The organism is Bacteroides sp. 3_1_13, from assembly GCF_001185845.1.
GTDB lineage: Bacteria > Bacteroidota > Bacteroidia > Bacteroidales > Bacteroidaceae > Bacteroides > Bacteroides xylanisolvens.
Window position 1 is genome coordinate 1,105,995 of the sequence record NZ_KQ236955.1, and the last position, 57,671, is coordinate 1,163,665.

The 57,671-nt window shown below is 41.7% G+C and carries 39 protein-coding genes (2 of these 39 cut by a window edge); 20 read left to right on the forward strand and 19 right to left on the reverse strand.

The window, feature by feature from the left end; translation table 11 throughout:
• The 5 genes from purD to HMPREF9009_RS04080 all read right to left on the reverse strand — a co-directional run.
• Window positions 1–202, reverse strand: the beginning of a protein-coding gene (gene purD / locus HMPREF9009_RS04060) for a phosphoribosylamine--glycine ligase (protein WP_049701516.1). The gene continues 1,073 nt to the left of window position 1, outside the view; only the first 202 of its 1,275 coding nucleotides appear in the window; the start codon lies at window positions 200–202; its stop codon lies beyond the left edge, outside the window.
• Window positions 203–270: 68 nt separating this feature from the next.
• A complete protein-coding gene (locus HMPREF9009_RS04065; protein ID WP_049701517.1) occupies window positions 271–2,469 on the reverse strand; it encodes a S9 family peptidase in 2,199 nt (732 codons plus the stop codon).
• Window positions 2,470–2,483: 14 nt separating this feature from the next.
• The gene (locus tag HMPREF9009_RS04070) at window positions 2,484–3,047 is read right to left on the reverse strand and encodes an ORF6N domain-containing protein (RefSeq protein ID WP_049701518.1); all 564 of its coding nucleotides are present in this window, start codon (window positions 3,045–3,047) and stop codon (window positions 2,484–2,486) included.
• A gap of 144 nt (window positions 3,048–3,191) precedes the next feature.
• On the reverse strand, window positions 3,192–4,634 hold the full coding sequence (locus HMPREF9009_RS04075; protein WP_049702245.1) for a THUMP domain-containing class I SAM-dependent RNA methyltransferase: 1,443 nt from the start codon (window positions 4,632–4,634) through the stop codon (window positions 3,192–3,194).
• Between the two features lie 16 nt (window positions 4,635–4,650).
• On the reverse strand, window positions 4,651–5,556 hold the full coding sequence (locus tag HMPREF9009_RS04080) for a serine O-acetyltransferase (RefSeq protein ID WP_004296704.1): 906 nt from the start codon (window positions 5,554–5,556) through the stop codon (window positions 4,651–4,653).
• Between the two features lie 123 nt (window positions 5,557–5,679).
• On the opposite strand from HMPREF9009_RS04080, the gene HMPREF9009_RS04085 reads away from it, so the two are divergent.
• Together HMPREF9009_RS04085 and HMPREF9009_RS04090 are read left to right on the forward strand one after the other, a co-directional pair.
• On the forward strand, window positions 5,680–7,722 hold the full coding sequence (locus tag HMPREF9009_RS04085; protein WP_049701519.1) for a tetratricopeptide repeat-containing sensor histidine kinase: 2,043 nt from the start codon (window positions 5,680–5,682) through the stop codon (window positions 7,720–7,722).
• Window positions 7,719–8,498 (forward strand): LytR/AlgR family response regulator transcription factor, encoded by a 780-nt coding sequence (locus HMPREF9009_RS04090; RefSeq protein ID WP_049701520.1) that lies wholly within the window; start codon window positions 7,719–7,721, stop codon window positions 8,496–8,498. The genes HMPREF9009_RS04085 and HMPREF9009_RS04090 overlap by 4 nt, the downstream gene beginning before the upstream one ends.
• A gap of 89 nt (window positions 8,499–8,587) precedes the next feature.
• Here HMPREF9009_RS04090 and HMPREF9009_RS04095 read toward each other — a convergent pair whose 3' ends face one another.
• Together HMPREF9009_RS04095 and polA are read right to left on the reverse strand one after the other, a co-directional pair.
• Window positions 8,588–8,983, reverse strand: coding sequence for a DUF3836 domain-containing protein (locus HMPREF9009_RS04095; RefSeq protein WP_049701521.1), 396 nt, complete (start codon window positions 8,981–8,983; stop codon window positions 8,588–8,590).
• Between the two features lie 389 nt (window positions 8,984–9,372).
• Window positions 9,373–12,222: a DNA polymerase I gene (gene polA, locus HMPREF9009_RS04105; RefSeq protein WP_049701523.1), complete on the reverse strand. Its 2,850-nt coding sequence runs from the start codon at window positions 12,220–12,222 to the stop codon at window positions 9,373–9,375.
• A gap of 88 nt (window positions 12,223–12,310) precedes the next feature.
• On the opposite strand from polA, the gene HMPREF9009_RS04110 reads away from it, so the two are divergent.
• Window positions 12,311–13,285 (forward strand): polyprenyl synthetase family protein, encoded by a 975-nt coding sequence (locus tag HMPREF9009_RS04110; RefSeq protein WP_004313728.1) that lies wholly within the window; start codon window positions 12,311–12,313, stop codon window positions 13,283–13,285.
• On the opposite strand, the gene HMPREF9009_RS04115 is transcribed toward HMPREF9009_RS04110, so the two are convergent.
• The 7 genes from HMPREF9009_RS04115 to mnmG form a co-directional block, all read right to left on the reverse strand.
• Complete coding sequence (locus tag HMPREF9009_RS04115) at window positions 13,286–13,966, reverse strand: DUF1266 domain-containing protein (RefSeq protein ID WP_049702246.1); 681 nt, start codon at window positions 13,964–13,966, stop codon at window positions 13,286–13,288.
• 398 nt (window positions 13,967–14,364) lie between these two features.
• Window positions 14,365–15,267, reverse strand: a complete 903-nt coding sequence (gene deoC / locus HMPREF9009_RS04125; protein ID WP_004313730.1) for a deoxyribose-phosphate aldolase — start codon at window positions 15,265–15,267, stop codon at window positions 14,365–14,367.
• The gene (locus tag HMPREF9009_RS04130) at window positions 15,254–15,592 is read right to left on the reverse strand and encodes a nucleotide pyrophosphohydrolase (RefSeq protein WP_004313731.1); all 339 of its coding nucleotides are present in this window, start codon (window positions 15,590–15,592) and stop codon (window positions 15,254–15,256) included. The genes deoC and HMPREF9009_RS04130 overlap by 14 nt, the downstream gene beginning before the upstream one ends.
• A 39-nt stretch (window positions 15,593–15,631) precedes the next feature.
• Window positions 15,632–16,084, reverse strand: coding sequence for a D-aminoacyl-tRNA deacylase (dtd, locus tag HMPREF9009_RS04135; RefSeq protein ID WP_004313732.1), 453 nt, complete (start codon window positions 16,082–16,084; stop codon window positions 15,632–15,634).
• A 245-nt stretch (window positions 16,085–16,329) separates the two neighbouring features.
• Entirely contained in the window at window positions 16,330–18,180 is a 1,851-nt protein-coding gene (gene uvrC / locus HMPREF9009_RS04145) for an excinuclease ABC subunit UvrC (protein WP_049701525.1), read from the reverse strand.
• Between the two features lie 69 nt (window positions 18,181–18,249).
• Window positions 18,250–18,780 carry an adenine phosphoribosyltransferase gene (locus HMPREF9009_RS04150; protein ID WP_004313735.1) on the reverse strand — a complete coding sequence of 177 codons (531 nt, stop codon included), beginning with the start codon at window positions 18,778–18,780 and terminating at the stop codon, window positions 18,250–18,252.
• A gap of 50 nt (window positions 18,781–18,830) precedes the next feature.
• Window positions 18,831–20,717: a tRNA uridine-5-carboxymethylaminomethyl(34) synthesis enzyme MnmG gene (gene mnmG, locus HMPREF9009_RS04155; protein ID WP_049701526.1), complete on the reverse strand. Its 1,887-nt coding sequence runs from the start codon at window positions 20,715–20,717 to the stop codon at window positions 18,831–18,833.
• A 1,360-nt stretch (window positions 20,718–22,077) separates the two neighbouring features.
• Here mnmG and HMPREF9009_RS04170 point away from each other — a divergent pair.
• From HMPREF9009_RS04170 to HMPREF9009_RS04215, 10 genes are all read left to right on the forward strand, one after another.
• A complete protein-coding gene (locus HMPREF9009_RS04170) occupies window positions 22,078–22,647 on the forward strand; it encodes an RNA polymerase sigma-70 factor (protein ID WP_004307824.1) in 570 nt (189 codons plus the stop codon).
• Between the two features lie 246 nt (window positions 22,648–22,893).
• Window positions 22,894–24,093, forward strand: a complete 1,200-nt coding sequence (locus HMPREF9009_RS04175) for a FecR domain-containing protein (protein WP_008997638.1) — start codon at window positions 22,894–22,896, stop codon at window positions 24,091–24,093.
• A gap of 39 nt (window positions 24,094–24,132) precedes the next feature.
• Entirely contained in the window at window positions 24,133–27,474 is a 3,342-nt protein-coding gene (locus HMPREF9009_RS04180) for a SusC/RagA family TonB-linked outer membrane protein (protein WP_049701528.1), read from the forward strand.
• A gap of 10 nt (window positions 27,475–27,484) precedes the next feature.
• Window positions 27,485–28,999, forward strand: coding sequence for a RagB/SusD family nutrient uptake outer membrane protein (locus HMPREF9009_RS04185; RefSeq protein ID WP_015531968.1), 1,515 nt, complete (start codon window positions 27,485–27,487; stop codon window positions 28,997–28,999).
• Window positions 29,000–29,042: 43 nt separating this feature from the next.
• Window positions 29,043–29,801: a DUF4843 domain-containing protein gene (locus HMPREF9009_RS04190; RefSeq protein ID WP_049702247.1), complete on the forward strand. Its 759-nt coding sequence runs from the start codon at window positions 29,043–29,045 to the stop codon at window positions 29,799–29,801.
• 17 nt (window positions 29,802–29,818) lie between these two features.
• On the forward strand, window positions 29,819–31,531 hold the full coding sequence (locus HMPREF9009_RS04195) for a PKD-like family lipoprotein (RefSeq protein ID WP_049701529.1): 1,713 nt from the start codon (window positions 29,819–29,821) through the stop codon (window positions 31,529–31,531).
• A 45-nt stretch (window positions 31,532–31,576) separates the two neighbouring features.
• A complete protein-coding gene (locus tag HMPREF9009_RS04200; RefSeq protein WP_049701530.1) occupies window positions 31,577–33,937 on the forward strand; it encodes a S9 family peptidase in 2,361 nt (786 codons plus the stop codon).
• A gap of 18 nt (window positions 33,938–33,955) precedes the next feature.
• Window positions 33,956–36,310, forward strand: coding sequence for a S9 family peptidase (locus HMPREF9009_RS04205; protein WP_049701531.1), 2,355 nt, complete (start codon window positions 33,956–33,958; stop codon window positions 36,308–36,310).
• Window positions 36,294–39,017, forward strand: a complete 2,724-nt coding sequence (locus tag HMPREF9009_RS04210; RefSeq protein WP_049701532.1) for a S9 family peptidase — start codon at window positions 36,294–36,296, stop codon at window positions 39,015–39,017. Before HMPREF9009_RS04205 ends, HMPREF9009_RS04210 begins: the two co-directional genes overlap by 17 nt.
• 6 nt (window positions 39,018–39,023) lie before the next feature.
• A complete protein-coding gene (locus HMPREF9009_RS04215) occupies window positions 39,024–39,440 on the forward strand; it encodes a lipocalin-like domain-containing protein (protein ID WP_049701533.1) in 417 nt (138 codons plus the stop codon).
• A 178-nt stretch (window positions 39,441–39,618) separates the two neighbouring features.
• Here the strand turns inward: HMPREF9009_RS04215 and ybeY are convergent, their stop codons facing one another.
• Both ybeY and HMPREF9009_RS04225 read right to left on the reverse strand, forming a co-directional pair.
• On the reverse strand, window positions 39,619–40,038 hold the full coding sequence (gene ybeY / locus HMPREF9009_RS04220; RefSeq protein WP_049701534.1) for an rRNA maturation RNase YbeY: 420 nt from the start codon (window positions 40,036–40,038) through the stop codon (window positions 39,619–39,621).
• Window positions 40,039–40,054: 16 nt separating this feature from the next.
• Window positions 40,055–41,287, reverse strand: a complete 1,233-nt coding sequence (locus tag HMPREF9009_RS04225; RefSeq protein WP_049701535.1) for a nucleoside recognition domain-containing protein — start codon at window positions 41,285–41,287, stop codon at window positions 40,055–40,057.
• 127 nt (window positions 41,288–41,414) lie between these two features.
• Here HMPREF9009_RS04225 and ruvB point away from each other — a divergent pair, with 127 nt between their 5' ends.
• The 5 genes from ruvB (at window position 41,415) to HMPREF9009_RS04250 (ending at window position 48,331) form a co-directional block, all read left to right on the forward strand.
• Complete coding sequence (gene ruvB, locus HMPREF9009_RS04230) at window positions 41,415–42,446, forward strand: Holliday junction branch migration DNA helicase RuvB (RefSeq protein WP_004313748.1); 1,032 nt, start codon at window positions 41,415–41,417, stop codon at window positions 42,444–42,446.
• Between the two features lie 62 nt (window positions 42,447–42,508).
• Window positions 42,509–43,285 carry a carboxylesterase family protein gene (locus HMPREF9009_RS04235; protein WP_083444145.1) on the forward strand — a complete coding sequence of 259 codons (777 nt, stop codon included), beginning with the start codon at window positions 42,509–42,511 and terminating at the stop codon, window positions 43,283–43,285.
• A gap of 30 nt (window positions 43,286–43,315) precedes the next feature.
• Complete coding sequence (locus HMPREF9009_RS04240; RefSeq protein WP_004313750.1) at window positions 43,316–44,812, forward strand: oligosaccharide flippase family protein; 1,497 nt, start codon at window positions 43,316–43,318, stop codon at window positions 44,810–44,812.
• Between the two features lie 2 nt (window positions 44,813–44,814).
• Window positions 44,815–46,170 carry a TIGR00341 family protein gene (locus HMPREF9009_RS04245; RefSeq protein WP_004313751.1) on the forward strand — a complete coding sequence of 452 codons (1,356 nt, stop codon included), beginning with the start codon at window positions 44,815–44,817 and terminating at the stop codon, window positions 46,168–46,170.
• 19 nt (window positions 46,171–46,189) lie between these two features.
• A complete protein-coding gene (locus tag HMPREF9009_RS04250; RefSeq protein ID WP_049701536.1) occupies window positions 46,190–48,331 on the forward strand; it encodes a S46 family peptidase in 2,142 nt (713 codons plus the stop codon).
• A gap of 98 nt (window positions 48,332–48,429) precedes the next feature.
• On the opposite strand, the gene HMPREF9009_RS04255 is transcribed toward HMPREF9009_RS04250, so the two are convergent.
• The 3 genes from HMPREF9009_RS04255 to HMPREF9009_RS04265 all read right to left on the reverse strand — a co-directional run bounded on the left by HMPREF9009_RS04255 (window position 48,430) and on the right by HMPREF9009_RS04265 (window position 53,721).
• A complete protein-coding gene (locus HMPREF9009_RS04255; protein ID WP_049701537.1) occupies window positions 48,430–50,355 on the reverse strand; it encodes a DEAD/DEAH box helicase in 1,926 nt (641 codons plus the stop codon).
• A 113-nt stretch (window positions 50,356–50,468) separates the two neighbouring features.
• Window positions 50,469–51,536, reverse strand: coding sequence for a tyrosine-protein phosphatase (locus HMPREF9009_RS04260; protein ID WP_049701538.1), 1,068 nt, complete (start codon window positions 51,534–51,536; stop codon window positions 50,469–50,471).
• A 232-nt stretch (window positions 51,537–51,768) separates the two neighbouring features.
• Window positions 51,769–53,721 (reverse strand): glycoside hydrolase family 97 protein, encoded by a 1,953-nt coding sequence (locus HMPREF9009_RS04265; protein WP_049701539.1) that lies wholly within the window; start codon window positions 53,719–53,721, stop codon window positions 51,769–51,771.
• Window positions 53,722–54,314: 593 nt separating this feature from the next.
• Here HMPREF9009_RS04265 and HMPREF9009_RS04270 point away from each other — a divergent pair.
• Both HMPREF9009_RS04270 and HMPREF9009_RS04275 read left to right on the forward strand, forming a co-directional pair.
• Window positions 54,315–55,724 (forward strand): IPT/TIG domain-containing protein, encoded by a 1,410-nt coding sequence (locus HMPREF9009_RS04270; RefSeq protein WP_049701540.1) that lies wholly within the window; start codon window positions 54,315–54,317, stop codon window positions 55,722–55,724.
• Window positions 55,725–55,743: 19 nt separating this feature from the next.
• A protein-coding gene (locus HMPREF9009_RS04275; RefSeq protein WP_049701541.1) for a SusC/RagA family TonB-linked outer membrane protein crosses the window boundary here: on the forward strand, window positions 55,744–57,671 show its 5' portion. 1,144 nt of this gene lie beyond the right edge of the window; only the first 1,928 of its 3,072 coding nucleotides appear in the window; its start codon is at window positions 55,744–55,746; its stop codon lies off the right edge, out of view.

Below are 57,671 nucleotides of genomic sequence, written 5' to 3' on the forward strand. Positions count from 1 at the left end.
CTACTATCATTTGGATGTTCTCTTTTAGAGCAAAAGCACTGATTGCTTCAAAATCGGTTGCTTTGATGTTGACATTCTCGCCTACGGCAGTTGTTCCGGCATTTCCCGGAGCAATGTATAGTTTTTCAACTTTCGGACTTTGGGCAATTTTCCATGCCAGTGCATGTTCGCGGCCGCCCGAGCCTAGTAATAATATCTTCATCTTTGTATTGTTATGGATTTATACTGTTATCTATGATTTGTATGGATACGGTGGTGTCTTTGTCAGTTTTATAAGTTCTGCTCAAAGTACCGGGTGATTTTCTCATGCAGATGTACACGGTCGCGTCCTGCTACGTTGTGCTTGTGGCACGGGTAGATAAACAGGTCGGGATAAGTGCGGGCATCTACACAGGCTTTCATGAACGACAGGGTGTGCTGTGGCACGCAGGTGTCGTCGTGGTCGTCGTGAATAATCAATAGGTGACCTTTCAGTTGGCCGGCAAGGTTTTTCAGATTACATTCTTTGTAGCCTTCCGGATTGCTTTCCGGTGTATCCATATAGCGTTCGCCGTACATCACTTCATAATAGCCCCAGTCGATTACCGGGCCTCCGGCAACGCCTACTTTGAATATTTCCGGGTAACGAAGCATCAGGGCGGTAGTCATGTGTCCTCCGAAGCTCCATCCGTGTACGCCGATGCGTTCGCTGTCTACGTAGGAGAGGGATTTCAGGAATTCAACGCCTTTTACCTGGTCTTTACCTTCTTCGATGCCAAGACGGCGGAAGGTGGCATTTTCAAATGCCAGTCCACGGTTGCTGCTGCCACGGTTATCGATGGTGAACATGATATAGCCTTTACCTGCCATGTATGTGTCCCATCCGCGTGCGCCGTTTTGCCATCCTCCGGTGACGCATTGCGCGTGAGGACCTCCGTAGACGTATACGATGACGGGATATTTCTTGGCCGGGTCAAAGTTGGCCGGTTTCATCAGGCGATAATGCAGGTCGGTGGTGCCGTCTGCCGCTTTGATTGTTCCGGTTTCGATGCTTGGCATTTGGTAGCCTTCGTAAGGGCTTTCAGCAGTCAGCAGATTGGCTGTTTCTTTGAAGTTTTTGGTGTCTACCAGGTTGATGATGCGAGGCTGGTCTTTTGTTGAATAACGGTCGATAAGATAAGTGCCGGAAGCGTTAAGCATGCCGCTATGTTCGCTTTCTTTGCAGTTCTCGAACGGTTGGCTTATCTTTCCATTGCTCACGTTTACAGCGAAATGTCCGCTTCTCAAGCCTTCTACGGCTGTGAAGATGACTTCTTTACGCTTTGTGTTGAATCCTAGGACGTCGCTGACCAGCCAGTTGCCTTTGGTCAGTTGTTTGACTTTGCCGGCCTGGAAATAAGTACCACCGTTGGCACTGTTATAAGTTTCACCTTTCATGTTGGCTGCATCGGCATCAAAGAGATAAAGATGGTTGTAGCCGTCACGCTGACTTTGATAGATGAATTTGGTAGGGTCCCACGGCAAAAATATGATTGCGTTTTGTGGCTCCACGTATTTAGGATGCATTTCTTCGTAGAGAACGCCCATCGGCTCTCCTGTTTCTGCGTTGTACCGGCAAAGTTTGGCGTGGTTCTGGTCACGGTTTACTTCAATCAGGTAGAGGCTTTTTTCATCCGGTGACCAGCTGATATTGGTGAAATAACGGTCTGTGGGATCACCTGCGTTCAGATAAATGCTTTTACCGGTAGCAGGGTTGTAAATGCCTACTTTTACCTGATGGCTCGTCATGCCTGCCATCGGATAACGTACATTGTTCACTTCGCCTACGCGTGCAGTGATGTCTACAAGCGGGTATTGTGTCACCATGCTCTCGTCCATACGGTAGAAAGCGAGCAGGTTACCTTTCGGGCTCCAGAAAGTGCCTTTGTTGATACCAAATTCATTCCGGTGTACAGTCTGTCCGCAAACGATGCCTTCGGGTTCATTGGTTACCGCTTTCTCGTTTACATACAGATTGTTACCTATCGTGTATGCCACGTTTCCACTGGCTGCGCAATAGTCTTCATTATCTGCTCCGTCTTTGGGTTTGAGAGTGCTGACAACTTGATTGCTCTTGAAATCATATACAATGAACTTTCCTGCTATCTTGAATAGCATTTGTGGCTTATCGGCCCATGGGAAACTGACGGAATACAGGTGTGATAACTTTCCTGCTTTGTTCTCTTCAAGCACTTTGTTGATCTGTTCACGAGTGATAACCATTGTTTCCTTTCCCGTTTTGGGGTGGATAGAATAAAGGGTATCTACACCCGGCTTGATACATTCGTCACCCCACCATTGCAGTCCGTACAGGTTGTCTGCATAGCGGTAACTTTCGCCACCCGGAATCAATTCTTCCAGTGTCGGCTTTTTGGTTTCTTGTGCCATAACATTGAATCCGATTGGTAGTGCCAACAATAAAAGCATGGCTCTTTTTCCAATTTTACTCATTGCTCTTTTCTTTATTATTTGTTTTTAAATCCTTCTATTTTTACTCTGTCCAAGGGAGTCTGCTTTATTTGAATGGCAGCACTCAACTTGGCGAAAGCAGAGAATAATTCGTCAAATTGCTTTTCGTAGCTTTCTCTGTCGGAGGATATGTCCTCTTCCAAGTATTCAATCCTTTTCCTCAATTCTTCCAATTCCTGTTTTGGAGCATGGGAGAGCAGGTACTGGCGCATGTGGACAAAGGCTCGCATGATGTTGATGTTGACTTCGATGGCTTTAGGGCTTCGAAGTACTCCGGAGAGCATGGCGACACCTTGTTCGGTAAAAGCAAAAGGTGCATATCGGTTACCGCCCTTGTTTGAGGTTGCAATTTGCAACCTCAAACTGATTTCCAGATAGTTAACTTCCTCGTTTGATAATTGGAACATGAAATCGGCTGGAAATCGTTCTATATTTCTTCTTACCATTTGCTTGAGATATTTTGTTTCAATCTCATACATTTCCGCCAAATCAAAGTCAAGCATAACTTTCTGCCCTCTGATCTCATATATCTTGTTTTCTACTATGATTAAATCATTCATATTTCGTTTAACTGGCAGCTTACTGTCTATGACTGTTGATTAATATGGTTATTTTGGGGTTCAAGATCGCAATTTGCGACCTTGAACTATTTATTCTGTGAGTTAATGATTGCTGAAATAAGTCATTAACTATTGAATCTTAGCCTATTCCTCTTCCTTCTTCGGAATCCTCGGCTCCCGGTTCCCCCTAAATTCTCTTGGCCCTCTTGAATCTCTTCCTCCACGAAACTCTCCCCGCGGCTTTCTATCTCTTCCATCGCCACCTTTGAACTCACCACCTTCTCTGCGTGGCTTGTATTCTCCCTCTCTGCGAGGTCTGGATTCACCATCCCGACGCGGTTTGAATTCACCTTCGCGGCGTGGCTTAAATTCTTTTTTTTCTCTGAATCTTGGAGTCTGTTCTCCTTCAGCCTCTTTCTTTTCTTCTCCCTCTTCCTGGCTCTTGAACTCTTTGTATTTTCCGTCAAAAATCTCATATTTGCGGAACTCACACTCCAACGGTCCATTGAACAAAGGAACTTTCTGACTTGCTTTCAAACCAATCTGATCGAAACACTCTTCCCGATAAGAAAGCACCCATGCTTCATTTCCTACAAACGCATGTTTCAGACGTTCACCGATCATCTGATAAAGTCCAAGCAAATCATTAGTGGAAATACGTTCACCGTATGGCGGGTTAGTGATGATAATCGACTTCTCCTGCGGCTGTTCAAACTGCTGGAACGGCTGCAGCTTCAACACGATGTCTTTCGATACACCGGCAGCTTTTATATTATGAGTCGCAATCTCATTAGCTTTCGGATTGTTATCGTATCCGTAAATCTTATGAGCAAATTCGCGCTCCTGACTGTCATCATTGTAAATCTCATCGAACATATCCGCATCGAAATCTACCCATTTCTCAAAAGCAAACCCTTTACGGAATACTCCCGGAGCGATATTCTTAGCAATCAGTGCCGCTTCAACAGGGATAGTACCCGAACCACACATCGGGTCGATCAAATCACACTCTCCGCGCCATCCGGTCATTAGAATCATGCCGGCAGCCAATACCTCATTTAACGGGGCTTCTACTGCTTCCTGGCGATAACCGCGACGGTGAAGTGATTCTCCGGACGAGTCCAAAGACAACGTACAGGTAGTCTGTGCAATATGAATATTCAGAAGTACATCCGGATTGTTGATACGTACCGACGGACGTTTTCCTGTTTTATCACGGAAATAATCCACAATCGCATCTTTCACCTTATACGAAACGAATTTCGAATGGCGGAACTCATCGCTGAATACTACTGCATCGATAGCGAACGTCTTGTTCACATCGAGATATTCTTCCCATGGAATAGCCTGTATTTGATTATAAACCTCATCGGCATCTTTGGCTGTAAAGTTTTTAATTGGTTTCAGGATACGGATGGCGGTGCGAAGGCAAAAATTCGCCTTATACATCATACGTTTATCTCCTGTGAATGAAACCATGCGGCGTCCTATTTGAATGTCGTTGGCTCCTAATGCTGTCAGTTCTTCTGCAAGTATCTCTTCCAGTCCCTGGAAAGTCTTGGCTATCATCTCGAATTGTTCGCTCATATAGATTCTTTTGATTTTATTTTTTTGCTTTAGTTTGTACGATTCTTGCTCCTGCAGGAACATTCTCCGTTACCCAGATATTACCGCCTACGGTTGCGTCACGTCCGATGGTGATTCTTCCCAAAATAGTAGCATTGGAATAAACAATCACATTGTCTTCCAGGATCGGATGGCGGGGGATTCCCTTGATTGGTTTTCCGTCGGCATCCAGCGGGAAACTCTTGGCTCCCAGTGTGACGCCCTGATATAGCTTGACGTTATTTCCGATAATACTCGTGGCACCGATAACGACACCCGTACCGTGGTCGATAGTGAAGTGAGTGCCAATCTTTGCGGCCGGATGGATATCAATTCCCGTTTCGCTATGCGCCATCTCCGTGATGATGCGGGGAATCAAAGGAACACCCAGTTCCAGCAGTTCATGCGCGATACGGTAATTGCTGATCGCTTTAATGGCCGGATAGCAGAAAATTACCTCTCCATAACTTTCGGCAGCCGGATCGCCGTTATAGGCGGCTTCCACATCGGTTGCCAATATTCTTCTCATGGCAGGTAGCTTACTGATGAATTTAGCAGCAAGACGTGCAGCCTCTTCCCGTTTCGAGTCGGAGCAGACGTTGCATTTCCCCTCTATGGAAGTGCTAAAACACAATCCGGCCAGGATTTGCTCACAAAGTAAATCAAACAATTTTTCAATGTTGACGCCGATGTGATAATTAATTGTCCGGCTGTTAATAGTAGAATTTCCGTAATATCCGGGGAAGAGAATGGAGCGTGAAAGCTCAATAATTTCATACAAGACTTTAGCAGAGGGCAGTGGTTCGCCATCTTTGTGCTGATGAAACAGTCCTTTATAAGATTCGCTTTCCGATAGCTCATCGACTGCCTGTGTCAAAATGTGGGTGAAGTTCAGTGGACTCATTAGGTCAGTTACTCATATTTATATGGGCACAAAGGTATTAAAAAAAATAATAAAATTCGCTGGGATTCAGGATAAATAATGTATTTTTGTCACATTCAAAACATGACATGAATAAGGGGACTGATGAATCGGAAGACTGCTATGAAACTATTTGGACTGTTGGGGTTGTTGATGTTGTTGAGTTGCGGATATGCTGATAGATACCGCAATAACTCTTCGTGCGAACAGGTGTTGGTTGATTCTCTGGAAGTTCGTATACAGGATTCTTTGTTTTCCAATGTGCATTATTCCCGCTCACAGGTGCTTGACGCACTGACACAGGCGCAAGATTCCCAGGTCTACTATCGTCTGCTTGCCCTTTATGGGAAAACATTCTTTGTCTCTTCCGATTTTGATTCTATACTCTATTACAACCGTCGGGTAAAGGAATTTTCCCGCAATGCTTCCCAATCTCTCCAATCTCCCCAATGGAATGATGTATTATCCGATGTTTATAATATCGAAGGCAACGTGTGGATGCAACTGAACCGCCCTGATTCTGCAATTACCGACTATAAGAAAGCCTACGAATATCGCCTGAAAGGAAAGAAACTACACCTGCTCCCGGATATTTGTATCAATACTGCTGATGCCTACCTGCATCGCAGTGACTTGGCACACACTGCTTCGTATTATCGTCGTGCCCTGTTTCTCTGTGATTCGCTAAACTTGTCCGAGCACGCGAAATTCCCTGTCTACTACGGATTAGGGCAAACCTATATGGAGCTGCGGGATTTCGATTTATCCAATCATTACTATGAATTGGCCGGACAGTATTTCGATGAGATGAACGTGAGCGAACGATGGACTTATCTCAACAATCGCGGTAATCATTATTATTACCGGAAAGACTATCAAGAAGCCTTGAAATATATGCGCAGGGCCAATGTGCTCGTCTCTTCTTATCCGCAGATGGTGTTTGAACAGAATTTTATCAAAGTAAACCTGGGAGAACTGTACCTGTTGACTGACAAACTGGACTCCGCACAGGTCTGTCTGGACGAGAGTTATCGATTCTTCTCCGATATACAGCATAACTCGGCCGTACATTACATCGAAACCCAGATGATTGAACTGGCATTGAAGAAAGGAAATATAGCTCAAGCGAAAACAATGATTGCCCGGACTGCTCCTGTCGGTCATCTTGACGCCAATATGCTGACTATACGCAATCAGTATCTACAACATTATTTTGAACAGATTGGTGATTACCGTCATGCCTATGAGTATCTGAAACGCGATTGTCATCTGGATGATTCTATTCGTAGCGAACGAGTACAGATGCGTGTTGCCGAACTGGATATGCGCTACCGGCAAGATACAATCGTGCTTCGTAAAGAAATGCAGATTCAGCGACAGGCAGGAGAGATGAGGGTGCTCAAATTGAGCGTATTTATCTGGGTGCTTGTCTGCGTGCTGCTTGTGGCGGGAGTAGTGGTGGTGGTCTGGTATATGCGTAAAAAGAGGGAGTTTCTTCGTCAGCGTTTCTTCCAGCAAATCAACCGGGTTCGCATGGAGAACTTGCGGAGCCGTATTTCTCCTCATTTCACTTTTAATGTATTGGGACGTGAAATCAACCAGTTTAACGGCTCGGAAGAAGTGAAACATAATCTGATGGAGCTGGTGAAGTATCTTCGTCGGAGCCTCGAACTGACCGAGAAGTTGAGTGTATCTTTGCAAGACGAACTGGATTTCGTGCGTACATACATCGAATTGGAGCGTGGACGTGTGGGGGAGGATTTTGTAGCGACGGTCACAGTGGAGGACGGATTGGATGCAACCCGCATCATGATTCCTTCTATGATTGTACAAATTCCGGTAGAAAATGCGATTAAGCATGGACTGGCGGGAAAGGACGGAAAAAAGGAACTAAGTGTATATGTTTCCCGTGAAACAAATGGGATTCGTATAACGGTTACCGACAACGGACGCGGGTATCTCCCGCAGGTAGTTTCCGCCACACAGGGTACTGGTACAGGATTGAAAGTGTTGTATCAGACCATTCAATTACTGAATACAAAGAACAAGAGTGATAAAATACGTTTTAATATAACCAACAGAAGCGATGGACAAACCGGTACGGAAGTGTCGGTATATATCCCGTTTCGTTTTTCTTATGATTTATGATGGAGACAGAAGAAAAGTATAAGGTAGTCATCGTTGACGATGAACGTACAGCGATTGATGCTTTGCGCCGCGAGTTAGAGCCCTATCGTGAATTTGAAGTAAAAGGAATTGCAGGGAATGGTGCAAAGGGTAAAAAGATGATTATGGAGTTGCATCCGGATTTATTGTTTCTCGATGTGGAGCTTCCGGATACATTGGGGCTTAACCTGCTAAGTGAAATTAGAGAGGATATTTTGTGGGATATGAAGGTGGTGTTTTACACCTCTTATGATAAATACTTGCTTCAGGCATTGCGTGAGTCGGCTTTCGACTTCCTGTTAAAGCCTTTTGAGGCGGAAGACCTGAAAGTGATTATGGAGCGTTACCGGAAGGCAATGACCTCTGCTGCGCTTCCTCTTTTGCCTTCTTTTGCCTCTTCTATCAGTGCATTAATGCCACAACAAGGCATGTTTATGATTAGCACAGTGACGGGTTTCAAGCTTTTACGCCTGGAAGAAATCGGCTTTTTTGAGTATCTGAAAGACAAACGTCAATGGCAGGTAGTCTTGTTCAATCAGACTCGCCTGAATTTGAAGCGGAATACAAAAGCAGAAGATATTATCAGTTATTCACAAGCTTTTGTGCAGATTAGCCAATCGGCTATTGTAAATGTTAATTATTTGGCAATGGTTGATGGTAAGTGTTGTCAACTCTATCCGCCTTTTCACGATAAAAACGATCTGATGATTTCTCGAAGTTATCTGAAAGAACTGCAAGAGCGTTTTTTTGTTTTGTAATGTAGACCTTATAAATTGCAATACGCCACTTCTTCAGCAGAAGCGGCGTATCTTTTTTGTTAGAATATTAGAATGAGAGAGAGTTTATGTTACATATTTGTATTATCCATCGTAACAGTCATTTCGGGTACCAGTATATAGGCTTGTTTTTTAGCGTTCCATTTATAATAATTGGTAGTAACGGTCTTGCCTTCATACGTATAGTTGATGCGTAGGTCTTTTTCCCATTCGTCCTTGTTGTTATTCCACTTTAAGGCTTCGCTTTCAATCATACGTTTATTGTCATCGTACTTGTAGTTGTACTTCATGTAGTTGGCAAGTGTGTTTCCGTCCATTTTGTAAACGGTCTGTCCTACTGTCATACCATTCTCTTCGATTGGATTATAAATCAATTGATTGTCGTAGCTACGTGCAGAAGTAGCAAGCGATACAACAAGAAGAGCTGCAGATAAAACGAACATTTTTAAAGATACTTTTGCTTTCATGGCTATTTAAGTTTTGAGTTATACTTTCATTTGTCTATCAAATGTATTGGTTTTACGCTGCAAATCTACATATTAATTTGGTATTTATGCATTTTAGAAGATGAAATATTGTCAAAATGTCAATGGGTGGGGCGGAGGATAGGTTGCTTTTTGCCAAGATTGGTGACAAAAAAATATCCGGCAGTCAATCTGCCGGATATAGAATGAATCACTTCGTCGAAAAAGGATTCCTTTTTCTAGCTTTCTGGATAATGAGTTAAATAATGTTATTATCTATACTTGCTTCTATTTTGTAAGCGGAAACCCCGGATAGGGTGGAGTCTCCCTGCGCAATTAGTATCTAAAAGATAGCAATTCCTTATTGAGGTGGCCTTTATCCACTTGATGGTTTAATGTGCCTCAAGCCAGTTTTTGCCCCATCCGCAATCTGCTTTCAAGGGGACGTGCATGCGGTATGCTTTCTCCATTTCTTCGATGACAATTTCTTCTACACGCTCTTTTTCATTGACAGGAACGCTGAAGTTTAATTCGTCATGTACTTGTAGGATCATTTTGGCTTGTATTCCTTCGGCCTGGAACCGTTGATAGATACGTGCCATTGCTACTTTTATAATATCTGCCGCACTTCCCTGGATAGGGGCGTTGATGGCATTTCGTTCCGCATATCCGCGTACAACGGCATTGCGGGAGTTGATGTCCGGCAAGAAGCGTTTCCGGTGGAAAATTGTTTCTACATAACCTTTTTCCTGGGCCACCTGAATACTTTTGTCCATATAGGCTTTCACTCCCGGATAAGTTTCAAAGTAACCGTCGATTAGTTCTTTGGCTTCTTTGCGGTCTACATTCATCCGTTCGGCAAGACCAAATACGGATATGCCATAGATGATACCGAAATTGGCAGTCTTGGCTTTACGGCGCATGTCGGAATCTACATCTTTCAGATCAATCTTATAGATTTTGGCAGCGGTGGCAGCATGAATATCGTGGTTGCTAAGGAAAGCATCAATCATATTCTTATCCTCGCTAAGGTGTGCCATAATACGCAATTCGATCTGCGAATAGTCGGCAGAGAAGAAGAGGCAGCCTTCATCGGGGATGAATGCTTTACGGATTTCTTTTCCATTCTCGTCGCGGATAGGGATATTCTGTAAATTCGGGTTACTTGAGCTAAGGCGTCCCGTAGCGGTTACAGTCTGGTTGAAAGAGGTATGCACCCTTCCTGTGCGTGGGTTGATAAGTAGGGGAAGCGCATCGATATACGTGCCCAATAGCTTTTTCAGTCCGCGATGTTCCAGAATCTTTTCTACCACAGGATGTTTATGCCGGAGGCTTTCGAGCACTTCTTCCGAGGTGACATACTGCCCGGTCTTGGTCTTTTTTGCTTTTTCTATAATCTTCAGCTTGTCAAACAAGACTTCGCCGACTTGCTTGGGTGAAGCGATGTTGAAGGTCTCACCGGCCAGTTCGTAGATTTCTTTTTCGATTTGCTCCATCTGGGCGGTGAAATGAGCGGATGATTGTTGCAGTGCTTCCGTGTCCAGCAATACTCCGTTCCGTTCGATATTGACTAATACCGGAACAAGAGGCATTTCTATATCATAGAATAAACGTTCGGCGTCATTCTCTTTCAGCTCTTTCTCCAATACGTTTTTCAATTTCAGAGTGATGTCCGCATCTTCGCAAGCGTACAGATATACATCTTTCGGGTCGAGGTCGCGCATGTTCTTCTGATTCTTTCCTTTGGGGCCTATCAGTTCGTCAATATGGATGGTCTGATAATGCAGATAAATTTCTGCCAGGTAATCCATACCATGACGAAGCTCCGGTTGAAGAACATAGTGAGCGATCATCGTATCGAAAAGCGGACCTTTTACTACTGCACCATAATTTTGAAGAACGATCATATCGTACTTGATATTCTGTCCGACTTTTAACGAATTCTCATTTTCGAAGACCGGGCGGAACTCTTTTACGATTTTTAACGCTTCGTCCCGATCTGATGGAACAGGAACATAAAATGCTTCATTTTCGGCAATGGAAAAACTCATTCCGACCAATTCGGCATCCATTGGTTCGGTTCCGGTGGTTTCCGTATCTAACGAGAGAATTTTTGATGTAAGTAACTTTTGAATGATTACTCTTCTTTTCTCCTCTGTATCAATGAGTTGATAGTTGTGTGGCTGCGATTCTAACGTCTCTAGATTCGATTTTTTTGCTTCATCCGGCTCATTGGGCGTGAAATTCGCAAACAAATCGCCTTGTATTCCGCCTCCTTCTTCGGGGAAAAGTGGAAGAGGAGAGGGGGCGCTTTTTCCGGTGGCTACTTTGCTTCCGGGAGTGGAGGTTATTCCATTTCCGGAAACCTCTTTTTTTAGTACCCGATCGATGAGCGTTCTAAATTCCAGTTCTTCGAAAATACTGCGAAGTGAATCTTCGTCTGCTTCTTCGCGGACAAGAGAATCCATTTCAAGTTGGATGGGCACATCGATTTTAATCGTGGCGAGGAATTTCGAGAAAGTAATCATTTCCCGGTTCGTTTCCACTTTTGTTTTCAGTGCACCTTTCAGTTGGTCGGTATGCTCTAATAAATTTTCGATGCTTCCGAATTCGGAAATCAGTTTTTGAGCAGTCTTTTCTCCTACTCCGGGACATCCGGGGATATTATCCGAAGAGTCTCCCATCAGTCCGAGCATGTCAATCACTTGTGCCGGAGACTGAATGTCAAACTTGGCTTTCACTTCTTCAACACCCATCACTTCGAAACCTCCTGTGTGCTTGGGACGGTACATAAATACCTTGTCGCTTACCAACTGTCCGTAATCTTTGTCGGGAGTCATCATATAGGTGGTGATACCTTGGCGGCCGGCTTCGGTGGCAAGCGTACCTATCACGTCGTCGGCTTCGTAGCCTGCAACTTCCAGAATAGGGATGCGGTAAGCACGAATAATATCCTTTATAATAGGTACGGAAAGACGGATCGCTTCCGGAGTTTCTTCACGCTGCGCTTTATATTGTTCGAAAGCTTCGTGGCGGAAGGTAGGTCCTGCAGGGTCGAAGGCTACTCCTATATGAGTGGGATTCTCTTTTTTCAGCACTTCTTCGAGGGTGTTTACAAAACCCAGTATAGCTGAAGTGTTGAATCCTTTGGAATTGATTCTTGGGTTCTTAATAAAGGCGTAATACGCCCGGTATATCAGTGCATAAGCGTCTAAAAGAAATAATTTATTACTTGAATCCATAGATTTAATTAATTTTTCATGGTAAAAGTACAAAAAAATACGGTATTCAGCGTTTTATTATTACTTTTGTGCTCAAATTGTGTAATTAATGGACAGCATCTCACTCATCAGAACTCCGATTGAAGCAGAACTAAGAGACTTCAAAGAACTTTTTGATAGTTCTCTCTCCAGTTCAAATGCATTGCTCGATAGTGTCGTATCTCACATACGGCAGAGGAATGGTAAGATGATGCGTCCTATTCTTGTTTTGCTGGTGGCACGTCTTTATGGTGCTGTATGTCCTTCCACTCTTCATGCAGCTGTTTCATTGGAACTCCTTCATACAGCCAGTTTGGTGCATGACGACGTCGTGGATGAAAGTACCGAACGCCGTGGACAACTCTCGGTGAATGCTATCTTTAATAATAAAGTAGCCGTATTGACGGGCGACTATCTGCTGGCAACCAGTTTGGTGCATGCCGAACTGACGAACAGCCACCGCATTATTCAACTGGTGTCTACTCTTGGGCAGGATCTTGCTGACGGCGAGTTGCTTCAGCTTTCAAATGTAAGTAATCATAGCTTTTCTGAGGAGGTTTACTTTGATGTAATCCGTAAGAAGACTGCCGCTCTTTTTGCTGCCTGTACGAAAGCTGCCGCTTTTTCGGTAGGTGTAGGGGAGGGAGAAGCCGAACTAGCTCGTTTGTTGGGCGAATATATTGGTATCTGCTTTCAGATAAAAGATGATATTTTCGATTACTTTGATAATAGAGAGATTGGCAAACCGACAGGTAATGATATGCTTGAAGGTAAACTGACATTGCCCGCTTTGTATGTATTGAACACGACAAAAAACGATGAGGCGCAGGAATTGGCAATCAAGGTAAAGGAGGGTGCAGCTACTCTCGATGAAATTGCCCATTTGATCTCGTTTATCAAAGAAAACGGGGGCATTGAATATGCCGTTCAGACGATGAATATCTATAAGCAAAAGGCTTTTGATTTACTGGCTTCTTTGCCGGAATCTGATATTTGTGTAGCCCTCCGGGCTTACTTGGATTACGTGGTAGACCGCGAAAAATAGTTACTTCCTGTGCTTGCCCAGAAGTGAATAGCACGATAATAATCGATCCCAATCTTCTATCTTTCCCGATTTCATCGCTTTTCCTAAAAGGAAACTCTTGTCTATTTCTTCAGCTGTATGAAGATCTAACGAACATAATTGGGCTGCTTGTTCTATGTACTTCCAGGCTTGTTCCTTGCTGATGTGCCCGCATGTTTGGGAGGCGCGCGCCAAGCTGACAAGCAATCCCATGTCCCATCCGATAATCCCTTTTTCTAAGTCATTTATCCATATAATCGGGTCTCTTCTTTCCTCTGTATATTTCACGAATTTGTATAGATTCTTTCCTTGCTGAATGAAGCGTTTTACTCCGAAAAAGCGCTTTTGGATGATACTTTCGAACTCGTTGATGTTCTCTGTGGAGAGCAGATAGGGGAGCATAATCTGGTAGGAGACCCTGTCTCCTTCGTTAATCAGGAACTGGAATAATCCGGTGACGGACTCGGTATCGGTGCAGTGGAACTCTTCTGTCAGCAGTCTGGATAGCTTTTGCGGATGGACTCCGGTCTCCATGGAGTTGAGATAGAAGCCTTGCAGTCCAGCTTCCATATAACCGATGCGTAGTCCCTTCTTTTTCTCTGTTCCGAGGATGAGATTCAGAGGGTTGTGATTGAATCGTAAGGTTCTCGTGTAAGCGTCCATCCTTAATACCTCCATAAAGTTCATGAAAAGCGTGAGAACTGTTGCCATGTATTTTCCTGAGGCTTCGGCAAGCCGTTATGAGTATACAAGCAACAGTCCCACGCTCCATTCGATATATAACAAAATTATATACATGAAGGTGCGTGAGACCCGTTTGCTTATTACCATTCATAACTTTGAATTTTGCCGAATTCCAGGAACTGGTAATAAATGAAACGTTCTCTAATATAACTAATTAGCTATATTTTCATCGCTAAACCATTTACAAAGATAATTATTTTTCCGAATTGCCCAGTAACTATCTTTAGTTTTTCTTAAATAAAAAATACCGCGTCGATTCCCGTGATACGGGAGTCGCGCGGTAAGGCGTATTTGATTGCTAATGTAGCCTTTAATTTTTAGAAGAACTTGATTTCTTCGCCTTTGATGTCGGAAAGGAGGAGGTTGGCTAAACGGCTGGTTCCCAAGCGGAACAGTTGATTATCCAGCCATTCTTCACCTAATAGTTCTTTTACAATAGTGTAGTAAATAATCGCATCGTTAACGGTGTTGATACCACCTGCCGGTTTGAACCCAATCTTGTTTCCTGTCTTCTGATAGTATTCTTTGATAGCTTCACACATCACGTAAGCGGCTTCCGGCGTTGCGGCAGGCTGCTGCTTTCCGGTAGATGTCTTGATGAAGTCTGCGCCCGAATACATGGATAGGATAGAGGCTTTCTTGATGTTGGAAGCACTCTTTAATGCGCCTGTTTCGAGGATTACTTTAAGGTGGTGTTCCTTGCAAACTTCTTTTAGTTCCTGTATTTCTTCGCACATTCCTTCGTAGTCTCCGCTAAGGAACTTGCCGATGGAAATCACAATATCTATTTCGTCTGCACCGTCTGCAATGGCCAGTGCTGTTTCTGCCACTTTCACTTCAATGAATGTCTGTGAAGAGGGGAAACCTCCTGATACACAGGCGATATTGACTCCGTCTACTTCCAGCGTGTTTTTAACGATGGCTGCAAAGTTGGGGTACACACAGATGGCTGCTACGTTTTTCAGATCAGGATATTCGTCGTCAAACTGATTGACTTTTTCAGTAAAGTGCATCACGCTTTCGTCGCTGTCCGTACTGTTCAGGGTGGTCAGATCAATGCAGTTGAACAGGAATTTCTTAACGTCTTCCGTGTTGTTCTCCGGCACTTTTTTCTCAATCAATTCAGCTACGCGAGCTTGAATATCTGCATCGCTCAGATTGGTATTATACTTTGCCAATGCGGCCTTGTACTTGTTGGGCTGTGAGTTATTCTCTTCCATGATCTTTCAGTTTTGGGTTGTTGATATGTCTTTTATTATCTCGTTTCGTTTTCTTTTCCATGCTTTTCCGGAAAGCGTCAGTGATGTCTACTCCCGTCTGGTTGGCGATGCAGAGAAGCACCCATAAGACGTCTGCTATCTCTTCATCTATGTTGTCTTTTTCTCCTTCCTTGAAGGATTGGTCGCCATATTTGCGGGCCATGACACGGGCCAGTTCTCCTACTTCTTCCGTCAGGACTACCATATTGGTCAACTCGCTGAAGTAGCGGACACCGTATGTTTTCACCCATTGGTCCACTTGTTTCTGTGCTTCTTCCAGAGTCATTTTTTTAATGATTAGTGATTAATGATTAGTATGGAATATCTATTCTTTGTTTTTGGTATCCATGCATATAGTAACAGGACCGTCGTTTAAAAGTTCAACTTTCATGTCTGCTCCGAAGATTCCTGTGCCTATTTCTTTTCCCAGTGCACCGCTTAAATCTTTGCAGAATTGCTCGTAGAGTGGGATAGAGATATCCGGTTTGGCAGCTTTGATGTAGGAGGGGCGATTTCCCTTTTTGGTAGAAGCGTGTAGCGTGAACTGGCTGATAACTAAAATTTCGCCTCCATCTTCTAAAATAGACTTGTTCATCACCCCATTTTCATCGTCGAAGATACGTAGATTTACTATCTTTTTGCAGAGCCAGTCGATGTCTTCCTGCCCGTCTGATTCTTCGATGCCAACTAATATCAGCATCCCTTTTCCGATGGACGATTTGCAGTGTCCTTCAATGGTTACTGACGCATGGCTTACCCGTTGTATAACTATTCGCATTGTTATTTATTCTATTTCGTGGTTAGGAAAGGCAAATTTACAAAATTCGAAAGAGAAAACGGTGTGTTGACAGGAAAATATTATAAGGTTTTGCCGAAAGCTTTAATGGCTTATTATTTAGGCACGGATTACACAGATTGCACGGATAACGCGGTTTTTAGTAATTTAACCGTGAAATCCGTGCAATCTGTGTAATCCGCGCCTAAAAATGATAGGAAGATAACTGGCTCCACTCCGCCGGCTTCTTATTCATTTTTTGATGATTCATTGCTTAATCCCTCTTTTACGGTCTTGGCTTTCGCTTCTCCGATGATAACGGCAATCTCCTCAAAAGAGGCTTCTTTTATTCGTTTTACGCTCTTAAACTCTTTCAAAAGTGCTGTTTTTGTCTTTTCTCCGATACCTTTGATATTATCCAGTGCGGACGCAACTTGTCTTTTGCTGCGTTTATCACGATGGAAACTAATAGCAAAACGGTGTACTTCATCCTGAATCTGTGTCAGCAGACGGAATAATGGGCTTTGCTGTTTGATGCCAATCGTCTGCGGAGGAAATCCAAAAAGCAGTTCCGATGTGCGGTGGCGGTTATCCTTTGCCAGTCCGGCAATAGGAATAGCCAGATTCAGTTCGTCTTCAACGACTTCTCTGACGACCTCCATTTGACCTTTTCCACCATCAGTGATAATCAGGTCGGGTAGAGGAGAATTCTCTTCGATAGCGCGTTGATAACGCCTTCTGACGACCTCTTTCATGGAAGCATAGTCATCAGGCCCTACAACCGTCTTTATATTGTATTTCCGGTAATCTTTCTTTGATGGCTTGGCCTTCTTAAATACAACACAAGCTGCCACGGCATCAGAACCCTGTATGTTTGAGTTATCAAAACACTCGATTTGCAGCGGCGGCCTTTCCAAATGCAATTCTTGCTGAATTTCTTTCATTAAACGCATACTCCTTTGTTCCGGATTCAGCTTTTCCGCCTGTTTTAGGCGGTCGGCCTTGTACTGTTTCACGTTTAGAACCGAAAGATCCAGCAATTTCTTCTTATCTCCCCGCTGTGGAACGGTAAATACGATATTGTTTAACTCCAAATCGAGTTCAAAAGGCACTATAATCTCTCTGGACTGGCTTTTATAGCGTTCCCGCATTTCAATAATACCAAGCGTCAAAAGTTCCTCTTTTGATTCGTTCAGCTTCTTTTTATATTCGAACGTGAAAGCCTGATTGATGGCGCCGTTTGTGATGTGCAGATAATTGATGAAAGCAGAGTTCGACTCGTCTTCTTCGATTGAGAATACATCGATATTGTGCAATACGGAGCTTACTACCTCTGATTTGGAGCGGTAACTCTCTATCAGAAGATATTTCTCTTTCACTTTCTGCGCCTCTTCAAACTTCATTTCGCTAGCCAACGTCTGCATCCTTTCCAGCAACATACGACTGATATCTTGTGTATTCCCTTTCAGGATTTCTTTGATTTCATCTATGTTTTTGAGATAATCCTCCTGTGATTGCAGACCGATGCATGGCCCGGCGCAGTTTTTTATATGATATTCCAGACATACATTAAATTTGCCCGCCCGTATGTTTTCCGGACTTAGGTTTAAATTGCATGTGCGCAAGGGATATAAATGCTTTATCAGGTCCAATACCGCATACATTGATGGAATGTGACTGTACGGGCCATAATAAGAGGAGCCGTTCCTGATAACCTTTCTTGTTTTGAAGACTCTCGGAAAGTATTCATTCTGCACGCAAATAGAAGGGTAGGTCTTGTCGTCCTTTAACAGAACGTTGTAGCGCGGCTTATATTTCTTTATCAGATTATTCTCCAGCAATAACGCATCTTCTTCTGTGTTGACTACGATATAGCGAATATCAGCGATTTTACTGACCAGTACTCGTGTCTTTCCCGGCTCATGCTCTTTGCTGAAATAAGAATAGACTCTTTTCTTTAGATTTTTTGCCTTTCCAACGTATATAATCGTTCCTTCCGTATTCAGGTATTGGTAAATACCCGGTTTCTCGGGAAGGTTGGCTACAATCCCTTTCAGATATTCATTGGTTTTGCTTTTGCTTTCCGGTTCTACATTCATAATCGTTAGGTATGAGAGATCGCTAGCTGCTTACTTTTGACATATTCGCTGCAAATAGATGCAAATCCTTTATAAAGTCAATACCGATTCTACTTCTACGTCGTCTCCGAATACTGATTTTCCATTCAGTTCTTTCAGTTCGATGATGAAGTTTACATATACCTTTTTAGGCTTTAATCTTTTCACCAATTCACAAGCCGCTTTCATTGTGCCTCCTGTTGCCAGCAAGTCGTCGTGTAATAGAACTACGTCATTCTCATCCAGTGCGTCTTTGTGAATTTGCACGGTGTCCTTTCCGTATTCCTTGTCATAGCTTTCTTCAATCGTTTCTGCAGGGAGCTTGCCGGGCTTGCGGATAGGAATGAAACCGGCGTTCAGGCGGGTGGCTAAAATCGGTCCCATGATGAAGCCCCTTGATTCTATTCCTACTACTTTGGTGATCCCTTTATCCTTATACATATCAAACATGATGTTTGATAATTCTTGCAGGCACCATGGATCTTTGAATAGGGTGGTGACATCGTAGAATAGGATTCCGGGGATCGGAAAATCGGGTACTTCCCGAATACTTTTGATTAGTGTTTCTTTGCTCATAATCATTGAATTATATCGTTTCTTTAAATGATTTGTTTCACGTGAAACGTTACCGCCTATCGTCCCGAAAGCACGAGCAGTACGTTGATGTCACTTGGAGAGACTCCCGGAATTCTGCTCGCCTGCGCAATCGTCTCCGGATCTATCTTTGCCAACTTTTGCCGAGCTTCGGTGGATAGGGACTGAATGGTGGAATAATCAAATTTTCCTTTGATCTTTATGCTCTCCAAGCGTGCCAGCTTTTCAGCAATCATTCGTTCTCTGTCAATGTATCCTTGATACTTGATTAAAATTTCAGCCGCTTCGAGAATCTCTTCTTTTCGATCTTGATCCGAACTTGTCGCTTTCTCCAGTTCCCGTTGAAACGCCGGAACATGTTCTATTATATTCTCAATTGTCACCTGCGGACGGTTTAGAATTTCTATCAACTTGCATCCCTGACGTAGGGGAGTAGTTCCTATCTTTTCGAGAGCATCATTAATTAATGCCGGTTTCATCGAATAGTTGCGTGCGAAAGAGACGATTTGTTCCACAGCTTCTTTCTTGCTTCTTACCAATTGATAGCGATCTTCCTTTGCCAATCCAAGTTTAAATGCTTTTTCTGTCAGGCGCATATCTGCATCGTCCATGCGAAGCAAAATGCGATATTCTGCACGGGAGGTAAACATACGGTAGGGCTCATCCACACCTTTGGTAACCAAATCGTCGATTAATACGCCAATATATGCTTCGTCGCGAGCTAGAGTAAATGCTTCTCCGCCGTGGCAGTTGATATGCGCATTGATGCCGGCTATCAATCCTTGTCCTCCTGCTTCCTCATATCCGGTAGTGCCGTTTACTTGTCCGGCAAAGAATAGGTTTTTGATAATCTTCGATTCCAACGTATGTTTTAATTGGGTCGGATCGAAGTAATCATATTCGATAGCATATCCCGGACGATAGATAACCAGATCTTTGAAAGCCGGGATTTGTTTCAGTGCCGCAATTTGTATTTCCATCGGAAGTGAAGAAGAGAATCCGTTAAGATATAACTCTTGTGTTGTTTCTCCTTCCGGTTCCAGGAATAACTGGTGCTGGTTTTTATCGGGGAAAGTAACAATCTTGGTTTCGATGCTCGGGCAATAGCGGGGTCCGATACTTTGTATCTGTCCGTTGAATAGGGGAGAATCGGGCAAACCTTCGCGCAAAATCCGATGTACTTCTTCATTAGTGTAGCATGTCCAGCATTGAAGTTGCTTTAAGTGGTGCGTGCTGGTATTCATGAAAGAGAACTTGTGGAAGTCACATTCGCCGGCTTGTGTTTCCATTTGGTCAAAATGAACGCTGCGTGCATCGATTCGTACTGGAGTACCGGTTTTCATTCTTCCATAGGTGATGCCGTGACGGGCGATGGATTCGGTCAATTGATAAGAAGCCGGTTCGGCCATTCTTCCTCCCGGTAATTGATGGCGACCTACGTGCATCAGTCCGTTGAGGAAAGTTCCTGCGGTGAGCACAACGCATTTCGCTTTGAAAGTGACACCCCACGCAGTGACCAATCCGGTAACCTCACCGTTTTCAACGAGCAGTTCGCATACCGTATCTTGCCAGATATGAAGGTTGGGTGTATTTTCCAGTTTCTCCCGCCAGGACCAGATGAACTTAGCCCGGTCGCATTGGGCGCGGGGACTCCACATGGCAGGGCCTTTCGAACGGTTTAGAATTCGGAACTGAATGGCTGTTTCATCTGTCACCAATCCCATTTGTCCACCCAGTGCATCTATTTCACGTACAATTTGTCCTTTGGCGATTCCTCCTACAGCCGGGTTGCAACTCATCTGCCCAATCTTGTTCATGTCCATAGTGATGAGACAAGTCTTGGAACCTAAATTAGCAGCGGCTGCCGCTGCTTCACAACCAGCATGTCCGGCACCAATTACAATTACGTCGTACTTAAAATCCATTCCTATCTTATTTATTATCAAACGCTGCAAAGTTACGGAAAAGTTGCGAGACTTGTATCTTCAAGCTGTTTTTGCTTCTGAAAATCCGGGGAGGAATCCGGCTTGACTGAAAAAATCGCCGTAATTTTGGGTTAGAAATAGGCAGATTGTTCGAAAATAGGTGGCTTTTTGGCTTTTGTGATTGTATGTTTTTGAATAGAATGGTAATAGATTGTGTTTTAAATTCCCTGTTTTGCTTTCTTTTTGTTAGTTGTGTGCTCGCTCAATTATGAATGCAACTAGAGAGTAAAAAGGAGAAATTTGTTGAAAAGACGGATTGTTGTGGGAATAAACGTGAGGTTTACACTCAAAATCTACCCTACGTCTTGACATAAGTCAAAAAAATAAGTCTGAATGTAATTTTTTGCATGATGGCTTTTGCTGTTTTCGTAAACAGCTATACCTTTGCAGTGTAGTTGTGAAACTACTTATATTTTAGGTATTAGAAAAAGGTAATAATTAAAAGGTATTAGTTTATAAAATTAAGGTATTAGATTTTAAGATTAGTTTTTAGGAAAAAGATTGTTTTGATTAGGTATTAGGAGAAAGATGTTTTCAGGTAAAGAGTAAATGAAAGATGAAGAAAAAGAAGAATCCCATTTATGGGGATTCTTTAAAGGTGGAGCGGAATGATTCGCTCTTTTTTTGTACCCTTTTATTTCCAACTATTATTTTCTTTTGCTTTTCATTTGAACTGTATGGTAAGCTCGTTCGAGTTTCTTTTGGGGCAATTTGTTATTTGCCTGGATCCAATTAGTTTCAACCCTATTTGAAACAGTTTGTTTCAAGGTTTGAAACGATTCGTTTCTCGGTGTGAAACAAAGTGTTTCCCGTAATGAAACAGAGTGTTTCAAAGCATGAAACAGATTGTCGTCTTGTGGGATACGAATCGCCGTTCTATAGCTTACGATTGTTTTGTCAGCATTTCTCTTGTCTGACTCATATTTGAAATCAAAAAAATAAAGTCTGGTAGCTATCATAGGACAAGATTCCCGGTAAAATTGAAGGGAAAAACCAAGAAATCAGAGCGATAAATGGTGGTGATAGATGATAGATAAGGTGATAGGTTACCGGCAATCTATCACCATGCTTGAAAGTACTATGAATAAACTGTTTCAAGAAGTCTGGTGATAGATGAAAGATGAAAGTGAAAAAATCTCTATGTATGAGAAAGAACTTTTTTATTTTCTATTTTGTAAGCCGGCAAAGTCTGCGTTTTTGAAAAAAAACAATATATTTGCAATCGTAAATGTCGCAAAAGTAAGTAGTTACGGCGATTTTTATGAATTCTGTTTCCTTTTTTCGCAGGTAATGTGACAGTATGAACGATAAAATTGACACTATAGTAGCGGGAGTAAACCGGAAGGATGAAAAGATGTGGGGCGATTTCTACGATCGTTTTTATACTGCCTTATGTGTTTATGTATCAAAGATATTGCCGGTCCCCGATGCGGTAGAAGATTTGGTACAAGACGTTTTTATTTCTGTATGGGAAGGGAAGCGTACCTTTTCTGATATTAAAGAGCTTACCAATTATCTTTATCGTGCCTGCTATAATAATACCTTATTATATATACGCAATAATCAAATTCATGATACCATATTGAATTCTTTAGCCGAAGAAGAAAGCGTGGAGGACGAAGATATGATTTATGCATTGACGGTGAAAGAAGAAATTATCCGGCAACTCTATTGCTATATCGAAGAACTTCCGTCCGAGCAACGCCGGATTATCTTAATGAGAATCGAAGGACATACATGGGAAGAGATAGCGGAACGTTTAGAAATAAGTATCAATACTGTTAAAACTCAAAAGACACGCAGCTATAAATTCCTTCGTGAGAGGCTGGGCGACTCTGTTCATTCTATTATTCTTTGTTTATTTCTCTAAAAAGATAAAAAGTCAATTTGATACATCTTTATCTTTTTATTGATTACTTAAGATTTGTTTTCTTTGTTAAAAACGAACTGATTCCTTCTGTATTGTGACATAATGTTATATTTTTGCCTCTAAATTCCTCTCCTTTATATTCTTATCTCAAAAAAATATCATCTTTTTGTCACCCTTTTCTGTGAGTTATGTATATCTATAATAAAGCAAATTAAACAGTTGTTTGATTTAAAAAGGAAAAATAAGATGAAGAAGTTCGAAAATGTATATCAAGATGCCGCTTTAATGAAGAAAGCTCTTTTAGGAGAAGCTAATGAATCGGAACAGCAAGAGCTTGAAAAGCGATTGGCGGAATGCCCGGACTTACAAAAAGTGTATGAACAATTGCAGAATGGTGAGACATTAAGAGTTGCATTTGAAGAATATAAAAATTATTCATCAAAGAAAGCCTATGAATCTTTCCTTCAGAAAATCGGACAAACGGAACCGGAGGTAATAAAGAAGTCTCGTGCTTTCCGGATTTGGTGGTCTGTTGCAGCAGCTGTTGTTTTAGTAATCGGTTTATCTTTCTATATGTCGAATTATGGTTCGATTGAAGAGGAAAGCAGACCATTGATTCAGCCGGGAGTTCAACAGGCACAATTGACTTTACCCGATGGCAGCATTATTGATGTACATAAGAAAGAAGTTAACGTAATAGTAGACGGCGTTCAGGTAAAATATAAGGAAGGAGTGCTGTCATATAAACCGACCGCCACAACACAATACACAGAGAAAAGCGTCGTAGAGAAGCCGGTAATATCAAATGAACTAGTCATACCACGTGGAGGGGAAAATACTGTGGTCCTCGCTGACGGGACAACAGTTCATTTGAATGCTGGTTCTAAGTTGACTTATCCGGTACGCTTTGTGGGTAAACGCAGGATTGTAGCTCTGGAAGGTGAGGCTTATTTTGAGGTTGTGCAGGATGAATCTCATCCGTTTGTGGTACAAACTCATCTTGGCGAAGTGATGGTGCTTGGTACGGCGTTTAATGTGAATGCTTATACCGATGCTTCCGTTTGTTACACTACATTGGTACATGGAAAAGTTCAATTTTCTGCACCGAATGTCGGAACGGTAACTCTTCAGCCGGGTGAACAAGCAGTAGTTTCTGCCAATGGCACAGAGAAACGTACAGTCGATCTGGATGAGTATATCGGTTGGGTAAATGGTGTGTACAACTTTAAAAACCGTTCTTTAGGGGAGATTATGGAGACATTCGAACGCTGGTATGATATACAGATTTATTATGAAACACCGGATCTACGCGACATAACTTACAGTGGCAGTTTGAAACGTTACGGAACGATCAATTCTTTCTTGGATGCTTTGGAACTGACAGGCGATCTGACTTATAAAATCAGTGGCCGGAAAGTGCTGATATACGATGGAATGAAAGAGTAAGAATAAATAGAATATTAGGTAAAGTTTAATCATTAATTTATGAGAGAAAAACGATGGCTACTATGTTTTTTAGTGGCAGTGTGTTGCACATTTAGCACATGGGCTCTACCGTCACAGGATAAGACGGTAACTTTAAACCTGCACAATGTCTCTATTGAGACTGTTTTGGATGCAGTGAAGAAACAAACAGGAGTGAATATGTTGTATAATTCACAAATGTTTAAAGGAGTTCCTCCCGTATCAATTAATGCAAAAAATGAGAAATGGGAAGTCGCTCTAAAGTTGATTTTAAATCCCCAGGGATTTGATTATGTGGTGAAAGACGGTATTGTTGTTGTTCGTAAATTGCAGGCCGAGAAGCGTGATAATCGTATCCGTGGTACGGTTATTGATTCGAATAAGGAACCGATTCCAGGAGCCAGCATCATCGTAAAAGGTACTCGTACGGGTACTTCTACTAATATTGAAGGTGAGTTTACTTTGGATGTTAAGGATGATAAGGTGACTTTGGAAATCTCTTTTATTGGTATGAAGAAACAGACTCTTCAGGTAGATGCTACACGTAAGAAGATGCTTGAGATTACTATGTTGGATGATGTGAAGACATTAGAGGATGTAGTTGTAACCGGATATAGCAATGTTCGTAAATCAAGCTTTACTGGTAGTTCTACCCAAATAACAGGTGATGAGTTGCGTAAGGTATCGCAAACCAATGTTCTGGATGCCATGCAGTCATTCGACCCTTCTTTTCGTTTGATGAGCAATACGCAGTTTGGTTCCGATCCGAACGCATTGCCTGAAATGTATATTCGTGGACGTTCAGGGGTAGGTACCAGAGATTTGGATAAGAATCAATTGTCTAAATCGAATCTGGAAAATAATCCCAATCTGCCTACATTCATTATGGATGGATTTGAAGTTAGCATCGAAAAGGTATACGACTTAGATCCCAGCCGCATAGAGAGCATGACCATCCTAAAAGATGCTGCAGCTACCGCTATTTACGGTTCGCGTGCCGCTAACGGTGTGGTAGTTATCACTACCGTCACTCCGAAACCAGGTGAAGTGCGTGTCTCTTACAACTTTACAGGTACGGTGGAAATGCCCGACTTGAGCGACTATAATCTGGCAAATGCTTCAGAAAAACTGGAGATGGAACGCCTTGCCGGACTTTTCGATAATAGTAACATGGAAAATCAAATTCTTGATTATAATAAGAGATTTGCACAAATTCAACGTGGTGTGGATACTGATTGGATGGTACTGCCTCTACGAAATGCATTCGACCATAAACACAGCCTCTTTATAGAGGGAGGTACGCAAAACTTGCGTTGGGGTGTAGATGCTTCTTACAATGCAGCGAATGGTGTGATGAAGGGGTCAGGACGTGATCGCTATAGTGTTGGTTTCTCTCTGGATTATCGTATGAAGTCTTTGCAAGTGAAGAACACTGTATCGTTCACTCATTCTAAATCGAAAGAGTCGCCTTATGGTTCGTTTAGTGACTATACCATTTTGCAACCCTATGATACACCTTATAATGATGACGGGACATTGCGAAAAAGGTTGAGCTTCTCGAAGAATAGCAATTTACGCGAGGCTAACAACCCACTATACGAAGCGACTCTTGGCAATTATACTTGGAGTGCTTATGATGAAGTATCCAATAATTTGAGTTTGAATTGGTATCTGACCGATTACTGGACTGTTAGAGGTCAATTTAGTGTGAACCGTAAATATTCTAGTGGAGAACGGTTTATCGACCCGCTGTCTTCAAAAACCACGGCTGCTCCTAATGAAGGTGGACATAACTTGGGTGACCTCTATGTGGATGATGGAAATAGTTTGAATTGGAATGCAAATGCAGCTTTATATTATACACGTTCTTTCAATAAACATAATTTAAATCTGTCTGTGGCATGGGAGGCATCTTCTGGTTCATCAGATGCGACAAACGTTCATTACCGCGGATTCCCGAGTGGACAATTCCATTCATCGAATTATGCAGCCGAAATATATGAAAAGCCGTCACGTACCGAAGGTACTTCACGCATGGTCAGTGCATGGGCTACCGGAAACTATACATGGAATGATATTTATTTGGCTGATTTCTCTGTTCGTTTTGATGGGTCATCTGATTTTGGCTCCAAGCAACGCTGGGCACCGTTCTTCTCCGGAGGTTTGGGGGTGAACATTCATAATTATGAGTTTCTAAAAGGAAATGAGATAGTTAACAAATTGAAGGTACGTGCATCGTATGGCCGGACTGGTAAAGCTAGTTTTCCAGCTTATGCTGCTACGACTATGTACGAAGCGCTTTTTGATGAATGGTATGCAACAGGTTTTGGCGCAGTGTTGAAAGCTTTGGGAAATAACAACTTGACTTGGGAAAAGACTGATAAGTTTAATGTAGGTATTGAAATGCAATTTTTGAATCGGCGTTTGACAGTGGATGCAGATTATTATCATGATAAAACAATTGATTTGGTGAACGATGTCAGCCTGTCTCAAACTTCCGGCTTCTCTAGTTATAAAGACAATATGGGTGAAGTACTGAATCAGGGATTTGAGTTGCAGGTACGTGGCGAAGTATTCCGTAATCGTGACTGGTTGGTGGCGTTATGGGGAAATATGGCACACAACAAGAATAAGATTCTAAAAATTTCTGATTCTCAACGTGCCTACAATCAGCGAGTAAAAGAATTCTATGAGAATATAGTGAATGAAGAGTATGGCCGCTATAATTCTAAATATGGAGTACCAATTTCTCAATATGAGGAAGGACAGTCACTTACTTCCATTTGGGCTGTGAAATCTTTGGGTATTGATCCTACTACAGGTAAGGAAATATTCTTAAACCGTGATGGTAGTGTGTCCGACACATGGAATGCCACTCAAGAAGTGGCTGTTGGTAATACTGAACCTAAATTCAATGGCTCTATCGGATTTAATGCTGCTTATAAACAATGGAGCTTATTTGCTGCTTTCCAATACGAATGGGGCGGGCAGGAGTATAATCAGACTTTGGTAGATCGGGTGGAGAATGCCAGAATACAATATCAAAACGTAGACTTGCGTGTGTTGACCGACAGATGGAAACAGCCGGGAGATATTGCGCAGTTTAAAGATATTAAAAATGCCGATAGTGCCACTATGCCGACTTCACGCTTCGTTCAGGATAAGGCTTATCTGCGTTTGAGTGCATTAACTTTAAGCTATGATTTCAATCGGGAATGGATAAAGAAGTATTTGGGAATGAATATGCTCCGATTGGAAGCAAGTACACGCGATTTTATTAACTGGAATTCTATCCGTCAGGAGCGAGGTTTAAGTTACCCGAAGTCATGGACGGTTGATTTCTCTATTAAAGCACAATTCTAAGTATACCATTATGATACGAAAAATATATACTACGTTTGTTTCTTTTGCGTTTGTAGTCTTGACACTCTCTTCGTGTTCAGATTGGCTTGACCTTTATCCTTCTGATGAGATAAAGGAGGAATATTTGTTCTCTTCTGGTGATGGTTTCCGTACGGCAACGAACGGTATTTACCGGAAGATGGCTACTTTCAATTTGTATGGAAGTAACCTTACTTGGGGCATTATGGATGCCTGGGCGCAGTCTTATTATATAGATCAAGCTCCAAGTATAGGTGGTGGAACAGCTATGAGAAATATGGCAGCGCTTCAGTTTAAAAATACAGAATTAGTCCCTGTCACAGATGCCATGTGGAATGCTGCTTGGAATGTGGTTGCCAATTGTAATGAATTGGCTCAACAGGCCGCCAAAGCTGACCCTAATCTCTTTAGTGGACTTGATGGTGAGCGGCAGATGATTTTGGGTGAGGCTATCGGATTGCGCGCATTTATACAATTTGATTTGCTTCGTATTTATGCTCCATCTCCTTCATCTGTTGGTTTCGGGAAAGATGATCGTACTTTCATTCCTTATGTTAATGTTTATCCTAGCTATGTCAACAACCATCAAACTGTTAGTTATTGTTTGGAACAGATTATTGCTGATTTGAAGGAAGCACAGCGCATTCTGAAGGAAGTGGATGCAACATCTAGTATGGGGGCGAACGCTAGATTCAATATCGAAACGGTTTCAGAGAGCCTGTTTGCAAAAAGCAGAGGCTATCGCCTGAATTATTATGCGGTAACGGCGGAGTTGGCTCGTGTTTTCTTGTATGCGGGAAAGAATGCAGAGGCTTATGCAGAAGCCAAGAAAATCATTGATGAAGAAAATAAAACCGGCTATTTCGAGGCTTCAACTAATTCGTCTGGCTTTAGGAATGGAAATATGAAGATGTATAATGATATTATTTTCGGGCTCTATTCTTCAAAGGAGTTGGTGGAATGGGATCAGGAAATAAATCATGGTTCCGATGGTGCCAGTGAGGAGAATTATTTGTGTCTTGATGGTGATGTTGCGAAAGAACTGTATGGGGATGAAATAAATAGCGACTGGCGGTTTAAGTATCAATTGGAAGAGAAGTATTATGGGTTTTATTATCGCACATTGAAGTATAACAAACAGACAGAGAGTACAAATGAAGGGAAAACAAATAACCGTATGCTCCCTATGATACGTATGTCTGAGGTGTATTACATTGCTGCTGAAGCGATTTTTGATACCAAACCCAAAGAAGCACGAGGCTATTTGGAATTGGTGAAAAAAGGAAGAGGGATATCAAAGAAGTTTGATAATGTGACAAATAAATCGGAGTTTATAGATTTGTTGGTAAATGATGCCCGTCGTGAATTTCTAGGTGAAGGGCAGATATTCTATATGTATAAACGGTTGAATAGATTGATCCCCGCCAGCTCTTATTATAGTAGTGATATTTTGCCGACTGATGAGAATGTGGTATTGCCGAAACCTGATTCGGAATCAAATATTTAAATATAAGGAATATTTTCATAATAACTATTTAAGAGAAATGAAAATGAAGATAAAATATGCTATATGGGGAGCGTTGATTTGTATTGCAGATCTGATGCTCGTTTCGTGTGAAGAGAAGGGATTGCTGGTCAACAGTAACGATACAGCCTATTTGAGATTTGCTAATGATATGACAAAAGACACGACTACAGTATCTTTTAAAATGTATAATGAGGGTGAGGATGCCGAAATACCGATAGAAGTCTCTGTCTACGGGCAAATACAGGAAGATGATTTACATTTTAATGTAAGTGTAGATGCAGAATATACAACCTTGCCTGCCGACTTATATGTGCTGCCTACAGACTGTAGGATTAGAAAGGGATTGCTCACGGATACCATTTATGTGATACTGAAGAATGCCCCAATGCTGGAGAAAGAAACGAAAATATTGGCATTGCAGGTAGTGGAGGCAAATGGGGTGAAGCAAGGTGACCATTCATATTCTCGTGCTTTTATTACTGTTACCGATCGTTTGTTTAAACCTCACTGGTGGTCGGTGATTGATGCAGGGTCAGAATCTAATCCGGGGAACTCGGTCGATTGGTTTTATCTAGGTGAATATTCGGAAAGGAAGTATCAGATGTTTTTGGACGAGTTGAAAAAAGATGATATGGTGTTCGATGGAAAGAACAAGCAAGTATTACGTAAATATTCATTAAGACTGAAGAATACCTTGAAGCAGATGAACGAAGGAAAGAAAAAGGAAGATTGGGAGAAAGATGAGCATGGAAATGTGATTACTGTGGAAGTGGCAGGATAACTATAAAATTGCAAAGTATGAAAAAATTAGGAATATATGCAGTGATGGCTGTTTTTGTCGGAGTTATGTCCGGTTGTTTGGATGATGACAATAATTATAACTACAAGCAGATTAATGACTTACAAGGTGGTAATTTCAATATTGAGAATATCAATTCTGGATATAACTTGATAGAGGGAGACGAATTGGTATTGGCGCCTACATTTAAGTTTACGATAGACAGCATTACGCCCGACGTCAGCTACGAATGGTACATAGACAAACAGTTGCAGACAGGTGAAAGTGGTGCCACTTATACATTTAAAGCCGACAAAAGCGGTACGTATCAAGTGACATTTGCAGTGACCGACAATAAGTCGGGGGTCCAGTTCGGAAAATCTACGATTATTAAGGTGATGTCTATGTTTCAACGTGGATGGACTATTCTGTCGGATGAAGGCGGACGTTCTGTGCTTCATTTCATTGTACCTACAACACAACATTATCAGGTAACGTATAATGGGGAAACCTTTACTCGTGATTCATTGGTTTATCATATAGTGAAGCGTGATGTCGTTTCCAATTTGGGATCAAATCCGAAAGGATTGATGAATAACATTGGTTATATAGATTATAATCTTCAGTACGGTATTAGCGTATACGATGAATTGGTAGTGAAACAAGATCGCTGGGTGGAGCTTAATGGCAATACGCTGGAACGTGAAGTGTACACAGATGAAGAGTTCCGTGGGGATATTCCTGCTCATTTTTCTCCGATAGAAGCTGCCATGACTTATACGGCTAAGGCATTGTTGGATAAGAATGGACTAATTTATTGGGAAAAAAAGGCAGATGCGGCTGATTTTCATGCAGGTACCTATATGTCTATAGGATTAAATAATGAAACCCGATTCAGTCGCTTGTTCCAAGCCTATAAGTTTAATTACTATTATACGAATGTGATGCTTGCGTTGACAAAAGAAGATAATTCATTAGTGGGCATTTTGGATGTGGGTGATGTAGCTGGAAGTGAGAGTTCAGCTATCGGCGAAATGACTAGTTCTGAAAGTGGGAATATGTATAATATTGCCGATCCGAGTGGTGAAGATCACTTCTCAAATATAAAAAAGACAGTGGTAGATGCATTGCCAGCTCCATATGATGGAGGGAATGATTTTACAATGGCTTATCCTTTTTGGACGGTTTTGCTGAAAGATGAAGCTACATCAGTATATGAATTGCGTTATTTCGGGTTAGAGGCAGATAGCAGATCCGTTAGTTGTATGGATGGTTGGTATTATGAGGCTCCTTTAGGAGTTATCAATGATTATCGTGGTATGGCTAATTTTGGAAATAAACGTTATGTGGTTATTGCCAGCGGAAACCAGCTTTATTATTATCAATACGGATGGGATTCTTATGGAGATGTGGAATATAGAGGGAGTTTGATGCCATTAGGTGAGCCGTTGCCTGCTGCTGTCAAGACCTTGTCAGGTATGGATGTGACCACCAATTTACGTAAATACAAGTATCCTTACAGTGGGCAATTAGGGGTTGCTTTGGAAGACGGAAGTTTTTATATATATAGTGTTGTAGAAACAAGACTAAAAGACGGTACGTGTACGGCGGTTTCTCTTAAACAGCAATTCCCGAATGAAACCACTTCAGAAGAAAATAAGAACTTTGGAGAAATTGTAGATGTCCTTTATAAATGGGGAAGTGGTGATGATTATATGTCATTTTCTTTCTAGAAGAATAGCTTTAAAAGTGATTCATATAGTAATAAAATAGCCATTATGGTATTAAAACGAGTTTTTATTGTCGGCAGCTTGTCTTTTATTTTTGCATTGCAAGGATGGGGACAAGCCTCTGGCAAGCATGATACAATACTAGCCAATTACGAGTTGGTACAGGAGTTTCAGGAATTTACCTTAGGAGGTAAATTATCTAATAATAGTCTATCGATTTATCCGCGGGAAATCAATGATACAGATAATTTCTGGTTTGATTTTCAAACGACAGCTGGTAAAGATTACTATTATGTGATGCCTGCTGCAGGAAAACGTGAACCTCTTTTTGACAAAAGTAAGATGGCTATGCAGTTAAGTGAATTCACCAAAGGCGTGGTGGATAAAAATAAACTGGACATTTCATCTATTACTTTTTCAAAAGATCAACGTTCATTTGAGTTCGATTATAAGGGTAAGCAGTATAGTTATAATCGTTTGACGGGTAAACTGACAATAGTTGAGAAGAAAGAAGAGAAGAAAGAATCATCAGACCCAAGCTATACTTGGATGAACTTTTCTCCTGACAAGAAATATATTTTGTATGCAAAGAATCATAATTTGTATGTGAAAGGAAATAAGTCACTGGGAGTAGATACAACTGAAGTGCAACTGACTACGGATGGTATGAAAGACTTTTCATATGCTCGTGAAGATGATTACGAACCTGCAGAAGACGGAGAAGTACCGACGCTAGCACGCTGGTGTCCGGATAATCGCCATGTATATGCAGTGCGTGATGATAACCGTTTATTACGAGATTTTTGGGTAATTAATTCAATAGAAGATTCACCGTCATTGGTCAAATATAAATATGAGTTCCCTGGTGATAAATATGTTACTCAAAATGATTTGACGATTATTGATATTGTAGAAAAAACGGCAAAGAAAGCGAAGGTAGAAAAATGGAAAGACCAGTATGTAATGCCTCTTCATGTTACCTCAGATAGCAAATATTTGTTTTTTGAACGCACTAAACGTACTTGGGATGAAGTAGATGTATGCTCGGTTAATCTCTCAACTTTGGAAGTAAAGGAGATCATTCATGAAGAAGATAAACCGTATCGTGATCCTCATGCTCGTAATGTGGCAATCTTGAACGATGGTAAGGATATTTTGTTCCGTTCAGAGCGTACTGGCTGGGGACATTATTATCATTATGATGGCGATGGAAACCTCAAGAATGTGATGACTTCTGGTGAATGGGTAACAGGCTACATTAATTCTATTGATACACTGAAACGCAAAGTTTATCTGTATGGATATGGAAAAGATAAGAAAGTAAATCCTTTCTATTATATGCTTTTCGAAGTTGATATTGACAAAGAAGGAGTTACTCCATTAAGTACAGAAGATGGGCAGCATAATGTGAATTTCTTGAAATCTCATAATTACTATATCGATACATATTCAAGAGTTGACATGGAGCCTAAAATCATGCTGAAAGATAGAAAAGGCAAAGTGATAATGGAGTTGGCAAAACCTGACTTGGACTTAGTCTATGCATCGGGTTGGAAAAAGCCGGAACGTTTTGTTGTAAAGGCAGCAGATAATATTACCGACTTATATGGAGTGATGTGGAAGCCGTCTGATTTTAATCCTGAAAAGAAATATCCAATTATTTCAGTCGTTTATCCTGGTCCTTATTTCGGCTTTGTACCTACTAACTTTACATTGGATGACAGCTATTGTACCCGTATGGCACAGCTAGGTTTTATTGTCATTACTGTAGGACATAGAGGGGATACTCCGATGCGTGGTAAAGCTTATCATCGCTACGGTTATGGCAATATGCGCGATTATCCCCTTGCAGATGATAAATATGCAATCGAACAGTTGGCTCAACGCCACTCGTTTATCAATGGCAAGAAAGTAGGTATATACGGGCACTCAGGTGGCGGATTTATGGCTGCAGCTGCTATATTCACTTATCCGGACTTTTATACGGCTGCCGTTTCCTGTTCCGGGAATCATGATAATAGTATCTATAATCGTGGTTGGGGCGAATGCTATAATGGCGTGAAAGAAGTTGAAAAGGTTGTGAAAGACAGCTTGGGCAACGAAACGAAAGAATATGAGTACAAATTCAGTGTGAAGTCTAATGCAGAGATTGCCAAGAATCTGAAAGGGCATCTGATGCTTGTGACGGGGGATATGGATAAGAATGTTAATCCTGCACACACTTATCGTGTAGCTCAAGCATTGATTGAAGCTGGCAAAGATTTCGATATGTTGGTAATACCCGGTGCAGGGCATGGATATGGCTCTGCAGATAAATATTTTGAGAAAAAGATGTATCGCTTCTTTGCTAAACACTTGCTAGGTGATAACCGGGCAGATTATTGGGGGGATATAAACTGTACCAAATAAGACAATAGACAAAATTTTATGAAAAACTCTCTTTTTAGATATCTGTGCTTGGCGGCTGTTGCATTAATATGCAGCATGGCCAGCGCACAGCAAAAAGCAAATTATCAGTTGGCGGAGAAGTTTCGTTTACTGACACAGAATCCTATCATGAAGTATTCTACGGAAGTCAACCCTACGTTCATCAATGATACGGACTGCTTCTACTATTCTTTCACTACCCGTGAGGGAGAGAAATACTATTATGTGAATCCGAAGAAAAAGGAAAAACGTCTGTTGTTTGATACCCCCGAACTCTTGAGTAAGATTGCAGTATATACCAAAAAAGCTTACTCTGCTGCAGATCCTCATCTGTCTTTCACTTTCATGAAAGATAATGAGACAATTCGTCTCGACTTCGACCGTGGGCTATATACCTATAACATTCGTACGAAAGTGTTGAAGAAACTCGATGAAAAGCCTATTTATAAAGACGGTGATCCATACTGGAAGAAATATTCTCCGGATAGCTTGTATATGTTGTATGCCAGTAAAGACAACCTGTATTTTGTCGGAAATCCGAAAAAGGGACAGGATACAATACCTGTACAGTTGACAACAGACGGGGGACCGGACTATACATTCAATCGTGAGGATGAAGGAAAGATGGAGGGACGTTTCGGGGCTGAATCAGCTCATTGGCTTCCGGGTACTCATCGTTTTTATGCTGTTCGTGAGGACAATCGGAAAGTGCGCGATCTGTGGTTAATCAATTCATTGTCAAAGTTTCCTGAATTAACGACTTATAAAGCCGAGTTGGCAGGAGATAAAGACGTGACACAATATGAACTTTTACTTGGCGACGTAGATAAAAGGGAAGTGAAGAAAGTAGATATCAATCGTTGGCCTGATCAGTATATCGATGTACTGTATACAACAAATGATGGTAAACGTCTCTATTTTCAACGTTATAACCGCTCTTGGAATCAATCAGATATTTGTGAGGTGGATGTCGAAACTGGACAGGTACGCGTCGTAATTCATGAAGAGAATAAGCCGTACCTTGATTATCAGATGCGTAGCGTGTCTTTCCTGAAAGATGGAAAAGAAATATTATTTCGTTCGGAACGGAACGGGTGGGGACACTACTATCTGTATGATACTGCTACCGGAAACCTGAAAAATCAGGTGACAGACGGAACTTGGGTGGCTGGTCCGATTGCAAAGATTGATACTGTCGGTCGAAAATTTTATTTTTATGGTTATGGTCGTGAGAAAAGCATCGACCCTTATTATTATATCCTTTATGAAGCTAAACTGGATCAACTGAATGCTATTCGTTTGTTGACACCCGAAAACGCATCACATGAAGCTAGAATTTCTCCCTCTAACCATTATATTGTAGATTCCTACTCCACGGTTTCACAAGAACCTGTCAATGTCGTTCGCAACTCACGTGGAAAGGTGGTTATGAAACTGGAAAAACCGGACTTGCAACCTGTTTATGAGATGGGATGGAAAGCTCCGGAGCGTTTTAAGGTGAAAGCGGGTGATGGTGTGACTGATCTTTATGGCGTGATGTGGAAACCTGCAGATTTTGACTCGACGAAGGTTTATCCCATTATTTCGAACGTCTATCCAGGACCTTTTTTTGAGTATGTGCCGACACGCTTTACTGTGAATGATGTATATAATACCCGTCTGGCGCAACTGGGATTCATTGTTATTACTGTAGGTCATAGAGGTGGTACTCCGATGCGTGGAAAAGCATATCATACATATGGATATAACAATATGCGTGACTATCCATTGGCAGATGATAAGTATGCTATTGAGCAACTGGCTGCCCGTTATCCTTTCATTGATGGTACAAAAGTCGGTATTTATGGTCATTCCGGAGGAGGATTCATGTCGGCTGCAGCTATATGTACTTATCCCGACTTCTATTCAGCTGCTGTCTCTTCGGCGGGTAACCATGATAACAGAATCTATAATAAGGGCTTTGTGGAAATTCACTTTGGCGTAGATGAAAAGGTGAAAACAGGGAAAGATAGCTTGGGAGTGGAGCATACGACTTATGATTATAGTGTTCGTGTACGCCCTAATCAGGAACTAGCCAAGAATTACAAGCATGGCTTGTTGTTATTTACTGGTGCGGTCGATAATACCGTAAATCCGGCGAATACATTACGTCTGGTACATGCATTGATTAAAGCAGACAAAGACTTTGATATGTTTGTACTACCGAAATGCACTCATGGATTCTTTGGTGAATCAGAAGTATTCTTTGAACATAAAATGTGGCGTCATTTCGCACGTTTACTATTGAACGATCATTCGGCGGATGCAGATATTGATCTGAATAAATATATGATAGAAGATGAAAGGAGAAGATAAGATGAACAGGACAATAATAAGAATCGGAATAGCAGTAGGACTTTTGATCGGATTTGGTCAGAATATTAAGGCACAAACACCGAAGAAGCCGATTGATATTGACGCGTGTATGTCATGGATGCGTGTAGAGTCGCCTGATATTTCTCCGACAGGGCGATGGGTGACTTATCGTATAGTTCCTATGGAATATAATCCCGAGTACAAAGACGGAAAGATCTTGCACCTGTTTGACTCACGCACCCGTAAGGAGATTCTGTTGGAGGATGTAGAAAATATTGAGTTTTATAATTCAGATCAAGCTGCATATTATCAAGTGTCCGATTCTACTGGGAATGCGAAAACAATCCTGTTAGAACTGCCTTCAGGCACAAAGACCGAGTGGACTTATAAGGAAGCTTTCCGACCAGCAAAAGGAATTCCTTACTCAATTTCTGTAACAAATGTGCCGAAGGATACCATCAATCATGTTCCATCTTTCGACCGCTTGATAGTTCGTCATCTAAAAAACGGCACTTCCTTTCAAATTGACAGTATTGGTTATTATACCTTGTACAACGAAGGACGATCTATCATCTTTGTACGTAAACAAGCGAAAGGTAACGCATTGTGTTATGGTCCATTAACCGGACCCTATCAGACTATTTATCAGAGTTCCGTAAAGAAAGAACCAGTTTCTTTCAACTTGAATGCAAAACAGATGATAGGAGGGTTCAGTATTAAAGATTCACTATGGTACAACTTTTCCTTAAAGAAGAACACCTGTGATTTGGTCTTTGACCGAAAAGAGATAGTTCTTCCTGCAAGGATGGAACTTGCTCGGGCTAGTCTGTCAAGTAGTCAGAAGTTTCTGACAATGGAACTTAGACCTTATCAGGAGAAAGTAAATAAAGATAAGAAAGAAGAGGAAATAAAGCCGGATAAGAGTTTTGAGCTGGAGTTGTGGACTTGGGATGAACATGAAGTTCCTACTTTGCAGACACGTAGTCGTTATTTCCGTCCTCAATATTCGAAATATATCTATGACATTGCTTCCCAAAAATTGACGGAAGTAGCTCCTGGGCATGCTGATTTGTTGGAGCCGGATCGTGCGGAAGAAATTCATTATGTGCTTTATACGGACGAAACTCCTTATCGTGCGCAGAAAGAATGGCTTAATGAAATGCCGTTTGACATCTATTCTGTAAATGTACATACGGGAGAAAAGCAATTGGTAGGACGTAGCTACCGGACAAGACCGAGGTGGTCGATGAATGGCAAATGGGCTGTGATGTATGATCCTATTGCACAGGTATGGAATAAGTTTGACGGAAAAACGGGTGAGGTTACCGATATTTCAACAGCTATTGGTTATCCGATATTTGAGGAAGCTTATGACAAACCAAATCCTGCACCTGCTTATGGTATTGCTGGTTGGACTGCTGATGGTAATAATGTGTTGATTTATGACGCTTATGACTGGTGGAAGATCGATTTGACCGGAGAACGTCAGCCAGAATGTATCACTAAGGGGTATGGTCGCAAAAATCAGAGATCTATCCGTAAAATGACCAGCAATATTGACAAAGAAGTATTCAATCCGGATGAGACGGTTATAGTCAGCGTATGGGATGAAAATACAATGGATGAAGGTATTTATTCACTTGACATGAAAGGCCGCTTGAAGAAGCTCGCAGAAGGCCCTTATATCTATTCAATTCATCGTTTTTCTGACAATCAGAAGTATTGTATTTGGAATCGTCAGAATATATCAGAATTCCGTGATCTGTGGTGGAGTAAATCGGATTTCTCTGATCCGATTCGTATAACGAATGCTAATCCTCAACAAAGCGAATATAAATGGGGTACTGCAAAGTTAGTGGAATGGACTAATTATGAGAATAAGCCTAACAAGGGAATACTTTACTTGCCGGAAGATTATGACGCTAAGAAAGAATATCCTGTTCTGGTACAGTTCTATGAAACACATTCCGGAGGGCTGAACACTTATCATGCTCCAATGTTGAGTAGTGCAATGGCGGATGTGATGTACTTTGTTAGTAATGGGTATATTGTATTTATGCCGGATGTGCATTTTACCATAGGAACACCGGGACAGAGTAGTTATGATGCAGTAGTAAGCGGTACGAAATACTTGATAGAGCAGGGGATAGCGCATCCGGGAAAGATAGGTCTTCAGGGACATAGTTGGTCAGGTTTCCAAACTAGTTATCTGGTGACGAAGACGGATATATTCGCTTGTGCTAATATCGGGGCTCCTATTACTGATATGGTAACCGGTTATTTGGGTATTCGTGGTGGAAGCGGTTTGCCGCGTTATTTCATGTATGAAGAATGGCAAAGCCGTATGGGGAAGAGTTTGTGGGAAGCCAAAGATAAGTATTTGGCAAGTTCTGCTATCGTGGAAGCGGATAAAATACATACTCCATTATTAATTTGGCATAATGATAAGGATGAGGCTGTTGCCTACGAACAAGGTCGTGCACTTTATTTAGCTATGCGTCGTTTACAACGTCCGGCATGGCATCTTAATTACAAAGGTGAAGGGCATTTTCTTGGTAATCAGGCTGCACAGAAAGACTGGACTATCCGGATGAAACAGTTCTTTGATTATTATCTGAAAGGAACAAAAGAACCGCGTTGGATGAAAGAGGGTATTCATTTGCGAGAACGTGGAATTGATCAGAAATATGATTTACTAGAAAAATAAATTAAAATGAAGAAACTATTAATGACAGTTATGGTTCTGTCTTGCTTTGCATTCAGTAGCTATGGACAGAAAGTGGAGAAACAAATTATTGGTAAATGGTGTAATCCTTACACCTATGAATCTACAGGGGAACTCAAAGGGTTTGAGTTTAAAAAAGGTGGTAAATGTTCTGCTATCAATGTACCGTCTTTAGATTTAAAGACTTGGAAAATTGATAATGGTTATTTAATCGTTGAAGGATTTAGCAAAGGAGAAGATGGGAAGACGGAAGTGTATAAAACACGTGAACGTATTGGCTATATAACATCAGATTCGCTAGAATTAGTTGCACAGGAAGCAAGCCCACGATTGGCCTTTCTGTATCTGAATATGAAATCAATCAAGAAATTGGTTACTCCAGAAGTGACCCCTGATAAGAAGTAATAAATCTCTCTCTTAAATAATTTAGTGTTTAAATTAGCATTACGTTGCTAATGAAAACGCCTCGTCGTAGTGATTACGATGAGGCGTCTTTGTTTTACAGTATTTATACAGTATGTTACAGTATAGTATGTTTGAATAAATCGCTTGTTTATTGAAATCGTTTGCTGTTGAGGCTTGTTTACACTTTTCGTATAGATAATGCTTTGTTTTCAGCACCTTCCATAATCTCCCGCTCCCCGGGACCTTTATCGTTGATGCCGCATAAGTGAAGAATTCCGTGGATAATCACACGATGTAGTTCGTTTTCGTATGAAGCGCCAAACTGTTCAGCATTGGTGCGTATCGTATCTAGGCTGATGAATAAGTCACCTGATAAACGATCGCCTTCACAATAATCGAAAGTAATAATATCCGTGTAGTAATCATGTTGCAGATACTGACGGTTTACTTCCAGAATTTTTTCGTCCGAGCAGAAGATATAAGCGATTTCACCGAGTCTTTTTCCGTAAGAAACAGCTACGGCTTTTATCCATTCCGTAGTCTCACGTTTCTTGATATCAGGCATTTTTACGCCTTCTGTTTGATAAGTTACAGCCATAATTGAATGTTATGATTTAAAAGAAAAATAAATAACTGATTAAGATAGCGGCTATAATACCCGAGAAGTCTGCTATCAGACCACAAGTTACCGCATTACGAGTTTTAGTGATCCCCACACTGCCGAAATAAACGGCCAGAATGTAGAATGTGGTGTCCGAAGCTCCGCGAACTACACAACTCATACGTCCTACAAACGAATCAGGTCCCAGTTCTTTCATCGTATCGATCATCAATCCGTTTGCACCGCTACCGCTAAGTGATTTCATCAATGCGGTAGGCAGCGCTCCTACAAAGCTCGTGTCCACTCCGCATAAGCCTACTATATAGCCGATGCCTCCCACCAGAAAATCCATTGCTCCCGAAGTGCGGAACACTGCAATTCCTACAAGAAAAGCAACCAGATAAGGAATGATGCGCACAGCCGTCGTAAACCCTTCTTTAGCTCCCTCTACAAATGAATCGTATACATTGATTTTTTTCCTGACTCCCGTCAAAATAAACAGGATGATGACACTGAACAGCAGAATATTCGCTATCAATGTAGAATAAGTACCCATATCCTCTCGTGAAACGCTTAGGAACAAGTAAATCAAGCCGGAAAAGAAAAGACAAATAATGCCCATTAAAAGGAGAATAGGCTTATTGATTAAGTTTATCTTTTGAGCGATGCTGACTGCTATGACTCCTACTAAAGTGGAAATGAAAGTACTTAGCAAAATAGGGATAAATACATCTGTAGGCTGTGCAGCTCCCATTTGTGCACGATACACCATGATACTGATCGGAATGATGATAAGGCCGGATGTATTAATCACCAAAAACATAATCATCGGATTGGAAGCAGTGTCCTTTTTCGGATTCAGTTCCTGCAGCTCTTTCATCGCTTTCAGCCCCAACGGGGTGGCTGCATTGTCGAGGCCAAGCATATTGGCAGACATATTCATGAAGATGGACCCTAACACCGGATGTCCCTTAGGAATATCCGGAAACAGTCGGCAAAGCACCGGACTAAGAAAGCGAGCCAGTGCGTTAATCAATCCACTGTTTTCTCCGATTTTCATGATACCCAACCAAAGAGCCAGTACGCCTGTAAGTCCCAGAGATATCTCGAAAGCTGTCTTTGAAGAATCGAATGTAGCGTTCATGATAGCTGTAAATATCTCCGTATCTCCCAGAAAAATCACTTTTACAAGGGCGATGATAAAGGCGACGACAAAGAATCCTATCCAAATGTAATTTAGAACCATAGTTGATAGCGTGTATATAGATAGTGCAAAAGTAGTTATTACGTTTCAAATAAACTAAATCTTCGTCTTTCTTATACTGAAAATGAATGTAAATCTCTATCTTTGTCTCCTACTTTTCAAGAAATAAATGGAACAGGAAGATTTTAACATACGCGAACATCAGCTTACTTCAAAAGAACGGGATTTCGAGAATGCACTCCGTCCGTTAAGCTTTGAAGACTTTAGCGGCCAGGACAAGGTGGTGGAAAACCTTCGCATTTTTGTGAAGGCGGCACGTCTGCGCGGCGAAGCACTTGACCATGTGCTGTTGCATGGCCCTCCCGGATTAGGAAAAACAACTCTTTCAAATATTATCGCCAACGAATTGGGAGTCGGCTTTAAAGTAACTTCCGGTCCGGTGCTAGATAAACCGGGTGACCTGGCAGGTGTATTGACCAGCCTCGAACCGAACGACGTGCTTTTTATTGATGAAATTCATCGTCTGTCGCCCGTAGTGGAAGAATATCTTTATTCGGCCATGGAAGATTACCGCATCGATATTATGATTGATAAGGGACCTTCGGCACGCAGTATCCAGATCGATTTGAATCCTTTCACGCTGGTTGGTGCAACCACGCGTAGCGGTCTGTTGACGGCTCCGCTTCGTGCACGTTTCGGTATTAACCTTCATTTGGAGTATTATGACGATGATATTTTGAGCAATATCATCCGTCGTTCTGCGTCCATACTGGATGTACCTTGCTCGGTACGTGCAGCATCGGAGATTGCTTCCCGTAGTCGTGGGACGCCCCGTATTGCTAATGCTTTGCTTCGCCGGGTACGTGACTTTGCACAGGTGAAAGGCACCGGCTCTATCGATACGGAGATTGCCCAGTTTGCACTGGAAGCATTGAATATCGACAAGTACGGACTGGATGAGATAGACAACAAGATACTTTGTACCATTATAGACAAGTTTAAAGGCGGTCCTGTCGGTATAACGACCATTGCTACGGCTTTAGGAGAAGATGCGGGAACCATCGAGGAAGTTTACGAACCTTTCCTGATAAAAGAAGGATTCATGAAACGTACTCCCCGTGGACGTGAGGTGACCGAACTTGCCTATAAGCATTTGGGAAGAAGTCTTTATAACAGTCAGAAAACACTGTTTAATGACTGACATAAAGCGGCATGTGATAAGTGGTATTAACGGTATAAAAGAACTTTATAAAGCATAGTTGGATGATGAAGCAATGGACTACTTTACTTGTTTTTCTCTTTTTGAGCCTTTCTCTATCGGCTCAACAGGGATATGGGAGAGATATTTTTGTTTCTTCTAAAGGAGATTCCTTACCTTACCGGATGATTCACCCCGAATCGGTGAAACCGGGTGAGAAGTACCCCATCGTGCTGTTTTTGCATGGAGCCGGCGAACGGGGAAATGATAATGAGAAGCAATTGACTCATGGCGGACAGATGTTTCTTAATCCGGTCAATCAAGAAAAGTATCCTGCTTTTGTGCTGATTCCGCAGTGCCCGACAGACGGTTACTGGGCTTATACGGAACGTCCGAAGTCTTTTATACCTGCTGAAATGCCGGTAGGACAGGAGATCAGTCCTATATTGCAGACACTTAAACAGTTGCTCGATTCCTATCTGGTGATGCCCGAAGTGGACACGCAACGGGTTTATATTATCGGCCTTTCAATGGGAGCGATGGGAACGTATGATTTAGTAATACGCTACCCGGAGATATTTGCTGCTGCAATTCCTATCTGCGGTATAGTTAATCCAAACCGGTTGTCGGCTGCCAAAGATGTGAAGTTTCGTATCTTTCATGGAGATGCGGATGATGTAGTTCCGGTGAAAGGTTCTCGCGAAGCATATAAAGCACTGAAAGCTGCCGGTGCAGATGTGGAATATATAGAATTTCCCGGTTGTAATCATGGAAGCTGGAATCCGGCTTTCAATTATCCCGGATTTATGGATTGGTTGTTCAAACAAAAGAAGAAACGTTGAACCAATCTGAATGATAATTACTAATAAAACATGGCTGGACTAAAATCATTAGCTAAAGATACTGCAATTTATGGGTTAAGTAGTATTGTCGGACGATTCCTTAACTACATGCTGGTACCCCTGTATACAGCTGTATTACCGGCTTCCACCGGAGGTTACGGAGTCGTATCGAACGTGTATGCGTTTACAGCCCTGATGCTCGTACTGCTTACGTTCGGTATGGAAACGGGATTCTTCCGTTTCGCCAATAAATCGGGGGAAGACCCGATGAAAGTATATGCCAACTCCCTATTGTCAGTAGGAGGCGTATCTTTGATTTTCGTTCTCCTTTGCCTGTTGTTCCTGCAACCGATTTCCAATTTGCTGGATTATGGCGATCATCCGGAATTTATAGCGATGATGGCTGTTGTGGTAGCTTTAGATTCTTTTCAATGCATTCCTTTTGCCTATTTGCGATATAAAAAACGCCCTGTCAAGTTTGCAGCTATCAAACTGCTTTCTATCATTGGCGGCATCGGTTTGAATCTGTTTTTCCTGTTGGTGTGTCCGTGGCTGAATGTACATTGTCCGGCAACCATCTCTTGGTTTTATGATCCGGACTATCTGGTGGGATATATCTTCATCAGCAACCTGATTATTTCGGTTGTCCAAATGTTCTTCTTTATCCCGGAACTGACAGGATTTGCTTATAAGTTGGACCGGGTGTTGCTGAAGCGAATGGTAGTATACTCTTTTCCGGTATTAATCTTAGGTTTGGTAGGTATTCTGAATCAGACTGTTGACAAGATGATCTATCCGTTTCTCTTTGAAGATCGACAGGAAGGGTTGGTACAACTGGGTATCTATGCGGCAACCAGCAAAATAGCGATGGTGATGGCCATGTTTACACAGGCTTTCCGTTACGCTTACGAACCGTTTGTATTTGGTAAAGACCGCGAAGGAGATAACCGAAAAATGTATGCGGCTGCGATGAAATATTTTCTTATCTTCTCGTTGTTGGCTTTCCTTGCTGTAATGTTCTACCTCGATTTGTTGCGTTATCTTGTAGCAAAAGGTTACTGGGAAGGTCTTGGAGTGGTAGCTATTGTGATGCTTGCAGAAATCTGTAAAGGGATTTATTTCAATCTTTCCTTTTGGTATAAACTGACGGATAAGACCTATTGGGGAGCTTACTTCTCGGTGATCGGCTGTGTCATTATTGTTGTATTGAACATATTATTTGTGCCGGTTTACGGCTATCTTGCTTCGGCATGGGCTTCTGTTGCAGGCTATGCGGTAATTCTGCTGTTATCCTACTGGATAGGACAGAAAGAATACCCGATTCGTTATGATTTGAAAAGCCTCGGACTTTATGTTCTGCTGGCAGCGGTACTTTACGTTATTGGAGAACAGGTGCCTATCCCTAATCTGGTGCTCCGTCTCGCTTTCCGTACCGTACTTTTATTGCTATTTATAGCTTATATTATCAAGAAGGATTTACCATTGAGTCAGATTCCTGTTATTAATCGCTTTATAAAGAAGAAATAACTATGAAGACAGATGAACGTAATAAGTTTGCTATCAAGTCCTTTCTAGGAGAATATCTGGACTTGAAAAAAGACAAGGATAACGAACTGGCCACCGTGGATTCTATCCGTAAGGGTGTAGAGTTCAAAGGTGCCAATTTATGGATTCTGATTTTTGCCATTTTTATGGCATCACTCGGATTGAATGTAAATTCTACTGCCGTAATTATCGGTGCCATGTTGATTTCTCCGTTGATGGGACCTATTATGGGAGTGGGACTTTCTGTCGGACTGAACGACTTCGAATTAATGAAACGCTCTTTAAAGAGCTTTCTCATAACGACCGCTTTCAGTGTGACGACGGCCACTATCTTCTTCCTTCTTGCCCCTATTGCCGGTTCACAGTCAGAGCTGCTGGCACGTACATCGCCCACTATTTATGATGTATTCATCGCGCTTTTTGGTGGTTTGGCAGGCGTGGTGGCTCTCTCTACCAAGGAAAAAGGAAATGTGATTCCGGGCGTTGCCATTGCTACTGCATTGATGCCACCACTTTGTACGGCCGGTTACGGACTGGCTTCCGGTAATCTTATTTATTTCCTGGGTGCTTTTTATCTTTACTTCATCAACTCTGTTTTTATCAGTCTGGCTACTTTCCTCGGAGTTCGTGTGATGCATTTCCAACGAAAAGAGTTTGTAGATAAAACCCGTGAGAAGACCGTACGTAAATACATCGTTCTGATTGTGGTGCTTACCATGTGTCCTGCGGTTTATCTGACATTTGGAATTATAAAAAGCACCTTCTATGAGGCGGCAGCCAATCGTTTTATTAGCGATCAGTTGAGCTTTGAAAATACACAGGTACTTGATAAAAAGATCAGCTATGAGCATAAAGAAGTGCGGGTTGTTTTGATTGGTCCTGAAGTGCCCGATGCTTCGATTTCTATTGCCCGTAGCAAGATGAAAGAATATAAGTTGGAAGATACGAAGCTAGTTGTATTGCAGGGGATGAACAATGAAGCGGTAGATGTGACTTCTATCCGTGCCATGGTCATGGAAGACTTCTACAAAAACAGCGAGCAGCGACTTCAGCAACAGGCAGTGAAGATTTCCCAACTAGAGACAACGTTGGAACAATACAGAACGTATGATGCAATGAGTCGTACATTAGTGCCCGAACTGAAAGTGCTTTACCCTTCCATCACTACGCTCTCCATCGCTCATTCGCTCGAAGTGCGGGTTGACTCGATGAAGACCGATACGGTAACATTGGCTGTTTTGAAATTCGACAGACATCCGTCTGCTGCCGAGAAACAGAAAATCAGCGAATGGCTGAAAGCCCGTGTAGGAGCGAAGAAGTTGAGGCTGATTACCGAATAATGAATCTAAAAATAGTAATATGAAATTCAGGCTAACCGTCTTGATAGTCTTTTCCCTCTGTCTGTCAAATGTATTTGCCGATGAGGGAATGTGGCTGCTGGGAAACCTACGCAAAAACAAACAGACAGACCGGGTAATGAAAGAACTTGGTTTGCAAATGCCTGTGAATAAAATATATAATCCGAAGAAACCCTCTCTTTCAGATGCTGTTGTCAGCTTTGGAGGTTTCTGTTCGGGAGTGGTGGTTTCCGAAGACGGTCTGGTGTTTACTAATCATCATTGTGGTTTCAGCAGTATCCAGCAACACTCTTCTGTGGAACATGATTATCTGAAAGATGGCTTTTTTGCACGTAGCCTTGACGAAGAGCTGCCGAATCCGGAGTTGTATGTCCGTTTTCTGCTTCGTACGGAAGACGTAACCAAACGGGTGTTATCTGCCGCCCGCTATGCTAAAACGGAAACAGAACGCCGTGTAGCTGTCGATTCGATCATGAATGTAATCGGTCTGGAAGTTTTCGAAAAAGATTCTACGCTGACCGGTATTGTCGATGCTTATTATGCAGGTAATGAATTCTGGCTTTCCGTTTATCGTGATTATAACGATGTTCGTTTAGTCTTTGCGCCTCCTTCTTCTGTCGGGAAGTTCGGATGGGATACGGACAATTGGATGTGGCCGCGGCATACGGGTGATTTCAGTGTATTCCGTATCTATGCCAATACGAAGAATGGCCCGGCTGATTATTCTCCTGACAACGTCCCTTATCACCCTGAATATGTAGCGCCCATCTCTTTGGATGGATACAAGGAAGGTTCTTTCTGCATGACGCTTGGTTATCCGGGAAGTACGGAACGCTATCTTTCTTCGTATGGTATCGAAGAGATGATGAATGGAATCAATCAGGCAATGATTGATGTGCGGGGAGTAAAACAAGCAGTTTGGAAACGGGAGATGGATCGTCGTCCGGATATTCGTATCAAGTATGCTTCAAAATACGATGAAAGTTCCAATTATTGGAAGAATAGCATCGGGACAAACAAGGCCATCAAACATCTGAAGGTATTGGAAAAGAAGCGGGCGGCTGAAGCAGCCCTTCGCGACTGGATTCAGTCTCATCCGGAAGAAAGAGAGAAACTGATTCGTTTATTCTCTTCTCTGGAGTTGAGTTATAGTAATCGTCGGGAAACAAATCGTGCGTTGGCTTATTTCGGTGAATCGTTTATCAATGGTCCCGAATTGGTGCAGCTTGCTCTTGAAATTCTCAATTTCGACTTTGAGGCCGAGGAGAAGCTGGTGATTACCCGCATGAAGAAGTTATTGGAGAAGTATGATAATCTTGATCTTTCCATTGATAAGGAGGTTTTTGCTGCCATGCTCAAAGAGTATCAGTTGAAAGTGGATAAGAAGTATCTGCCTGCTATGTATGAAAAGATAGATACACTCTATAACGGGAATATTCAGGCTTATGTAGACTCTTTGTATGCAACGTCCAATATAACGTCTCCTAAGGGCCTAAAACGTTTCCTGGAACGGGATACTACGTATAATCTGATAGAGGACCCGGCTGTTTCCTTGAGTCTGGACCTGATCGTGAAGTATTATGAGATGAATCAGAGTATTTCCGAAGCTTCCGAGCAGATAGAGCAAGGGGAACGTTTGTTCAACGCTGCCATGCGCCGTATGTATGCCGATCGTAATTTCTATCCGGATGCCAATTCCACCATGCGGCTTAGTTTCGGAACGGTTGGGGGGTATACTCCTTTTGATGGGGTCACTTACGATTATTATACCACTGTGAAAGGCATCTTTGAGAAGGTGAAGGAACATGCAGGTGATATTGACTTTGCCGTCCAGCCCGAGTTGTTGAGTTTGCTTTCTTCCGGTGATTTCGGAAGATATGCCAATGCACAGGGAGACATGAATGTTTGCTTTATTTCTAATAATGATATTACAGGAGGTAATTCCGGCAGTGCCATGTTCAATGCCAAAGGAGAATTGCTTGGGCTGGCTTTCGATGGCAACTGGGAAGCAATGAGCAGTGACATCGTATTTGAACCTGACTTGCAGCGTTGCATCGGAGTAGATGTGCGGTATATGCTCTTTATTATAGAGAAATACGGTAAGGCGGGCAATCTTGTTCAGGAGTTGAAGATAGCTCGATGAAGTAAATGTTTCGATAAAAGATATATATTTACTAAATAGAAAGGCAACTAATCTGTGGTAGTTAGTTGCCTTTCTATTTTATTTAAATGAATTCCTTTTTACTTTTTGGGTTTTCTACGTGCCCATCCTTCCTCGCTGAAATCAGGCTCTTTGTCTTTGAAAAATTCTTGCCAGTCATCTTTCTTTTTGGGACCACGGGCATCAGAATATCCTCGTTCTGCACGACTGGGTTTATCTTTTTTAGCCGATTTAGCACCTTTTGCCGAGGCATCTTTTGGTTTTCTGTCTTTATTTTCATAACGTGGTGTACGCTCGTCACTTTTGCCGCCGAATCGTTTACCTCCCTTGCGCTCATTAGAACTGCTTTCGCGTCCTTTTCCGCTTTCTTCACCGGCTATTTCAATAACGACCTTACGTCCGTTCCATTTAGCTTTGTTCAGCGCTTTAATTACATTGGTCGCTTCCTTTTCAGGTACTTCAAAGAAAGAATAGTTCTGCATCAGGTCAATGCGTCCCAATTCAATGCGCCCTCTTGTATTGCTGTTCAACAGTCCGATAAGATCACTTGGAAAGAAGCTGTCCGTTTTACCCAGATTGATAAATAAGCGGTTGAAGCCTGGAGCAGCTTTTCGGCTTCTTTTCTCGAAACCTCCTTCTTTACGATCACCACGTCCGGCGCGTTCTGCACGCATATCGGTTGGTTGTTCTATTTCAGGACGGTTGCGGTAATATTCTGCAAAACGGTTGAATTCGTGAGAAACCATTCGTTTAATCAAGTCCTCTTTGCTTAGCCATTCCAGTTTGCGATAGATTTCCGGCATAAAGTCGGCAATCTCTTCTTCGTTCACTTTTACTTTTTCGAGATCATCAATTACCTTAATCAGCTGTTTCTGACAGATACCTGCGGCTGTCGGCATTTCTCCGACAATAAATTTTTTGCTAATAATCCGTTCGATTTCTCTCATCTTTCCTTTTTCGCGGAGGTTGATGATGGCAATGGAAGTTCCGGTTTTTCCGGCACGCCCTGTACGTCCGCTACGATGTGTATAGCTTTCTGTGTCGTCAGGTAATCCGTAATTGATGACATGTGTCAGATCGTCTACGTCAAGTCCACGGGCAGCCACGTCAGTTGCAACGAGCAGTTGCAGATTACGGATGCGGAATTTCTGCATAACGGCATCCCGTTGTGCTTGGGAAAGTTCGCCATGCAAAGAATCGGCATTGTAACCTTCCTGCATCAATTTGTCTGCAATTTCTTGAGTCTCTTTACGGGTACGGCAGAAAATGATACCGTATATTTGTGGGTAGTAATCGACGATACGTTTTAAAGCTTCATATTTATCTTTAGCCTGTACGGTATAAACAACGTGTTTAACGTTGTTGGTACTTTCATTTTTACGGCCAATAGTTATTTCTTTCGCGTTACGTAAGTAGTTCTTGGAGATACGTGCGATTTCCGGGCTCATTGTTGCAGAAAACAGTAGAGTGTTACGTTCCTGCGGCACATCAGCCAGGATGGCATTGATACTCTCTGTGAATCCCATATTAAGCATTTCGTCCGCTTCATCCATTACAACGTTGTGGATGGTAGATAAAGATACGGTTTTGCGTTCCATCAAGTCGAGCAGACGTCCCGGTGTGGCAACGATGATATGTACACCTCGTTTCAGGCTACGTATTTGGCTATCAATGGAAGAACCACCATATACAGGCAGCACTTTCAGTCCGTCAATGTATTTGGAATAGTCGTTCAGATCTCCTGCTATCTGGAGACAAAGCTCGCGGGTAGGGCAGAGGATAAGCGATTGTGGAATTCTGTTTTTTACGTCAATCTGTTGGAGCAAGGGCAAACCGAATGCGGCTGTTTTACCTGTTCCTGTCTGTGCAAGAGCTACTACATCATTATTTTCTCCTAAAAGGTACGGAATCACTTCCTCTTGTACCGGCATGGGATTCTCGTATCCCATTTCTTCAATTGCTCTACGTATCTCCGGAGAAACGCCAAGCTCTTCAAATGTCTTCATTAAATCTCTGTATATCTTTTATTTCGGCTGCAAAGATAGTTAATTTAGTTGATAATGAATGGTTGATAATGCATAATTATTATAGGCGCCATCGTATTTGTCATTGATCGGCCTCAATTGTTGGTTAATAAAATGCTTCGCAACTGTTCTATGTCTTCCGTAGAGAGTCCGATTCCTTTTTGCAGATAGGCTTGTACGCTTCCATATTCTGATTCAATTTGCCCCTTTGCGGCATTCAGAAAATCTTCTTTGGCGGAATAGATGGTGGTGATTGCCTCTTGAGAGTTGACCGGTAATTTATATGCGTATTTAGAAGCTTTGGGAATATTGAAATAATCGTTACTCAATCGGTAATCTTCCATTATCACGTCTTCATTGACTCCTAGCGCGGCGAGCAGTAATGCGGAAACCACTCCTGTACGCCCTTTCCCCGATGTACAATGAATGACGGCCGGATAATTGTTGCGGTCGAGAAGAACGGCAAACAGCTTTTTGAGTTCTTTTTGGTGATTTGTGACTAATTCCCGGTTCATCCGTTCTACCAGACGGTAGATAGTATCGGTTTTTATTTTATCTTCCCGGATGCCTTGGAGGATTTTTTCCATGTTTCCTGTGAGGATAGGGATATGTACGATCTTAAATCCGTCGTCGTGCAGTTGCGGGTAGTTGTGGCATTCATTTTCAGAACGCAGGTCTATGATGGTTCGTATACCTATGTTTTTAAGTTCTTGGCGTGAGCCGGACGGGATGCTGTCTATTTGTGCAGACCGATAGATCATTCCCCAACGAAGCGATTTCCCCGTGGCGGCAGATTCGTATCCTCCTAAATCGCGGAAATTCTGTATGCCGGGAATATTAATGTTGCGGGTGGCTACTTTAATCCGGTATTTGTTGTTAAATACAAGCAAGTAATAATAACGTTGGGAAGGATCGTCGGTTACGATTGTCATTTTACCATCGGAGATGCTGGCCGTTGCGATAGGCGAATTCTCCGGAATAAGTTCGGGCGAAGTAGAGGTATATACTTTGACCTCTCCTCTCAATAGAGGTGCTGTCTCCCATTTGATGATACAGTTTCCTACATTGTTTTCTTCACACACCACAGATATGGTAGGTGAGGTGTTAGAACAGGATGGAAGCACTAATAAAACAGTAAGCCAGCTTAACAGGTTCTTGTACATAGTTTCTTTGTCTGGGTGAATCATATACGCAAAGTTAGGAATTACCGGCAGATCTGATAATTCCTTTGCGATAATTAGTCAAAGTTAATAGTAATTTACGAGCATAAAGAGCGTATTTTACCTCCCTACATGTCTTCTATTTATGTATCACTAACCTTGTTTATGAAAAAAGTGCCACCTTATCGCTATATCAGCTAAAGTGGCACTTGGTGTTTCGGCAACGGATTTATCTCTATTCGAGAATGCCAGCGAATCCACCGCTCTTGGCCATTCTGATAGAAAGCCTTTGTCCCTGTTTTACCTCCAGTGTTCTTCTTTTATAATGCATTGCTTGACGACTAGCATTGATACCATCTTCAAATGCTGTGAGATGATAACATCTGTCGGTTTTCAAGAAGTCAAGGCTGATTTCAAAATTTCTTTCTTCTTCCTTACTATTGGTCATGCCGCCAATGAACCATTTCTCACCTTTGCGTTTGGCCACGATTACATATTCTCCTATCTTGGCATCCAAAACAATTGTTTCATCCCAGGTAGTGGGAACTTGAGTGATGAAGCGTGTGCAGTCTTCATTACGATAGTATAATGTAGGATTATCAGCTAACATTTGAAGCCCGCTTTCAAAGATGACATATAAAGCTAGTTGATAGGCGCGTGTACCAATGCTTGCAGAATTAGGACGTTCGGTACGATAAACGTTCGGCTGCATAGTAATCATTGCTCCGGGGGTATAATCCATCGGACCTACGGCATTTCTCATGAAAGGGAGATATACGCTATTGTCTGGAAGGCAGTCCCACATGTGTTCCATCCCTTTTACTCCTTCATAAGATAGAATATTCGGATATCTATATTCTAATCCGGCAGGTTTGAAAGCCCCATGAAAGTCAATAAGAAGGTGATGTTTGGCTGCTTCTTTCGCTACTCGCTCATAGAAGTTGACCATCCATTGGTCGCTGCGGTCCATAAAATCTATTTTTATTCCCTTCACTCCCCATTCTCCTAAAACCTTAAAGAGATCGAAGTTCTTCTCTACTGTCAGCCAGGATAGCCAAAGTATAATATCTACATTTTTCTCCTTTCCGTAACGGATTAGCTCGTGGAGGTCTACATCTGGATTGGGGGTATAGGGGTCTTGAGTTGTTTTTGCCCATCCTTCATCCATGAGGATGTAAGGAATACCGTATTTGGCTGCGAAATCAATATAGTATTTATATGTAGCCAGATTGCAACCCGCTTTAAATGTCACGTCTTCTCCATAAGGAATCGCTCCATTCCACCATTCCCAACTTACTTGTCCAGGTTTAATCCATGATACGTCTTGTAGCTGATTAGGGGCAGCCAGTTTGTAGGTCATGGTATTTTCTACCAAGTGTTTGTCTTCTTTCACAATACTGAAATAACGCCATGGAAAACTTCTTTTACCATTAGTTTTGGCAATATAATCAGCTTCTTTTAGGATTTTGAGACTACGGTCTCCATCGTCACCAAATTCAAGAGGAACTTTGGGGAATACGGAAGTTATGTTATTGTTCCCGTCACTTTTTAAAAACATACAAGGATAGTCCGATAAATCAGCTTCGCAAACTAAGATCTTATATGATTTGTGAGTGTCAATTAGTATGGGGAGTACAGACATCCGATCCGATGGTTTCCAAGAGGTACTGGGAATATGTGAATAAAACTCTTCGTAACCAGTTTTAAAACCTTCAGGTTGCTGTAGGTGAAGTAGATATTCAGAGGGGAGCTGCAGAGAAAAGTCTTCTCCTATAACTTCTATGTCCTTTTTGAAGCGAGTTATGAAACGGTATGCTATTCCATCATTGAAAGCACGGAATTCTACGGAGTAGTTGTCTCTGAAATTAAGTAAAAGTTGATTGTATTCGTTATCTATGGATGCAAATTTTAATGGGACAATAGGCGTTAACGTTTCTTTTACACTCTTTCGTTTTTGTCCGGATAGCTTCGGATGCTCTCCTAAAACCTGCTCTTTTAGAGCGAGCATGAGAGAGTTGTTCTCCAATACTTTTTCGTTGCTGCAGGATACGTCGTAATAGATCTTATCGCTAAGGCGAATAGAAACTTTAATTTCTCCGTTGGGAGAAAATAGTTCTATTTTGTTTTGCGCCTGTATATTGAATATCAGGCAACATGCAAACAGTAATAAAAAAATGTACTTCTTCATTGATTAATAGTTTTTATATGGTATTATTATTTTGTCCGTTGCGAATTCTTGGAGTGATTGAATGATGCAAAGATATTGTAGTGTGATAGTTGTTATTGTCAATTGACATGCTTTTTGGGTGAAATGGCGCAAAGATGGACGTATATGTCTTAATTTGGTACTCTATCCAGTCTAATCTCTATGAAATAATGGAATACTGATGGGGTTATATATATTAATGGGTAGAAGCGAGCTCTATATACTGCCTTGCTTCGCTTTTCCCCAAGAAAAGAAGATGATAATGTATAAAGGATTAATTTAAGACTTCATGGATGCGTTATATGGGGGTATTTGTGTTTTGAAAGTCCTATATTGTGCCAAAAACGTCTAAAATTGAGTTATTCATGGCAATAAGCCTCATTTTCTAAAAAAACTTATAGCTTTTTGCTCACCTTTGCAGTGTTTTAAATGAGTGCCGGGCGAATTCGTTTTTCAGAGAATAAGGTAGTAGTGAAATTTGATTGAAGTGTCATTTGTATGACTTTAAGGTGAAGTGAAATTTTCAGGATAGCTAATTTGTATTTATGTGAAACCCTAAAATTAATACATGTTTTATGAAAAAAGAACAAATGAAAAGAAAAACTCCCCATTGGGCGAGTGTATTTCTCTTGTGTCTGATTGCATTTTCTTATAGTTGCAAGGATGATACGGTTAGTACGGGTGGTTACGACCCATCAAAACCTGTGGTTTTCAGAGATTTTTCTCCTGAAGAAGGTAGTATCCGTACTAAGTTTTACATTTATGGTGAGAACTTTGGCACCGATATCTCTAAAATTCATGTCTCGATTGGAGGACAAGTTGCGTATACGATTGGGAGTAGTGGAACCGAAATTTACTGTATGGTGCCTCGGCGGGCATTTGATGGTGTAGTTAAGGTTTCTATTGAAAGTGCCGATGGAAGTTCTGAAGTCAATTATGAATTTGAAAAACGTTTCAGCTATGTTTCTAAGACTTCGGTAGGTACTCTTTGTGGAAAGGTAGATGAGCAGGGTAATGCTGCAAATATTGACGGGACTTTTGATGAAGCAGGTTTTGTGTCAGCAGAGTGGATGTTGCTGGATACATTTGGTGTGGAGAAGTATTTATATGTGTCTCATCCGGGAAGTTGCATTAGAAAAATTGATCTGGCTAAAGAAGAAGTCTCTACAATGATAACTAATGGGCAGGGCGCATTTAAAAGTATGCAATATATGACATTTGATATGAAGGGAGATACAATCTTTGTTATAGATGATAATGGAGAAAATAATAAGGAGCGAATGGCAATCTCTTTTTTGCTGCGCTCTGAAAATTTCCGAAAAGCTCAACCTTATATATATGATCGTTGCGGGTATTCTGTTTATTATCATCCGTTAAATGAATGCCTTTATTATAATACCTGGTGGAAATCAGCTTTACAAAAGGCCGTATATGATCCTTCTATAAAAGGAATGGCGGGTCAAGAAGTTATTCCTGTATATGAAGGTAGAGATGACCGTTCTTATATATCGGGTCATCCTTCGGGTAAATTTATGTATATTTTGGGCGCTCAATGTGTTTTTAAATCTAAATTTAATACAACAACAAAAGAATTTCAGACTCCTATAATTTTTGCAGGCAGGTTTAATGAGTGGGGATATGTAGATGGTCAGGGCGAACAGGCTCGCTTTGATACTCCTGTTCAGGGAACATTCGTTAAAAATGAAGACTATGTAAGAGAAGGTAAAGAAGATGTTTACGATTTTTATTTATGCGATAGAAATAATCATTGTATTCGAAAGATCACACCGGAAGGTTTTGTTTCAACTTTTGCGGGGAGAGGCAGTACTTCTTCGGATGGACAAATTCAGGGACATATTGATGGAGATCTTCGAAAAGAAGCCCGTTTTAATCAACCGATGGGAATTGTTTATGATGAAGAAACCAGAACATTCTATATTGGGGAAAGAGATAATCATAGAATTCGCACAATTACGGTAGAATAACTATAAAAACACATATTACATGAGAACTTTATATATAATGTTGTTGCTTGTTATTTGCAGTACGTTGGGGTTGCACGCTCAAGCAAAAGTGGACCGAGAGGAAATAATTGTTACTGGTCTGGTAACTGATGAAAGCCATGAGCCTTTGGTAGGTGTCAATGTAGTAATTCAAGACCGACCGGGATTGGGTGCCATTACTGATATTAATGGTAAATTTAAGATAAAGATGGAACCTTATTTACGATTGGTTATATCGTTTATAGGATTTGAGACACAAGAGATTCTGATTAAAGAACAGAAAACCATCAAAGTTGTAATGAAGGAGGCGAAAGCTACAGCACTAGATGAGGTAGTTGTAACTGGCACCGGAGAACAAAGGAAATTGACGATGACTGGTGCGGTTACCAATGTAGATGTTAGTACTTTGAAAACGTCATCTTCAAGTATAACCAATGCGCTTGCGGGTAATGTGGCAGGTGTGCTGGCACGACAAACTTCAGGAATGCCTGGAGAAAATAGATCAGAGTTCTGGATACGTGGTATCTCGACTTTTGGTGCAGGCTCAAGTGCTTTGGTGTTAGTGGACGGTTTCGAGCGTAGTATGAATGAAATCAATATTGAAGATATTGAGACATTTACAGTTTTGAAGGATGCTTCAGCTACAGCTATTTATGGTTCACGTGGCGCAAATGGGGTTGTTCTGATTACAACAAAGCGTGGAAAAGAAGGTAAGGTGCATATTGATGCCAAGGTTGAAACAACCTATAATACCCGTACTTATACTCCGGAACTGGTTGATGGATATACTTATGCAACTTTAATGAATGAAGCACGTATTACCCGTAATCAAATCCCCTTTTATTCGGATGAAGATTTACACTTACTAGCCAATGGCTTGGATAAAGATTTGTTTCCTAATGTTGATTGGATGGGAATGTTATTGAAGAAAGGCGCACCCACTTATCGTGCCACGTTGAATATTAATGGTGGAGGTTCATTGGCCCGTTATTATGTATCTGCTAGTTATGTCAAAGAAGCAGGTATGTATAATGTAGATGAAGGATTGAAGGATTACGATACCAATTCCAGTTATCACCGTTGGAATTATCGTGTGAATGTTGATATGGATATTACAAAATCTACATTAGTAAGAGTAGGAATTGCAGGGTCTTTGGATAAAATGAATCAGCCGGGTGTGGGTAATAGTGTTTGGGAATCAGTAATGGGGTATAGCCCAATCACTTCTCCTGTATTGTTTTCCGACGGACGTATACCGGCCTATGGAAATTCTGACGGGCGTATGAATCCATGGGCTGCTTCTACGCAGACAGGTTACCAAGAACATTGGAATAATAAAATGCAGGCGGATATAACATTGGAACAGAAGTTTGATTTCATAACCAAAGGATTGAAATTTGTCGGACGCTTTGGTATGGATACGAACAATGCTCAATGGAATAATCGCAAGAAACTTCCTGAAATGTGGAAAGTAGAGCAGAATCGGGATTCTGATGGAAAGTTGGTTCCAACGAAAGTAAGAGGGGAAGAGATCATGAGTCAACAATCTTCTTCAACAGGTGAACGCAAAGAATATTTGGAGGCAGAACTACATTACAATCGTTCCTTTAGTGACCACCTTATTGGTGGAGTTCTGAAATATACACAGGATAAAATAATTAATACGACAAGCAATTCAGATGTCATACAAGGAATAGACAGACGGCATCAAGGACTGGCCGGTCGATTCACTTATGGCTGGAAGTATCGCTATTTTGTGGACTTTAATTTTGGATACAATGGTTCTGAGAATTTTGCTCCTAATCACCAATTCGGTTTTTTTCCAGCATATTCGGCTGCCTGGAATATAGCAGAAGAACCGATTGTTAAGAAACACTTGAAATGGATGAATATGTTCAAACTTCGTTATTCGTATGGTAAAGTTGGTAA

Bases quoted from the DNA above. Each gene is read 5' to 3' on its own strand.
- HMPREF9009_RS04225 (WP_049701535.1), bottom strand. From the start codon at position 41,287: ATGGTTCTAAATTACATTTGGATAGGATTCTTTGTCGTCGCCTTTATC.
- HMPREF9009_RS04195 (WP_049701529.1), top strand. From the start codon at position 29,819: ATGAAAAAATTAGGAATATATGCAGTGATGGCTGTTTTTGTCGGAGTT.
- HMPREF9009_RS04075 (WP_049702245.1), bottom strand. From the start codon at position 4,634: ATGAGCGAACAATTCGAGATGATAGCCAAGACTTTCCAGGGACTGGAA.
- HMPREF9009_RS04200 (WP_049701530.1), top strand. From the start codon at position 31,577: ATGGTATTAAAACGAGTTTTTATTGTCGGCAGCTTGTCTTTTATTTTT.
- HMPREF9009_RS04085 (WP_049701519.1), top strand. From the start codon at position 5,680: ATGAATCGGAAGACTGCTATGAAACTATTTGGACTGTTGGGGTTGTTG.
- HMPREF9009_RS04130 (WP_004313731.1), bottom strand. From the start codon at position 15,592: ATGACTCTGGAAGAAGCACAGAAACAAGTGGACCAATGGGTGAAAACA.
- HMPREF9009_RS04080 (WP_004296704.1), bottom strand. From the start codon at position 5,556: ATGAGTCCACTGAACTTCACCCACATTTTGACACAGGCAGTCGATGAG.
- HMPREF9009_RS04170 (WP_004307824.1), top strand. From the start codon at position 22,078: ATGAACGATAAAATTGACACTATAGTAGCGGGAGTAAACCGGAAGGAT.
- HMPREF9009_RS04250 (WP_049701536.1), top strand. From the start codon at position 46,190: ATGAAATTCAGGCTAACCGTCTTGATAGTCTTTTCCCTCTGTCTGTCA.
- HMPREF9009_RS04175 (WP_008997638.1), top strand. From the start codon at position 22,894: ATGAAGAAGTTCGAAAATGTATATCAAGATGCCGCTTTAATGAAGAAA.
- HMPREF9009_RS04185 (WP_015531968.1), top strand. From the start codon at position 27,485: ATGATACGAAAAATATATACTACGTTTGTTTCTTTTGCGTTTGTAGTC.
- ybeY (WP_049701534.1), bottom strand. From the start codon at position 40,038: ATGGCTGTAACTTATCAAACAGAAGGCGTAAAAATGCCTGATATCAAG.
- HMPREF9009_RS04265 (WP_049701539.1), bottom strand. From the start codon at position 53,721: ATGAAGAAGTACATTTTTTTATTACTGTTTGCATGTTGCCTGATATTC.
- dtd (WP_004313732.1), bottom strand. From the start codon at position 16,084: ATGCGAATAGTTATACAACGGGTAAGCCATGCGTCAGTAACCATTGAA.
- HMPREF9009_RS04270 (WP_049701540.1), top strand. From the start codon at position 54,315: ATGAAAAAAGAACAAATGAAAAGAAAAACTCCCCATTGGGCGAGTGTA.
- HMPREF9009_RS04065 (WP_049701517.1), bottom strand. From the start codon at position 2,469: ATGAGTAAAATTGGAAAAAGAGCCATGCTTTTATTGTTGGCACTACCA.
- uvrC (WP_049701525.1), bottom strand. From the start codon at position 18,180: ATGAATGTAGAACCGGAAAGCAAAAGCAAAACCAATGAATATCTGAAA.
- HMPREF9009_RS04205 (WP_049701531.1), top strand. From the start codon at position 33,956: ATGAAAAACTCTCTTTTTAGATATCTGTGCTTGGCGGCTGTTGCATTA.
- polA (WP_049701523.1), bottom strand. From the start codon at position 12,222: ATGGATTCAAGTAATAAATTATTTCTTTTAGACGCTTATGCACTGATA.
- HMPREF9009_RS04190 (WP_049702247.1), top strand. From the start codon at position 29,043: ATGAAGATAAAATATGCTATATGGGGAGCGTTGATTTGTATTGCAGAT.
- HMPREF9009_RS04210 (WP_049701532.1), top strand. From the start codon at position 36,294: ATGAAAGGAGAAGATAAGATGAACAGGACAATAATAAGAATCGGAATA.
- HMPREF9009_RS04115 (WP_049702246.1), bottom strand. From the start codon at position 13,966: ATGGACGCTTACACGAGAACCTTACGATTCAATCACAACCCTCTGAAT.
- HMPREF9009_RS04240 (WP_004313750.1), top strand. From the start codon at position 43,316: ATGGCTGGACTAAAATCATTAGCTAAAGATACTGCAATTTATGGGTTA.
- HMPREF9009_RS04090 (WP_049701520.1), top strand. From the start codon at position 7,719: ATGATGGAGACAGAAGAAAAGTATAAGGTAGTCATCGTTGACGATGAA.
- HMPREF9009_RS04180 (WP_049701528.1), top strand. From the start codon at position 24,133: ATGAGAGAAAAACGATGGCTACTATGTTTTTTAGTGGCAGTGTGTTGC.
- HMPREF9009_RS04215 (WP_049701533.1), top strand. From the start codon at position 39,024: ATGAAGAAACTATTAATGACAGTTATGGTTCTGTCTTGCTTTGCATTC.
- HMPREF9009_RS04245 (WP_004313751.1), top strand. From the start codon at position 44,815: ATGAAGACAGATGAACGTAATAAGTTTGCTATCAAGTCCTTTCTAGGA.
- HMPREF9009_RS04070 (WP_049701518.1), bottom strand. From the start codon at position 3,047: ATGAATGATTTAATCATAGTAGAAAACAAGATATATGAGATCAGAGGG.
- HMPREF9009_RS04110 (WP_004313728.1), top strand. From the start codon at position 12,311: ATGGACAGCATCTCACTCATCAGAACTCCGATTGAAGCAGAACTAAGA.
- mnmG (WP_049701526.1), bottom strand. From the start codon at position 20,717: ATGGATTTTAAGTACGACGTAATTGTAATTGGTGCCGGACATGCTGGT.
- HMPREF9009_RS04255 (WP_049701537.1), bottom strand. From the start codon at position 50,355: ATGAAGACATTTGAAGAGCTTGGCGTTTCTCCGGAGATACGTAGAGCA.
- HMPREF9009_RS04095 (WP_049701521.1), bottom strand. From the start codon at position 8,983: ATGAAAGCAAAAGTATCTTTAAAAATGTTCGTTTTATCTGCAGCTCTT.
- deoC (WP_004313730.1), bottom strand. From the start codon at position 15,267: ATGGAAGAGAATAACTCACAGCCCAACAAGTACAAGGCCGCATTGGCA.
- HMPREF9009_RS04260 (WP_049701538.1), bottom strand. From the start codon at position 51,536: ATGTACAAGAACCTGTTAAGCTGGCTTACTGTTTTATTAGTGCTTCCA.
- HMPREF9009_RS04235 (WP_083444145.1), top strand. From the start codon at position 42,509: ATGATGAAGCAATGGACTACTTTACTTGTTTTTCTCTTTTTGAGCCTT.
- ruvB (WP_004313748.1), top strand. From the start codon at position 41,415: ATGGAACAGGAAGATTTTAACATACGCGAACATCAGCTTACTTCAAAA.
- HMPREF9009_RS04150 (WP_004313735.1), bottom strand. From the start codon at position 18,780: ATGATTATGAGCAAAGAAACACTAATCAAAAGTATTCGGGAAGTACCC.